Here is a 57362-nt window from a genome sequence, read left to right as displayed (position 1 = left end):
GACGTTCCACCGCCAAATTTACTCATCATACCTACCTCCGACTGGGTAAACATAATGCTCCCCATACTGTCGCCCACATACGAACCAAAACAACTGATCGGAAGCCCTTTGTCGATCCCGAAATTCGACCACACAGGAGACGCGAGAGAGATGTACCCTTTTGCCATATAGTCATAGAACTTGTCGGCAAACCCTTCTTTGCCGAGATACCGTTCAGCGGTGTCGGCTATCTCTCGGATGCGCTCTTGTGCACTCTGACCTTCCTGCAAATACCCCCGCTCCAAGAATGCAATACTGTTTTCATTGAGCCAATAAAAGTCTTGTTTTTTCTCCATACAGATCTGTTTTAAAATGCTAAAAAAGGTCAGCGCTCGTTATGCTGCTTTTTCGTTTGTTGTAATTAATTGACCGCTTTGCAAAGAAATCGACGTGCTTTGTGCCGATCACTTCTTCATCGAACCAGCTGAGAGACGAAACGATCTCTTCATCCACTTCAAAGAGCGGCTTCATTTTAATACTCACCAGTGAATTATTGAGCCTTTGCTTTATAAACTCTTTCACGTCCTTTTTCGGTAGAAAATCAAGCTCTCCTGCCTCGAAGATCCAATCGACTATTCCCTCCTCTGCCTTGAATGCTTCCTGTGTCATATTCTCAATGAGAGCTTTTGTTCTATCATCAAACCACTCCGGGTGTTCGCGATGAATCGTATTGATAAGGTCGATACCAAAGAGTCCGTGGATCTGTTCTTCTTTCGATGTGGCCTCAACAGTATTCGAGATGCCCTTAAAAAGGTTCTTGTATTTATTGAATGACATCATTACCAGAAACTGTGAGAACAACGACACATGTTCAACGAAGAGAGAGAATAGGAGAATTGCCTGTGTGTATTCTTTGTTGTCATCGGTCCGAGATAGCGCAACCACTTTTTCAAGATACGCAACCCGGCCTTGTATAACCGGCACATCAACGAGGTCTTCAAATTCATTATTGAGACCGAGGATCTCAAGGAGGTGAGAATACGCATTCATATGCCGCACCTCGCTTTCAGCGAAGGTGTACCCGACCGCGCCAAGCTCCGGCTTTGGCATTTTTTTATAGAGATCTCCCCAGAACGTTTTGACCGCCACTTCGATCTGAGCAATGGCCAGCATTGCATTTTTAAGAGCGCTTCTTTCTATGTCCGTGATATTTACCTTGTAGTCGTGCACATCACTTGTGTAATTGAATTCGGTATGGATCCAGTACGAATGCCGTATAGCATCAACGTATTCCACGAGTTCCGGATATTCATACGGCTTAAGGTTGATCCGTTTGCGAAAAAGGTCTCGCTCACGCATCTCCTTTCGTTTATTCCTGTACAAGATATACGCCTTAGCGACATCATAAAACTCCATTTCCATAAGCGCTTCTTCGACCAGATCCTGGATCTCCTCTACTGAAGGTTTTCCGTCTTTACATTTTTTCTTCGGTGAACTATCAGGGAGCTTTGCATCCTGTTCACACATCTCTACCACCTTTTTTTCAACATTTTTTGCCACCTTTGTCGCGTCAGCGTTGCTGCCACCCTCAATCGCATCAAACGCTTTTGTAACTGCCTTGGTGATCTTACTGCTATCAAATACCTGAACAGAGCCATTGCGTTTCCGAACTTCAGTGATTTTCATATAAGTGAAGTTACTGATAAACCAACAGCGCCCATTTCTGTTTAACAGAAAACGTGTGCACTTCGTGCACACGTTAATTCGACTTATATATAGAAAGTCGACGAAACGCGCGTCACGGTGAGCTTTGGAAAAGTTCGATAAAGAAGGTCTGACTTTACAGTAGCGCGACTGTGGGGAATTACACCCTCTTCCTCTTTATCTACTCACTTGTGTTGTTGGGATAGAAGTATATCACAAATTAAAAAGCTGCAATGACCGGATTCTCCACACAAAAAGCAACCGCAAGGGTTGCTTATATTTCTTCGCCTTTCTCCTTACTTTTTGCCGGAGAGCTTTTGAAGTGTCTGAACATCTTTCGAGACCCCTTCCACGGTCTCAGAGGGCTTTACGAAGAACCGCTGAGGTGTTTTGAGCACAACACCCTTAATGCGGCAACCGGCTTCCAGAAAAGCTTTGATAGCTATCTTGTTCAGTCGCGGAGTCTGTATCAACAACTTTCGACTTAGACTGCGCTGCTTGATACGAGCTATCACCGAATCTTCAGCTTCTATTACTTCCACGGTGGTATTCCCTAATCTCCAACCAAGTTGCCCGTTGCTTACCTTCACACTTTGCTGAAGTCCGCCCTGAGTAACCGCCTCGGCGTTCTCCTCACAGAACTGATAGAGCTCATCTAGCTTTTCCTGAACCACAGTAGCACTCTGCTGTGTTCGTGATCGGAACGACTCGCGAACCTCTTCGATCTGCTGATCCATTTGCGCCTGCAACTCATCGAGCGAACGCTTTGCCGATCCAATACTGGCTATTCTCTCTTCGATATACTGTATTTGTTCACCCGTTAGCTGAGGAGATCTGTTCTCGCCGACTTTCGCTTTTACCTTCTTCTTCACCATCTTGGCATCCTTTATATTTGAAGGAACATGAAACGCCTGCTAGTGAAGACTGGTTTTGCCGACAGTTTGTTACGGTGGGATATTTTAAGAGGTGCTCTGGTTGTGCGACTTTTAGCCCTTATGAGCGGAAGCGAGTTAGAAATAAAGAAGTACTCTGGTAGTGCTCCCGGCAGGAAAGAACATCTGGAAAACCCACGGTTTTTCCACCTTTCCTTCACGGGGAACTACCGTTCCCCGACCCCTTCCCGGTTCGATTCCTACTCCAAAATACGAAACACACGGATGTTTTTTTCAAAAACATCCGTGTGTTTCATTGTGCTCCCGGTAGGAATCGAACCCACATTGAGGGGATAGAAGCCCCTTGTTCTATCCGTTGAACTACGGGAGCAAGTGAGAAGCAAAATTGAAGTTTACTTCTATTTTCTTCGAACGCAGATCCCGAAAGCTTCGCTTACGGGAGCAAGTGAACGGCATCACGCAAAAGCATACTCTCTGACAAGTGAGTGATACGAGAAAACTCGTTTTCATCGTATCACGAACGAAGTCAGAGAAAGCTATGCGACTTTGTTTTCTTATGAACAGCTTCGCTGTGAATTAGAAAACAAGAAGTGCCCTGGTGGTGCTTGCTTTTGCATGATCCGCGAATGTAGCTTTCGAAAGCTTCGCTTACTCTGACAAGCGAGGAGCGGTCGGAAACGCGTTTACGTACCGTCCGAGCGTTGTCAGAGCAAGTTTACTTACGGGAGCAAATTCTGCTCACTCAATAAGCAAGCCCCAAAACCATACTACCATTACTCTGAAGGGTCAATTATGACCTCGGCTTCGCGTTGAAATTCACCGGAACGTCTCTTTTTTTGCTCGTAATGTTCAATGATATTTGTCAGTTCATTTTTTTGAAGTTGAGCACTGCTATTCTCTTCCTGCACAACAGTGCTCGCAAAAAAGGTTCCTGACTCTACCTGAATGTACATATACCACGCAATAACGGCGACCACTACATTTACTACAATAAACGCAGCGCTCATGATCTGCCAGTCATGCTCCGGTTGAAACATTGGGTGCGCACCGGTACCCCGCCCCTTGCCTTGCGGGATCACTGCGCGTAGTTGTTTTTTAATACGAGCGAACATAATTATAGAGTTGAAGTTAATTTAACGACATCTAATTTTACCTTTGCCTCCCACTGAATAGCAGGGCCCTCTTCTTCTCCGGTGCTTTTCTGAGAAAAATTAAAAGCAGTCACCGTGATCTTGAATGGCAATGTTTCTATTAGAGCGACCGAACGGTATACCTCCTGCCAACTTCCGGAGATCACTACGTTCATCTGTAAAAGCTCCCCTTGATCTGATTCGTCCTCATCCAATGTCTCTACTGATTCTGTACTGATAGTGGCCCCGCTTTGTGTGCCAACTTCTTCCACCATGCTCAAGAAATCAGGTGTTTCATCTGCACCCACAATATATGAGCCAAGACTGTTGATCTCTTGAACGTTGTTCTCAAGTGTTTCCTGTACTGACTCTGAACGTTGCTGACGCTCACGCTCAACCCTCACCTGTTCTGCAATAGCATTCGCTTCACTGTTCACTGATCGTATCTCGTAGAAAAAACCGATCACAATACCGCTCACAACGAGAACGACAAGACATGATATTGATAATGTTTTTATACTCGAGGACATATGTGTTAGAGGGTTCCGGTTAAGGTCATGGAGAACTCAATATTCTCTCGCTCCGCAAAATTCGAGATCGGTAGATCAACTTCATCGAAATACGAAACTTCTTCGAGTGCTTGTTTTAACGCGGTGAGAGCGTCCCGATCCGCAGCAACACCGGTCACTGACAAAAGGATACTGCGCTCACCATCTTCTGTGATTTTGCGCTCGTAACTCATACCGCGTAATCTTACCTCTTCCGTCAGGTTATCAACTAAATTCTCTATGAGGACATAGGCCGGAATGTAATTTTTGTGTGGAGTCAGAATAGATATCATTTGATTCGCGCGTTCAAGACGTTCTGCATACTCTTGCGATCTTTTACTGTCTGTTGATCTTTCCAGATGATCAAGTTCTTGGCTAAGTGCTTGTTTACGCGCCTGCACATGCATATAGGATGGCAGCAACGCAATACCGACAATAACACCGGTCACACACGCAAAAATAACCACGACAACCATGCGGCGCACATTATATTCGCGGCGAACTCGTTTTTTCTCACTCTCTGGTAGCAGGTTGATCATATATTTTGAGGAAGTGCCAAACCGATCGCGGCAGCATACCGCAGTGCTTCATCAACAGGTATCTCTGGTACAGACTCGTCAAATGTCATCGCGTTTATCCAGACATTCGCGGTCTCAACATCAACCGAAAATGTTTCAGCAAGCTTTTTCTGAAACTGTTTATCGAGGGCGTGATCTCCACATATAAGAAATTTTTTCACTTGGTTGTCCTTTTGTGACCCGATGCCACGCGAATGCCAATAATCATACACTCGCTTTACTTCAGCAAGTATCTCAGACGCATTCGAGAAAAAAGTATCTTCTTCACTTATTGAATCTTCCTTATTATCAACAAGCTCCCCTTCTTGGGTGATCGAAGTGCTAGAAGTTAAAACACTTGAACCTGCATTTTTTGTAGGAAACGCTGACGTGAAGTGTACTGTATTATTATTTACGATATATACCACCGATGTTTCCGTATCGATATTTATAACCAAGAATGAATTTGGATTTTCCTTTGGGACCACCGATCGCGCGATAGCTTGCGACTCAACCATAAGTGACATCGGGCGTAACCCGCTTGATCGAATTACATCAATATACATTTCTACAACATTGATCGGGAGTGCCGAGACAGCAACATCCACATCTTCCGATACCTTTACGGACTTTCTACCTATCACGTTGTAATCGAACACTACATTTTCCGCTGACAGAGGAACGTTTTCTTCGATCGTGAAGCTAATAGCGTCTCGCATTTCATCAGGGTTTGCAGCGTACGGAACTGTTGTATGAAATACGTATGATTTTTCTTCGGGGAGAGAGACTCGCACAAACTTAAGACCGTTCTCTTCGCGGATTTTTGTAAGAGCTGCTACAAGTTCCTCTTTTTTCTCAATAGAGCCTTCTTCGATCACGTCATTAGCTATCTTTTGCATCCCGTAATTTTGAAGCCCAAGAACTCCGCGGTCTTCGCGAAGCTCAATGAAACGTATTTCTCCATCAGCAATATCAAGCCCGGCAGTCGGCATCTGAAGAAATGTTGGTGCTGGAAAAAAGTGCAGGAACTCGTTGCTTGTCATAGAGGTATTATAACGCAGGTGCGTGCGTTTCAAAACCTGCTTATGCGCACAAGAAAAACCTATTCCTTGTGGCGATCAAGAAAACTCTGGAGTATCAACGCTGCTGCAGAAGCGTCGAGCGTGGCTTTGTTTTCTTCGGTGCGCGCGGCGTGTGCAGTAGTAAGAAATTCCGGTTCAAGTTCTACCTTGACTGCTTCATCTCGTTCAAGCACCTCCTTCACCTGACGCGCTTCTTTCATTACCGGGTTATCCTCTCCTTTAAAATTTGTTGATAAACCAAGCACGATCACCGAAACCTCGTGCTCTGCGCATAATCGTTTGATCTCATTAACGAGATCATCATTATTCGGGATCACTTTCAATGGATTCGCAAATGTTCCTGACTCGTCTGAGAGAGCAAGACCAACTTTCTTTGTGCCGAAGTCGATACCGAGATATTTCATACAGTATTCAGTATCTCGTATTCGGTATGCAGTAGCAAGTGAGCAAACTCATAAATAATCTCGGTGCGGAGGGCGTGGGACTCGAACCCACAAGGGCGTGAACCCGCCGGTTTTCAAGACCGGTGCCTTAGCCATTCGGCGCAGCCCTCCGTATGTTATTTTTCAATGTCTGACGACGAGTGTCTCGAATCAGCATTCGTTTCTTCCACTTCAACAGTGTACTGCTTCGCAATAAAGAATATATAGATGATTTCGAGAATAGCAAGGCTGTTAACGATCAACAGCACGATAAACCACCTCATGTGTGATCGACGTGCCGCCATCCATAATGCTGTTCCTTTAAACGGCAAGGTAACCACAACAATAGCAAGCAGTGTTACAAGCGTCGAATCATTAATATTCTCCATCTACGCCATCTTACCAAAGAGAAGCACTCGCCACAATAATTAGGTTTTGTAATATCTATATTCATCTAAGAAACGGTATCGAAAACGTTGATTGCTGCATGCGTGTGTGTGATATAATAATATCTATCTATGGCACGATCACCTCAGTCAACTCATACCTTGGTGCACTCGCACCCTGACCTTCCTGAAAAACTTGAGTGGTCAACGCTAGAGCATGAGCATCTAAACAAAACAGCTGATTGGTACTGGGCAGTTGGACTTATTGCTCTTTCTATTGCGATGGCATCTATTATTTTCGGAAACTTTTTGTTTGCAATCCTGATCGTTATAGCCGCAATTGCGTTGATGATCCAGTCGCTCAACGGTCCTGCGGAAATGAATATTGCTATCACGAGTCGAGGCGTAGTAATCAACAAAAAACTATATCCATTTAACACTCTTGAATCATTTTGGGTAGAAAACGATGAAGAGAGCCAGGAAGGACCAAAACTACTGGCTAAATCTCATAAGATACTCATGCCACTCATTGTTATTCCGATCAATGAAGAAGAGGTGGATCCGGAAGATGTTACCGACTACATGCTTGATTTTGTGGATGAGGAAGAGTTGTTTGAACCACTTTCGCAAAAAATCATGGAGTGGATGGGCTTTTAGTTGTTCTAACAGCAAAGCCCTGCTTTACAGCGCATTCGTTTCAGGATACAGTTTATCGCGTTGACGCAAGCCTTGCTCCCGTAAGCAAAGCTGTTCAAAAGAAAACAAAGTCGCATAGCTTTCTCTGACTTCGTTCGTGATACGATGAAAACGAGTTTTCTCGTATCCCTCACTTGCCAGAGAGTATGCTTTTGCGCGATACCCCTCATTTGCTCCCGTAGTTCAACGGATAGAACGCGGGCTTGCGGAGCTCGTAATGTAGGTTCGATTCCTGCCGGGAGCACAAATTAAAAAATCAGGTTTTACCTGGTTTTTTTAATTTGTGTTTCCGGAGAAAGTGCATTTCTGCACTTTCGTCAGGAATCGAAGCGCCGGAACATATCGCGTAGCGATGTGAGGCGCCGGCCAGGCGAATGTGTGTTTTTTGCAAGTGTAACGTTCCGTATCCAAAAAAGCACACATTCGCTTCGCGGATGTTTTCGAAGAAAACACAAGAAGCCTTATTTGTTTGAGCGAAGCAAAATACTTAGAACTCGCGGGGCCGATTCCTGCCGGGAGCACTTCTTTTTCTAGTTCTCCGCCAGCCAGCGGGGCATCAGAAAATTAAGTACACCAAATTTAATAAAAAATAAGACACCGAACGGTGTCTTATTTTTATTGATCTTTGTATAAAGGTTAACTTACTCCTGCACCCGCTTGATCGCACCTACCAGTCTTGATTTCTTGCGTGCGGCAGTGTTTTTCTTAATAACCTTTCGCTTCAAGGCCTTGTCGATCGCCTCGTAGGCAGCCGGCAGATTCTCCTGCGCCTCCTTCACATCACCGGCAATAGTAAGGTCGCGAACTTTTTTGATCGCTTTTTTCATTAAAACTTTCTTTCGCTGATTAAATACGGTTTTTTTCCGATCAGCTCGAAGTGATTTTTTACTTGCCTGTAGATTTGGCATACGCGAGTATCCTACATCACCTGATCAAAAAAGGCAACATGTCCGAGAGAGATCGCTACTGATTACTCATAGCATAAAGGACCTCTCTGCACCCTCCGAAACAGACGTGTGAGAATCCGAACGGCGTTTTCCAGGAAGGAAAAGCTTGTACACTTCTAGAAGTGTACAAGCAGGTTTTGTATATAAATAAAAAGACGTCGAGGATACCTCGACGTCTTGCTGGTGTGGAAACGGGCTTCAGACCTGATTGACGGGTCTCGGCAAGCATTGGCGAGCAAAGAATCTACTCCGTTTACGGGAAAGTGTTCCGTCTGTTTCTTCCTTGATCCAGCCGCGGACCCAGTCCAGCGCCTTCTCCTCCTTGGCAGTCTGCCACCTGTATTGACCGGAGCGCCTCATCCACGGACGCCGTCGTCGTCGAACAATGAACACGCCGGCTTTACGGAACACCCATATGTCCCATATGTCTTTCTTCTCACGCACCCAGTACCGACGGCCGCACTGTTCGTCAGCCCTGAAACCGAGTCTCCGAAGCTGAGCTTCTACCGACTTCGAAAACTTATCGCCATTCAAAGATGTAGTCACGCGACTCTCCTTATCTAGAAGGAAATGAATATCATGCATGTACTATCCATAATTGTTATACGTAAAACACTAATAACTGTCAACGAACTGTTTTTGCGCGCGCTTCCAGTTTCGCTCTTCACAAGTTATGATAAAGCCATGATCCGCGTACTCACCGGCACTGTCATATCTCAAAACGCTAATTCACTCGTTATTGACACGGGCGGTGTTGGCTATGTTGTATACTGCCCGAGTGACATTGCGCTCAACACCGCTCATAGTGAGCACATCACGCTCTGGACGCATCTAGCAGTACGAGAGAACTCACTCGATCTTTATGGATTTACCAGCGAAGAGAACGTGCAGCTCTTTGAACTCCTCCTCACTGTCTCCGGTATCGGTCCTAAAAGCGCTCTGGGTATTCTTAACGTTGCCGATGCTAATGCCCTAAAGAACGCCGTCGCAGCCGGCGACACCTCCCACCTCGTAAAGGTATCCGGCATTGGCAAAAAAAATGCTGAAAAGATCGTGCTGGAATTGCGTGGCAAGCTCGAAGCAGTCGACGAAGAAGCGGGTACGTACCGCGATACCGATAGTGAAACCTTTGAAGCACTTACCTCATTAGGCTACTCTGCCTCTGAGGCGCGCGACGCTGTACGCAACCTTCCAACTGACATTACCGACACCGGTGAGCGTATTAAGGAAGCGCTTAAAAACATGGGCGCCTAACATTTCTCGTATGCAACTCGATGACATTTTATTCTCCATAAAAAAACTGATCCCGAAGAGTGTGTTTCATTTTTTCCAGCCGGCGTATCATTTCTCACTAGCTTTTTTGGGATACCTTGTTTACCGTAACCCATCAAAACACCTCACTGTCATTGCTGTAACCGGAACCAAAGGGAAGACAACTACTACAGAATTACTTAACGCTATCCTAGAAGAAAACGGCCATCCGACCGTCCTCACAAATACAGTTCGCATAAAGGTTGCCGAACGATCAGAGCGGAACCTCTTTAAAACATCAGTTCGGGGACGATTCTTTCTTCAGCGGACCATGCGTCAAGCGGTAAACACCGGTTGTACCTATGCAGTTATTGAATTAACCTCCGAAGGAGCCAAGCAGTTCCGCCACCGTTTTATTGAACTCGATGCACTCATCTTCACCAACCTTCACCCTGAGCACATCGAATCGCACGGCTCTTTTGAGCAGTACCGAGAAGCAAAACTTGATATAGCCCGCGGGCTCGCGCGCTCACCAAAAACCCCTAAGTATATAGTTGCTAACGCAGATGACCCTGAACACAGCAAGTTCGTAACCGCAGCGGGCTCCAGTTGCTCACCGGTTCTTTTCTCGCTTGCAGACGCACAGCCATACTCAACCAGTGAAAACGGTCTCGAATTTATCTTTGAAGAAACATCTATGGTTTCACCTTTGCTCGGCGCCTTCAATCTCTCCAATATTCTCGCGGCTCTCACCTGTCTGCGTACCTTTGGCATACCGGTAGAAACAGCTAAACGAGCTATCGAGACCTATACCGGGACACCGGGCAGAGTAGAGGAGATCACCGAGGGACAAGATTTTCGTGTTTTTATAGACTACGCCCACACCCCTGACTCACTCAAACAACTCTACGAAACATTTCCTAAAACAAAAAAAGTATGCGTGCTTGGCAACGCCGGCGGCGGACGCGACACCTGGAAACGAAAAAGTATGGGTACGATCGCTGATACTCATTGCGATGAGATCATCCTCACGAACGAAGACCCGTACGATGAAGACCCTCGATCGATCGTTGAGGAAATGAAAACAAGCATCACCAAAAAACCGTGTGCGATCATTATGGATCGACGAGAGGCTATTCATACAGCCCTGCAAAAAGCTTCCTCCCTCACAAAAGCTACAGAGGGTGAGCAAAACAAAAACATTGTTGTTCTCATCACCGGCAAAGGTACCGACCCGTACATCATGGAAGCAAATAACACAAAAACTCCGTGGAGTGATGCTGAAGTAGCGCGAGAAGAACTTGCAAAGTTGAGAGGTAGGTAATATATGTTGCTGTATAACACCTGCTGGATGTTACGCTTTTAATCAACACTAAACTAGAGTACTAATTACCACATACTCAATCTAGATACTGCTCATATGCCTGAACTCCCCGAGGTGCATACAACTACTACGCAGATTCGAAAGGAATTAGTTGGAACAACGATCACTGACGTCTGGTCGGATATTCATGTCGACGCAACCCATCGAACCGACACCCTCAAAAGCGAGCGTTTTTACCGCACATTCAAACGTGCCGTCATCGGCGCAGCTATCACCAATGCCACGCGCCGCGGAAAGAATATATTGATCGAGCTCACGAACGACCGCACGATACTGATCCATATGAAGATGACAGGGCATGTAATGTACGGCAGGTATACAAAAACCAAAGATCTACAGAGTGCAAAACGAGTTCCTGAAAACTGGCGTGGCGAGAAGTGGGTTCCGGTCGCAGAAAAAGACTCCCCGCTCTGGGATCCATATAATCGGTTTATCCATCTTGTCTTTTCTCTTTCCAACGACAAGCACCTTGTTCTCTCTGATGTGCGTAAATTTGCAAAAATAACACTTCTTCCTACTTCTACTATAGACACCGTCAGTGACATTTCAGCTCTTGGCCCTGACCCGTTCGACCTATCCCCGAAAACATTCCGTGATCGGATCCGCCGGAAACAAAGCGGGCGGATCAAAACAGTTCTAATGGATCAGTCGGTCCTTGCCGGGGTGGGAAACATCTACTCCGACGAAGCACTCTGGATGAGTAGCATACATCCGGAAACCGATGTTCAGAAACTCAGTGACCTACAGTTAACAAAGCTCCACCAGTCACTCAAAAAAGTAATGGCCCGCGCCATTGAGACAGGTGGGGATTCCGATTCAGATTACCGTAATATTTACGGAGAAAAAGGCCAATATCAGAATTTTCACCAAGTTTATCGAAAAAAAGACGCCCCCTGCTCACGTCGCGGATGTTCTGGTATAATAAAGAGAATTGTTGTTGGTGGCAGAAGCGCGCATTTTTGTCCTGTTTGCCAAAAAACCGCCAACACCTAATAAAATGCTAAGAATATCCTTATGCTCCCCACCTGGATAACTAAATATTTTTTTGTCGCTCTCTTTGTTGGCATGATCTCTGCCGGTGAGATCACGCTTATCCCTGCTGTTTATCTCGGCTATATGAGCGGCATTGCTCTTCTAAGCGTTCTTGGTGTAGCTCTGCTTGGATCACTTTTCTCAGATACATTTTGGTACTGTATAGGTCGCCGCTTTCCAAAGCAGCGTCTGATGCGCTACCGACTCATCCAACGAGAAACAGCACGAGCAGAAAAGCTTAAACCTTTTTACGACAAACATAAGCTGCGAATGATCTTTCTTTCTAAGTTTTTATTTGGTACCGGCATCTTCTTTCAGGTGCTCGCCGGAATGAACCATGTACCATATCGCCATTACATCCTCGCGAGCACCTCTGCCACACTCGTGTGGTTTGGTGTGGCCACCGTGTTCGGTGTCATCCTAGGCGCCAGCATTGACGTACTTAAAGATGTTATGACCGGTGCCGGCATCGCCGCCACAGCAACACTTATTGTCACCCTCCTTTCCTATGCCGGTGTGTACTGGTTCACCAAACGCAAACTATCTTTCTCCCGAGCAAGCAGATAATGCAGATGGCGGTCTTTAGGTCTTGATCATTTTTATAATGTTCTCATTTCCAGCAATCGTCTACTTTTATTTCGCCTACACTATAGGAGTTATTTTTTTAGGCGAGGCTTTCGTGCTTCCGGGTATTTATCTTGGCTATACCGGGCGCCTGGATCTAGAGCTTGTGCTTATATTTACACTATGCGGAGCCCTGCTCGCCGACACTTTTTGGTATACGCTCGGTCTCCTTATTCCGAAAGAGCGATTAGCGCACTATCGATACGTACGGTCTAGACTCGACCGAGCAAAACCGTTTGATGAGTTCTTTAGACAACATAAACTCCGCGTGTTATTTTATTCAAAATTCTTATTCGGCACCCGAATGGTCTTTCAGCTCCTGGCCGGAATATACCGAGTTCCGCTTTGGCAATACGCCCTTGTTGTACTACTAAGCAACATTGTCTGGATTCTACTGCTTACGGTGATCGGTCTTGTTTTGGGTGCCGGTCTTGCAACGCTAGAAGATACAGCATTTGGCCTCCAGATCGCGCTTACTGCATTACTGGCCGTCACCCTTGGCATCTATTTTGTTGGCCGACCTGCAGTAAAGTGGCTTTTTAAACATCGCGAACAAGACGAGTAACTATCAACAAAAAAGTACAATACCGGCAGCAACTGAAACATTGAGTGATTCTTTCTTTCCGCACATCGGTATCTCGACGAGCTCATCGCACTGACGGCGCAACTGAGAAGATATGCCCCGCACTTCGTTTCCTAAGATCCAGCAAATATCTTGCAATTCTTTTTTCTGAGATGAATATTTCGTAAGCGGAATTGACCGCTCATCCTGCTCAACACCCACCACCCGAACGCTTTGATCTTTTAGTTCCTTTACGAGTGGCCCGGGCTGAGCATGATACTCCCACGCAACAGAACCTTCGGCGCCTAATGCGGTCTTGGAAATGTCGCTTCGCGTCCGTCCGTGTCGATCGGTCGGTGTTGGCGTGTAGCCGGTCAGAAATATTTTCTCAACACCGGCAGCATCAGCTGTCCGAAAAATAGAACCGACATTGTAGGTGGAGCGAATGTTGTGGAGTAATAAATAAGTGGCCATAATTGAAACGCTCTCTATTCTATGCTATAAATTGAAATCAACGCAAGAGCAATAATACTCTTGCCGCAAATTACCCGCCCGTAAGCAAAGCTTGCGAACGGTCAATCGCGGATCATGCGAGAGCTAGCTCTCGCGCGATACCGCTCATTCCCGCCCGTAAGAAAATCTTTCGGGCGGTGCATTCGGACGAAACATAAATATATATGATATATTTCTGATCGTCCTCACTTCCGCCCGTAGCTCAGTCGGTAGAGCAGCTCCCTTTTAAGGAGACGGTCGTAGGTTCGATTCCTACCGGGCGGACAACAAAACAAAGGCACGGGTTTTCTCCCGTGCCTTTGTTTTGTATGCTTGGGAAGGAATCGAACCGAAGGTGCCTAAAAACAAGGAGCCTGCCTGTTGGCAGACAGGCTTGCGACTATGTTTTTAGCGCATTTCGACCGAAGGGAGAGGCGATTCCCTGCCTTCCGGCAGGCAGGCTACCGGGCGGACATGAAATGTTTCTGTAAACCCCTTACACGGTAAGCACAAACTGCTCCAACTGTGTCGACATATCACCTTCTCCTCGGCGAGCCAGATGGTAGCGCTCAACAAGATCACCGAGGAGATCGTACAACTCTTTGTCAGTATAGTTCTTCCCAAACCCCTTTGCTTTGGAATACGGAAACGCTTTCATTCCTGCCTCTTCAGCTGAATTTGTTTGCTGTGCGATAGCGATTGACTTAAGCTGCCAGAACAAAACACCGTGTATTTCCTCTGGTGCCTTGAGCTCCCGACAATTCTTCTGATACTCCACCCAGAGCGCTTTGCGATCTCGCTTGCCGAGTGCATCAGCGAGCGCAAAGGTATTAAACTCTTTTTTCCCTTCCTTCTTTTTAGAAAACTCTTCGACCCGTTCAGCGTGTTTCTCAAGCCTTTTAAGAACCGCTTTTGAAAGTTCGTTCTCCACAATAATAAAAACATTTTCTGACTCACCGAGGGACTTCGCGCTCTCGAGAACCGTCTCACGCGCATCAGCTATATCCATCACCTGATCGATCTGAACAATGTATTTGCTATCAAATAACCCCTGTGAACCGGCCAACTCCTCGAGTCGTACCGGGCTAATATCCATCTCGTCGAGTTTAAAAAGCTCCGCGTTCGGGCGTTTTTTCTCCAAACCTAACAAGAGCTGGTTAAGCTTGGTATTTCGCTTTTGAAAATCTGAACCGTAGAGAATGTAAAGCATATGTTCTTATCCTTCGTTTTCGATCGACTTCATCTCACCCCAATTCTTACCAACTTCTGCCTCGGCTGCTAAAGGAACACCTTTTGTCTCTTCTTCACTCAGGACCGATTCCATTGCTTCCTCGATCAGTGGTACTATCTGGTCGACCAAACCTTCCGGCACCTCGTAGACGAGCTCATCGTGTACCTGAAGCAAAAGATACGTCTGCTTGTCGTCAGCGCGTTCACACAATTTTTCGTCAACACGTTTCATAGCGATCTTGAGAATATCAGCAGCGGTTCCCTGGATCGGCGCATTGATCGCCATGCGCTCCGCACCGGCCCGCACTTGCGGAAGACGTGAATCAAGACCTTCAAAATAACGACGACGGCCAAAGAGCGTTTCGCTGTAGCCCTGCTGGTGCGCCTCATCTTTTAAGTGCTCCAGATATTTTGCCAATCCACTGAACTTCTCAAAGTAGCGATTGTAAAACTGCTGGGCTTCTTTGCGGTCAGTACCGAGATTGGTCTTCAGGGCATTTACGCCCATGCCGTAAATGATCCCGAAGTTGATCACCTTGGCCTTCCGACGCATTTCCTTATCAACCTCCTCAACAGGAACCTCGAACACTTCCGCCGCAACAGCCGTGTGAATATCCTCACGATCCTTGAACGCTTTAATTAATTTAGCATCGCCCGAAAGAAACGCAGATACTCGAAGTTCGATCTGCGAGTAATCAAGTGCGGCGAGAACATATCCCTCGCTTGCCACGAACGCATTGCGAATATTCCGACCAAGCTCGGTCCGGATCGGTATATTCTGCAAGTTCGGATTCTGCGAGGACATCCGACCGGTGGTTGTGCCGGCCTGAAGAAATTCAGCATGAAGCCTATCATGTGTATCAAGACCGTCGGGAATTGCATCAATATACGTCCCTAAAAGTTTAGAAAGTTCGCGGTGCTGGAGAATACAATCGATGATCTCGTGCTCGCCTTCGAGTTTTCTAAGCTCTGACTCAGCTGTCGAGCGAGCACCGGTGGAAGTTTTACGATGATTTTTAGGCGCGAGACTCAGCTCGTCGAACAACACCTCGCCGAGCTGCTTTGGTGAATTGATATTAAACTCCCGGCCGGCCAGAGTGTGAATCTTTTTCTCGATCCGATCGAGTTCTATGTGATACTTCTCTGATAAGCCAGCGAGATATGTGCGATCGATCACTATGCCGCGCTCTCTCATTTTTGCCACAATGGGAATGATCGGCTTCTCGATCTGATAAAACACGTTTTCGAGTTCGTTCTCCTTAAGCTTTTGGAATATCACCTCCCGCGCCTCTGCAAACGCTGTCGCATTCGCGTACGCAAGTACATCCTCGAGTGTAGGCGAGGTGGTACTTGAGTTTACAAGCCACAGCGCAATAGCGGTCTCGGCAAGCTCGTCCTGGTTGATGTCGCTCTTCTGCACCTGAGCACGCTGCTCTTTTTCTTCCTCCATCTTTGTCCGCTCGTCTTCGGTTGCGATCACCTCCCGCAGACGTTGCTCGAGATTACGAAACTCAAAACGCTGGAAAACCTCCCGGGTCTTTTCAAAATCAATACCGTCACGCCATTCGCGGTCGGAAAGCGTGAATTCGACCGGTGCGTCAAGCCGGATCGTGGCCAACATTTTCGAAAACTCTGCCTCGTCTTTGTTTTCCTCTAGTAACGTAACCACTCGCTTCTTTATCCCCGCCTCTTCGAATTTCTCGGGGCTTTTCTTAAGCGTTTTATAGATCTTTTCAATGCTTCCGAACGCCTGTATCAACAGTGTTGCCGTTTTCTCTCCTATGCCGGCAACGCCGGGGATATTGTCGGAAGGGTCACCGGCCAAACCTTTGTAGTCAGGCAGAAGCTTTGGGCCAAACCCGAACCGCGCCTTCACCGCATCTTCGTCGTACATTACGGTGTCCTGAATCCCTTTTTTCATCGTATACACCTGCACCCGCTTATCATCGACAAGCTGCATGGTATCCATATCTCCGGACGCGATCACAATATCAATGTCATCTCTCTCCTTGAATTGCTCAACGGCTGTACCAAGCAGATCATCTGCCTCAAAACCCGGCGCCTCGTACATCGGAATACCGAACGCCGCAAATATCTCGCGCGAATTGATGATCTGCGAGATGAGCTCTTCGTCAGTCGCTTTTCGTCCCTGCTTGTAAGCATCGTATGCTTCGTGGCGATGAGTTGGCTCGGGAAGATCGTAACAGGCGACAATATAATCCGGCTTAAGATCGCCAATGAGCTTCACGAGAATGGTCGAGAGGCCGTAGAGCGCACCGGTGGGCTCACCTTTCGTGGTCGAGAAGGCCGGCAGGGCATGATACCCGCGATGCAAGATCGCATGAGCGTCGAGCAAGACCAGACGCTTTTTGTCTTGTTCGTTCTTTGCAGATTTTTTAGTTTTTGGTGACATAACTAGTTCGGTAGTCTGTATTCAGTATCCGGTATCCGGTATTCAGTGTTTGATTTGAGGTCCTGTAGTTATTTCCCTCTCCTTCTCTCCCACCACCTCAAACATCAACCACACCGCATCCTCAGGTAGTATATCTGCAACCTTCTGTGCCCACTCAACCACAATACAATTAGCCGGATCTGCAACAATGTCATCCCAGCCAAGTCTTCGGAGGTCTTCAGAGCTCTCAAGTCGGTACGCATCAATGTGAACCAGGTGACCAAAGTTCTTGTCAGCCGGTAGGTCATACACCTGCTCGATCACAAAGGTCGGACTGGTGACCGGTCCGGTTACACCCAGAACACGGGCAAGCGTACGGGTGAAGGTGGTTTTTCCGGCCCCCAGATCCCCGGACAAAGCCACAACGACCGATTTTGTACGGTCAGTCGCTGTGTTTTCTGATATCTCCTGCAAAAAACGCTCAACAAAGCCCTGTAATTCACCTTCCGAAACGGTCGTCATTGAGCGTATTGTAGCACAGAAAACAGTGCATGAGAGAGTTTACAGGGTCTTGACAAATATTTGTATAGATGTATAATAGACCCAGAAATGTGAGGGCTCGTTTCAGATCAAACAAACCACTTTTTAGGAGGTGCGCTATGCGTACGACGATCTTGACCACACTGGCAATTCTCTCGTTCAGTTTCGTTTCGTTCGTTTCCCCGGCACCTGCCGAGGCGAATGATATCAAGGACTGGTTCGGCGATGACATCGGCGAAAAGGTTGCCGACGTTATTCTCGACGATATCGAAGAGGAGCGCGACCACAAACGCGACAAGGACCGCGAAGAGCAGGACCACGAGCACGATCTCGAGCGAGATACGGTTCGAACCAGAAACAGAGGTAATCTCGATACGGTCCGTACGTCCAACGACATCCGCGCCGACAATGCTGGCGCCGACAACAACATTCGCGAGGATAACAATACTTCCGACATCATCTCCAGGCAAAGCCGCCAGGAACACAACCAAAACCTTGAGTTCATGTACGCTGAGGAGCACGTGGCTCAACCCGGCGAGTCGGAAGCCGGCGGAGCAATCGGCGAACGCGATGCGGCAAAGTTTCGTGCTCAAGGACAAGCATATACTGTCACTCGTCAGCGACTCGAATCTGCTCGAGTGCCGGTTCGTGACGACACTCGGCGAGTTGAGAGTCAACGGATCCCGTCTGGTAGCTCCTCATCCGATCGCTACACCAGCGAAGCTGATGCGCTCAAAGAACGCGATCAGCCCGGAGAGCGGATCGAGGTTGTGGGAGGTCCCAACCAGACGATCCACGACCGCGGTTTCGAATGGACGACCTCCGAATAATCGAGACTCCCAAGTACGTTCACCAGCCGCATTGCGCAAGCAATGCGGCTTTTTTATAATTTGTTGCGCCAGCAACAGATGCTGATCGTAAGAACACTACACTGCATTCTCTAAAATATTAGAGTTATATTAGAGTTAACTCTAATATTTTTCACCGTCATCGCCCCCTATCATCGCCCATGGTTCAACCCCTCACCTTAATTTCCCTTGTTCCATCACTCACACCGCGATATTATAGGGTAAATGATCATCCAATTTGACGACGAAAACCAAGAAGGAACGCTGAGCAAACTCCGTACGGACGAAGAGGACGATTTCGTCCAGCAGTTGGCCGCTAAGACCGGAATGGAGTTTGTTGATCTGACCATGAAAAACATCGAGGGTGACGCGATGCAGCTGGTTCCCAAAGAAGTATCTCAAAAAGCCAAACTCGTACCGTTCGCTATCGTAAACAACAAGGTCAGCATTGCGATGCGTCAGCCAAATAGCGAGGAGACGCAAAAAGTGCTAAGTGACCTCAAAGAAAAAGGGTACGTCGTAAACCCCTTTCTCACAACCACGATCGGTCTTGAGAAAGGCTGGCGAACCTATGATGATCTATCCGCCTCCTTTAAAACCCGACGCGGAACGGTTGATATTTCAAATGAAAATATTGATGCGATCCGCGAAAAAGTAAAAACGATCCAAGACGTAGGAGAGCTCGTCTCCACAACACTCGAAAAGGATTCCATGACCAAGACCTCAGAGCTGACCGAGCATGTTCTTGGCGGTGCGCTGGCTGTCGGTGCGTCTGATATCCATATCGAGCCGGAAGAAGAAGCTGTGCGTCTGAGATACCGTCTTGACGGTGTGCTCCAAAAGATCGCCGATATCGACTACCCGACCTACAAAAGCCTCATGGCTAGATTTAAGCTGGTCTCAGGCATGAAGCTTAACGTTACCAGCGAAGCTCAAGACGGCCGGTTCTCGATCGATGCCGGCAATGCAAAGATCCAGATCCGCTCTTCGGTCATTCCCTCCCCGGGTGGCGACTCGATCGTAATGCGTATTCTTGACCCGTCCTCGATCCAGGTGGAACTTAAAGACCTTGGTATTCCGCCCGATCTGCTTACGATATTCAAACGAGAGATCCAGAAGCCAAACGGCATGCTCCTGAACACCGGTCCAACCGGTTCCGGAAAAACAACAACGCTCTATTCTTTCCTCCGCGAGGTAAACTCGCTGGATGTAAAGATCCTCACGATCGAGAACCCGGTTGAGTACCACCTAGAAGGAGTCGTGCAAACCCAGGTAAACCATGAGGCCGGGTATGACTTCCTCGCCGGACTACGTTCCGCGATGCGCCAGGACCCGGACATCATCATGGTCGGTGAGATCCGTGACGAGGAGACCGCCAACACCGCGATCAACGCGGCCCTGACCGGTCACCTTGTGTTCTCTACCCTGCACACAAATGATGCCGCCGGTACGTTCCCGCGTCTAATAGACCTTGGTGTAGATGCAAAAGTCATCACCTCAGCGGTCACCCTCTCAATGGCCCAGCGCCTGGTACGAAAGCTTTGTGAAGACTGCAAAAAAGAAGCTGTGATCGAGGGCAAAGACAAAGAAACCGTTGACCGACTCCTGGCAAGTTTGCGCGAAAAGAACGAAAAGTATCTTGTTGACCTGCAGACAGAAAAAATGTGGGTAGCTGGCGGATGTGATAAATGCAACGACCTCGGGTACAAGGGGCGTCTGGGTATTTACGAGGCGATCCTTGGGGATAAGGCGATCGAGATGGCGCTCCGGGACAATCCAAGTATCCGTGAGATCTGGGAGGCAGCAAAACCACAAGGCATTCCGAGACTTGCCGAAGATGGCGTTATAAAGGCACTTAAAGGCATAACCTCGCTGGAGGAACTGCGTCGAGTGGTTGATATAGACAGCGAAGAATAGGTTGTTTATTTACTCTGAAACCCAAGAAGATCAATAAAAACAAAACACCCCTCTGACAAACGGGGTGTTTTGTGTATAATGCAACTAGGATTCACTGAAGAAAGCCTCGCGGAACAAAATGTTCTTCTAAAGCCGTCCAGACCATAAACCTCTCAGCAACACCTTTCACGGAGAAAGTCGGGGATATTACTCAGCAATTACTGCAGTCACCTCTCGTACAAGCGAGAGAACCGCGGAAATCCTGGCGATACACCTCAAAGCAGTACTTTGTTGCTGAGAGGTTTATGAGCTGGCTTTGACGAGCTTCACTAATATAGTGAGTCCGTAAAGATCAACGATTAAGCTAGTATAATATAAAGAAAATATATTGTCAATGATTTATGACACTCAACGGACAACCCCCCACCCAACCGAGTGACGCTCATTTCCTTGATAGGACACTCCGACCAAGTACATGGGACGAATATATCGGACAGATCAGCATCAAAAACAACCTTTCTATTCTCCTAAAGGCGGCTACAGAGCGTGACCAGCCTCCGGAACACATTCTCTTTTACGGCCCACCGGGGCTTGGGAAAACAACGTTGGCTCACCTCATAGCCAAGGAAACCAATTCTCAACTCAAGGTAACCTCCGGACCGGCCATAACGAAAGTTGGCGACCTTGCCTCGGTGCTTACCAACCTCTCAAGCGGCGACATTCTCTTTATTGATGAGATCCACCGGCTTAACAAGTCGATCGAGGAGGTTCTCTACCCTGCCATGGAGTCAGGTTCGCTTGACATTATTCTCGGCAAAGGACCCAGCGCCCGCACGATCCAACTGGAGTTACCACCGTTCACCCTCATTGCCGCTACTACCCGCGTGGCCGGTATTTCCTCCCCACTTCGCTCTCGGTTTTCCGGCGGAACGTTCAAACTGGAGTTCTATACCGATCTGGAGATAGAAGAGATCGTTCGCCGGTCGGCCGGCATACTAGGTATAGTGATAACCGACCAAGCGGTCAGCGAGATCGCCCGACGAAGTCGCTACACCCCGCGCACAGCTAACTACTTTTTAAAGCGTGCGCGCGATTTCGCCCAAGTTCACAAACAAGATCTGACTGACACTATCGTGAAAGAGGCCCTAGAACTGCTTGATATCGACGAGTATGGCCTCTCCCGGACCGACCGAGACCTTCTTTCGACTATCATAAAGAAATTCAACGGCGGACCGGTCGGTCTCAACACACTTGCAGCCGCTCTTGCCGAGGAAGAAAGCACGCTTGAGGAGTTCAACGAACCATACCTGATCCAGATCGGCCTTATTGAGCGTACCCCACGGGGACGTGTTGCCACCAAAGAAGCACGTGAGCGATTCAATACGTAACACATGACCACTGGATCGATCAGAGTCTTAGGTCACGGATCCGTTTTGGGCGGATCTTTTCTTTATTCATAGACCCTAAATCTTTTGCGATCTTTAAAGATTTGATAATTAGACCTAACTATGTAAAACTACAAACACTATGTCCGGACACAATAAATGGAGTAAGATAAAGCACAAAAAAGCCGCCTCAGATTCGAAAAAGAGTCAGGTATTCGGCAAACTAGCCAAACTGATCGCGACCGAATCAAAGAATGCCGACGGTAATGTTGAATCCCCTTCCCTGAAAGCAGCGATCGAGAAGGCGAAAAAAGAGAATATGCCCAATGACAATATTGAGCGGGCGGTCAAAAAAGGCCAGAGCGGGGACGCAGCAACACTCGAGCCGGTCGTGTTTGAAACCTATGGACCCGCCGGCATTGCCATTGTTATTACCGGTCTAACCGACAACAACAACCGAACATCAAGCGAGATCAAACATCTCCTCTCCAAAAACGGCCTTGAACTTGCCACACCCGGCGCTGCAGCCTGGGCGTTTGAAAAACAAAACGGCGAGTGGGTCGCGCAGACAACGATGGAGATCAGTGAGGACGATCGCGCAAAACTCGATCAGCTTATAGAAACGCTTGAAGAACATGAAGATGTTCAAGATGTGTATACAAATGCCGCATAAACTGCCTCTTTTTTAGTTACTACGCTATGCGCATTCTTGCAATCGACCCGGGGTATGAACGACTCGGTGTGGCGGTGCTTGACGGACCGTCGGGAAGTGAAGCGCTTGTGTACTCCGCGTGTTTTAAAACCAAGTCTACCACTCCCCACCCTGAACGCCTCTCTCAAGTCTACCGCGAGATAGAGCGGATTATTCAGGAATATGCACCTGACGCGTTCGCCACCGAAACCCTCTTCTTCAGCGTAAACCAAAAAACCGCCATGAAAGTCGCCGAGGCTCGCGGCGCACTCTTGTCCGCCGCAGCCTGCGCCAATCTTCCGATAACAGAATTTTCTCCCCAGGCAATTAAGATCGCTGTTACCGGGGAAGGCAACAGCGATAAAAAACAAGTTATTACTATGACCAAGCGCCTTGTGCATATCGGAGAACCTCTTCAGCACGACGACGAATACGACGCGATTGCTATCGGTATCACTGCACTGGCGACGATCAATACTATTCCTGCGGAGTGATCTTTATAAACTGCTTCTTTCCTACCCGCAGCGTTAACGGTCGTTCTATCGCGGTGTTCTGATCGCTGATCTTTTCCTCGCTTTCCATATCGCGAACCGCACCGGCCTCGACAAGTCGTCGAAAGGCACTTTTTGATTCCACAACCCCGTGCTCGACGAGCACATCGACGAGCAGCGCACCACTTACCACCGATACTTCGTTTATCTCACTCGGCACACTTCGCTCAGAAAAGGCTTGAGTGAATTGCAGGCCCGCTTTTTCTGCGGCTTCCTCGCCGTGATACATTTTTGTGATCTCTTGAGCCAGCTTCATCTTGAGATCTCGCGGATTCACCTCACCACCCTCCAACTGAGCGCGAACCTCATCTACTTCCTTCATTGGCACAAACGTGCAGCCTTCAAACATCTGGACGATCACTCCGTCCGGGAGCGCCATCACGCCACCGTACATATCCTCCGACGTTGCGGTAAGGCTGACGTAATCGCCTTCGCTTTTGCTCATGATCTTTTTACCCGTCACCGGATCGGCGATCAGACTCATCGTAATGATGAATTTCTCTTTTGTATTATAGGTTTGCTGCAGACTGCGTCCGGCAAGCATATTAAAGGTTTGATCGGTACCGCCAACCTCGCCGTCTACATCCATAGCCACGCTGTCATACCCTTGCATCAGTGGGTACATAAATTCATGTACATATACCGGCTTTCCTTCATTCATGCGCTTCTCAAACATGTCCCGCTCAAGCATATGTTGAACCGTAAAGTTGGAGGCAATGTCTACAACGTCATTAAAACCAAGTTTAGAGAGCCACTCGCTGTTCTGCCTTATCTGAGCCGGGTTCTCCGGGTCATCGAGTGAGAGGATCGGTGTGATCTGCTCTTTCCAGCTAGCAATGTTCTCCTCGACCTCTTCTTTAGTGAGACGCTGACGAGCCGCACCTTTGTCTGTCGGGTCACCGATCATGGCAGTAAAATCACCGAACAAGAGAATTATTACATGGCCCAGCCGACGCAAACGTTCAAGCAGGAGGATGTTCTTGGTGTGGCCCAGGTGAAGCTCGGCGCCGGTCGCGTCGATACCAAGGTAGATCCGAAGACGCTCGCCGGAGGAAAGTCGCTCTTCAACCTTTTCTCGAGACGGCAAAAGCTCTGCGACGCCGCGGGTTAAAACCTCATCTATACGCTCTTTACCGGTGGTTATATTCATGGTACACTTTGAAACTTCTAGCTAGTAGGATCAGGCAATGTCAGGTAACGAGCACAAGGCACTCGAGCATGGCCAGTGAAAGATACAAGACCCCGATACGTCTTAAGGAGGACAAGTGATCTCTATTACAGAGGATACCACACCGGGAGTTATTATAAAGCAGGTAATTAAATGAGTAATTACACGGCATCTTAAAAAACCGAAGGCGCGTCCCCACCGTAGCCTTCACCTACGCTCTAACGTATAATACTATCAGACATGGCACATCAAGGATCAGAGAAGAACTCACGACGCTTTTTGAACTGGATAGCGGTAAAAAATACCCTCATCCTGCTTTTTGCCATCGGTGTATTCCTCGCCGGCGCTACCGCCATCTGGGTTTCCACTCTTGAGATCCCTACCGTCGACTCCTTTCAAGAACGCCAAGTTGCCCAATCAACAAAAATATACGATAAAAGCGGTGAGGCACTGCTCTATGATGTATATCGGGACTACCAACGAACAATTGTGCCGTTCGACGAGATCAACGACTCTGTTAAAGAGGCATCGCTCGCGATCGAAGACCCTGAATTTTATCAACACGTCGGTATTAAACCGTCTGCTATTCTACGAGCTTCATTCGTCAACCTGATCAATTTTGGATTTGAACAAGGTGGTTCAACTATCACACAGCAAGTAGTAAAAAACTCGCTTCTCACACCCGAGAAGACGATCACCCGAAAACTTAAAGAATGGCTTCTCGCCTTAAAAATAGAACGCGTTAATACAAAAGACGAGATCTTAAATATCTATCTCAACGAGATCCCGTACGGAGGCAGTCTGTACGGTGTGGAAGAAGCCGGTCAGGCCTACTTCGGCACGCCGGCCAGCGATCTGTCGATCGCCCAAAGCGCCTACTTGGCCGCGCTTCCAAAAGCACCGACCTACTATCTCAACAATCCTAAGGCACTCGAAACACGCAAAAATCAAGTGCTTATTGAAATGCGCCGACATGGCTACATTACATCGGAAGAATACCGAGACGCACGTGAAGAAGTCTATGAACTGTCGCCGACAGATACAGCCATCATCAAAGCTCCACATTTTGTGATGTACGTTATCGAACAGCTTATTGACGAGTACGGTGAACAAACGGTACGTCAAGGGGGTCTTAAGGTAACCACGTCGCTTAATCTCGAACTGCAGGAAAAAGCTGAGGAGATCATTCTTGAGAACGCCCGCTCAAACGCAACCCGATTCAATGCCGAGAACGCGGCGCTTGTAGCAATCGACCCGAAAACGGGGGGTATCGAGGTAATGGTTGGATCCCGCAACTACTTTTCGGATACGATCCAAGGTCAATTCAACGTAGCAGTCTCACCGAACCGACAACCAGGCTCAACGTTCAAGCCCTTCGCGTACGCTGCAGCACTTACTAAAGGTTACACCCCGGAGACCGTGGTGTTTGACCTCAAAACCCAATTTTCCACGGCCTGCGCTCCTTCAAACCTCTCCAACGGAGGTGACTGTTATTCTCCACAGAACTATGACAGTAAGTTCCGTGGACCCGTCTCGTTCCGAAACGCCCTAGCTCAATCAATTAACATCCCGGCTATCAAAGTTTTGTATCTTGCCGGAATGGACGCGACACTTGAACTCGCCCGAGATATGGGTGTTGAGAATCTTGGAGATATCCGCCAATACGGCCTCACCCTTGTGCTTGGTGGCGGCGAAGTATCACTTCTTGATATGACCAGCGCCTACGGCGTCTTTGGCAACGAGGGAGAGAGAAACGAACATGTTGCCATACTGAAAGTAGAAGACAGCGATGACAAAGTACTATTTGAGCACGAAGTAAATCCTGATCGCGTACTTTCAGAAGATGTAGCGCTTCAAATATCAGATATGCTCTCCGACAACGCCGCCCGAGCACCGGCATTTGGACACAACTCTCTTCTTCACTTTCCGGGACGCGACGTAGCCGTAAAAACAGGTACTACTAACGACTACAAAGACGCCTGGATCATTGGCTACACGCCGGATATAGCTGTAGGTACCTGGGCAGGAAACAACGACGGATCAGCCATGGTCAAAGAGATCGCCGGATTTATTGTTGCTCCAATGTGGAACGAGTTCATGGTCGAGGCCTTAGAAGAGAAACCGAACTCACGATTTGATGATTTTATCAGCACATCTGATGATAACCTTAAACCTATTTTAGCCGGCAAATGGCAGAACAATGGAGGGGTTCATTCGATACTGCACTGGGTGAATCGCAACGACCCACGCGGACCCGCCCCGCGCAATCCGCGTCAAGACGGTCAGTATGCTCAATGGGAATTTCCGGTTAGTCTCTGGGCGGATACACAAGGTTTTGGCGAGGATACCGCCACCTCAACAGACGATGGCTCAGATGATAACGACAATGAGGATGAAGACGATGACAGTGATAGAGATCGCTCAAATGATGATGAGGATGATGACGAGAACTCATCGCGGTAATAAACAAAAAGCAAAACACCCCACCGAGAATCGGAGGGGTGTTTTTGTTTGCGTCACATTTCTTACTAACGTATATCTTTGATCCTGAGAGATGTCTGTGCTTGAATAGCGGCCGTGACCTCTCTTCGACGAAGAGCGAGCTCGTTTTTAACCGCAGGATGAGCAGTAATGAATATTTGTTTGTTTCGATATACTACTGCATTACGATCAAGAACTACTCCAAGCTTTTTCTCTATAACCGAGACCGTGGCATCTTTTACCTCACCCTCGGTAGATGTAAGAACCTTGAACTTTTTGAGATAGTCCTGAATGTTGAACATAGTCTAGGCGTTAGACGTTAAACCCTAGCAACCCAAACTATCTATTCATCGGCATCACCAAGTAAAGAAAAGATGGATCAGAAACCCCGCTCATGACCATCGGCTTGCCAGGGCCGCCCAGTTTCAGCACCACGCTGTCGGTAGTGATAGACTGAAAACTATCCATTATGTATTTATGATTAAAAGCTATCGTTAATGCTTCGCCGCTCAACGCTCCGTCGAGTGAATACGTATTCTCACCAACCTCACTGTTCTTTGTCTGCAAGGTGAATTGTTTTTGGCCCGGATCAATTGATACGGTTACCTGATTAAATTTATCAGTAAAGATGGTGGCAACTTTAAGCGCTGTTACCAGATCATTTTTTAACACGGTCGCTTCAGCTGAAAACTCAGTCGGAATGATCTGCTGGTAGTCGGGGAATACCCCATCGACCGTACGTGATGTCACATACAGCCCGTCGCCGACAAACGCCACCTGGCTTTCACCGAACTTGATCTCGATAGTGCCGTTATACTCATCGAGCATGCGTGTGATCTCGTTCGTATTCTTAACCGGCACAAGTACGTAATCAAACACCGGCACCTCTTTCATTTGTACCTTCTTTTCCGCGAGGCGAAATGAATCAGTTGCAGCAAAGACGAGTGACCGCTGGTCGCTTGCCGGTGCGATATACACACTTGAGAGTTCCGGCTTCATACTTGAGACAGCAGCGCTGTACGCAACCGAGTGAAATCCTTCAGCAAACGTACTCGAGTCAACTGAAAAAGAAACACCGTCCGTTACTCGTGGGATCGTTGGAAAATCTTCGTGGTCATACGTATTGATCTTTGTTGAAGCACTTGCCGTCTTCACGACAAGCTGCTCGCCTTCACGCTCGAGCGTAACCGACTCATCTGAAACATGGGAAAGGAATGAAGCTAAGATCGAACCGGGCACCGCAACAATACCTTCTTCTTTTACTTTCACCGACAAACCGATCTCCACGCCGAGATCAAGGTTTGTTGCCCGAATAAGAAGCTGGTTGTCAGCTGCTTCGAGGAGTACGCACTGAAGCACCGGCAGTGTCACGTTCTTGCTAGTAACTCGCGTTGCCTTTGTGAGCGCTTGTTCGAGTTTATCTTTTACGCATTCAACATTCATAGATAGTGTTTATTAATTCTTCTCTTTTACGAAATAAGTGCACGGATCTGATTCAGTTCCTGGTGAAGGGCGGTGTCTGTTTTTAGCTCTCCTCGTATTTTCTCGCAGGAATGAATAACAGTCGTATGATCCCGCCCGCCAAGCTTCTGGCCGATGGAAGGATAGGAGGAACCAAAGTCCTCACGCATCACAAACATGATCAGCTGACGAGGCTTTATTACCTCTTTCCGACGTGTTTTCTGGTAAATTGCTTGCTCGTCAATGTTGTAATAATTAGCGATCGTCTTAATGATCTCTTCAGCTGACATTGTCTTCTTAGGCTTCTCGCTGCTCTTAATGACCTGTTTCACCTCCCCTACGTTCAACGGTCTCCCTTTGAGCTCCTGCTGGCACATAACCGTATTAATGACCCCTTCAAGGTCGCGTACATTCCCTTCCACCGAGAAGGCGATGTGCTCGACCACCTCCGGGTCAAGCTCAATATTATTCATCTTTGCTTTCTCGCGCAGAATTGCAGCCCGTGACTCTGCGTCCGGAGCCGGAATATCCACGATCATGCCGGCACTAAACCGTGATTTTAGTCGATCTTCCAAGCCAGGTATATAGTTCGGGTGTTTATCGGACGAGAAAATGATCTGCTTGTTGTTGTCGTAGAGTGTATTGAAAAGGTGAAAAAGCTCTTCTTGCGTCTTCTCTTTGTTCGAAAGGAACTGAATGTCATCCATGATCAAAATATCGTACTTGCGATATTTTTCCTTGAACGGTGTTACTTTGTTTGCCTGAATTGCGTTAATGTAGTCGATCACAAAACGTTCAGAGGTAACGTAAAAGATCTTGCGGTCAGTTCCCTCTTCATTCTTGAGCGCGTTACCGATCGCCTGAATCAAATGAGTCTTGCCGTGACCGGTATCGCCGTACACAAAAAGCGGATTATACATTCTTCCCGGCTGTTTTAAGATCGCTTGAGAAGCAGCGTACGCAAGCTCATTGAAAGGACCCACAATAAAGGTGTCGAAGCCATATCGCGGGTTCAGATTGTCATCTTTATTGATGTAATGCTCTTCAAGAGGCAACTCTCCTGCTGTAGATTGTCCTTGGCCAAGTTTCTCTGTTTGTGGAGAGGTGTGTGACTGCTGGGGCGGATTCTTCGGCTGATTCTTTGTGATGACATACTCCAGAGAGCGTACGTCAGGAGAGATGTTGCGGAGAATACGGAGGACAAAATTGTGATACTTGTGAGATAGCCATTCTTTTACGAACGTGTTCGGTGTGGCCAGATAAATAACCCCTTCTTCTTGCTTGAGAATATACGTGTCTCTGAACCACGTGTTAAAATTTGCTTTCGAAACATTTAACTCTATCTCAACCAAGACGCTGTTCCATAGTTTTTTATTGTCCACAGTTTCCATACGGCAGTAAGTGTATCACATCCAGCTCTTGATAATAAAATGTTCGTTGATGCCATTATAGAAGCTCCTCATTTTTTTGCTTGCCCGGTTTTGTGAACAGCGTGTGCACAAGGTGTGTATTGCATACAGGACACACTTCTGCTACCCACTGCAATACTGTTTGTGATAAATGTCGCACCTTTTTCCCGGTACCTTTTCTCGCAACAAAGACAAATAAAAAGACTTGAGCTCTCTTCGCTTCTATGATATAACAATGCACATGCCACAAGGACTAACCTACAACCCGAAACGAAAGAAGCGTGCACGAGTGCACGGTTTTCGGAAACGATCCCGTACAGCAGACGGCCGAAACATTCTGCGACGTCGACGTCGCAAAGGACGCACCAAGCTCTCTACGGTGTAACCGCAGCTTAAAGACCCGGTTTAAAAGCTGTATATATTCTTCCCATGCTTCCCCGTAGCCGACGACTCACTACCGAGATGCTTAAGGAGATGCAGACAAACGATGCAGTGAGAGTAACTCACTCATCGTTTTTTGTTGCACGCACTCTTTCTACTGAATCATCTCCTGCCCGGTTTGCCGTGATCATCTCTCAAAAAGTAACCAAAGGAGCAGTTGAACGTCATCGGATTAAACGACGTGTACACCACGCCATCAACGACCTTTTGGGGCACACCCAGGACGGCTGGAAAATTGCTTTATACGCCAAATCATCTATTCGCGACGCCTCCTCGGAGGAGGTCGCGTCCGACCTTGAGAAAATACTAAGAAAAGCAAAAGTATATAACGGGTAATCACTCCACCCGTTTTAGATTAGTCCTGCTGTACACGCGTGCGTGCATGTGGCTGGACACACCTTTGACGTAAACCTAAAGAGTGTACCGGATAAATTGAAAAAAGCCTGCGGATGCGCTAGAGTAGAGAGCATGTTTATCGTTGACGCTTTTAATTTCGTTGTCTACGAGCCGCTTTATAACGGCCTCGTTTTTGTAATGTGGTTCTTGCCATGGAGCGATGCCGGACTTGCGGTTATCGTCTTCACGGTACTCGTTCGTCTCCTGCTTTTCCCGCTATCGCGAAAAGCAGTCAAAACGCAGATGAAGATGCGCTCACACGAAGACGAGCTCAAAGAGATCAAGGAAAAGCACAAAGAAGACAAGCAGGCACAAGCGCAGGAAATGATGGCCTTTTATAAGGAAAAAGGGATCAATCCGTTCTCCAGTTTTCTGCTTATCCTGATCCAGCTCCCGATCATTATTGCACTGTATCATATATTTTTAAGCACCGGCCTGCCAGAGATCGACCAAGAGCTTCTTTACTCCTTTGTTCAAGAACCGGAGTTGGTAACCGTGCAATTATTCGGGCTTTCGTTCCTCTCATTGGCCGGTAAAAGCTGGGTACTGGCAGTATTTGCTTCAATCACGAGCTTTTTCCAGATCCGCTACTCGATGCCTCCGCTCAAGCCGAAAACCTCAAGTGAGCCGAACTTTAAAGAAGACCTCATGCGCAGCATGAACATACAAATGCGCTACGTTTTCCCGGTTATTGTCTTTTTCATTGCCTGGAGCATCTCCGGCGCCATCGCGCTTTACTGGATCACCTCGAACCTCTTCACACTTGGACAGGAGCTCGTAGTACGCCGAGAGATGCAAAACCAGAAAGACACCGAAAAAACCCCGGAGTCAGCACCCGACACTACCGACCCACTACCAGAACACGCGGTTAACGCACAAAATCACGCGCAAAGTACTGAGCAGCAAAAAACCCCGGGAGCCCGACCGCAAAAGAAAAACAAACGAAAGAAAAAGCACGCAAAGAGAAATAGATAACACCACCCCTTATGCCGACCGATGACACCAATCAGCAAATACAGAGGATCATCGAGGGGTTCCTGAGCGCTCTTAGCGTCTCATACAGCGATATCACCATGCACGATCATGAAACCCGCCCGGTATTCATGATCAGCGCAGAAAACGACAAGGAACTGATCGGCTCAGACGGCACGCATTTGCAAGCAATAAACACCCTTGTCCACCAAATAGCACGCAAACAGCTCGGCCCTGATGTGGCCGTTTTTTCTATTGACGTAAACTATCACCGTGAACACGCACGCGAAGCACTTACGCAAAAAGCATCGGCTTGCGCTGAGCGTGCTCGCTCACTAAAAAACTCCATCGCCATGGAGCCTATGAGTTCGTTCGAGCGTTTCGTGGTCCACGACGTACTGAGCAATGTCTCAGACATCGAAACATGCTCTGAAGGAGTCGGCGAGAAGCGTCACGTCGTTATTACCTATACTGATGAACCTGAGCCCTCAGTCAACTAGATCAATACGTCTAGAAATCAGCTCCCTCTTCAGAGCCAGAGTTGGTCGAAGCCGCCTCTTCTGAATCAGAGAGACGGTAGCTCCACAAGTGACCGTCTTTTTTGTTGGTGAAGAAAAGATACTCTTCGTTGGGCCCGAGGAAGGGCTCGATAACGTCCCCACCTCCTTCTATTTTTGCTGAGAGATCCTCAAGAATTTCAACCTTTCCTGTCTCGACATTAAACCGGGCTAGGTGGTCGTCAAATGACACACGACCTTTATACCAATCATCTGGATACTGAGCAGACGGAACCTCTCTTGGAACACCGCAGTAAGCAATTATTGAACTCTCGGAACTCCATGTGCATTTCTCAGGCAGAGTTTGGTGTGTGACAAGTTCAGAGCTCTCACCTGTTTCAATAGTGTAGCTGTACAACTGGAATCCGCTCCTCGTACTCTCATTGTAAAGCAACCTTGAACCACCCGAATTCATACGTACTGTCAGACCGGCAATACCACCGAGCAATCGAGTACGTGCGCCGTTTTGCGTATTGATCGAATACAGGAATCCGTCATCACCAGCACCCGGATTGGTTGTCAATAAAACCTGTGCCGAAGCCGGCCATGCGATCTGCCAGTCACTCAGCGGTGTCGTATACAACACCGTCATCTGTTCTCCCGGCTGACCTACTTCAACAGAAACCCCACCACTCTCTTGCGATCGAATCAGGACTATCTGACCACCGGTTGGTGCCGAGACAATGTTCTTAATAGTGTTGCTAAGAAAATTTCCACTCACCTCTCGCAGAGAGGATGACGTGGCCTGCTCATCGTGGATCGTAACCAGCAGCGATGTAATACTATCCCTGTTAGTATCAACTGTCTGCAAAATTGTGGTAACGGGTGATGTCCAGACAGAATTAACGGTTTTTCGATTTGTTTCATTGGTAACCCTGTCGGTACCCGACCGATCAGACCGAGCACTGTGCACGTGTCCTTGTGCAACCGTCGTGTAGCGTATCTCAGTAAATACATGGGTTGATGTTCCTACTTGCTCTGTCTGCTCAAACGCGATCGCACCAGCAACCGGTTCTCCGGAAAGGTCGCGCAGCGCCGGTAAGGTCTCTTCGTCTGAAGACGTTGTATCAGCCGGAGAACCTCCTTCCTCATCCTGAGTCTGATCACCTCCCGCATCTGAAGAATCCGGATCACCTGATCTATCATTTGCTATTGGCAAATAATCCTGGATCTTTACTATCTCGCCGGTCTCCGGATTCACATCACCGATTGGTAGGTATGCGTACAGACCGACAGCAGCCGCACAAACGACAACAAGAAGCACCACAGCGATGTATAAGATCTTTTTCATATTTAATGAGTGTACGGCTGACAATTAGAAGCATCTAGAGCGCTCGCCGGTACGCCCAGGTTCGCTGCTGACTGTATTATTGTATCCCGCCGATTTCGGCATTCTTCAATGGTATCCGAGAAATACCGCTCAGGCCCGAAACGGGTATCGGGGAATACGCGCGCATAATCAAAACGAGCGATGTACCCAACAGCTCCATCATATCGAGTGACCTGTTCTGGATTGGTGCACATACCGGACTGAATATTATATATATTATACTCGTCCCTTACATTATTTATTTGTGCGGCTTTTTGGAGGCACTGTTGAATTGCGGCATCCTCCGGGTCGCTCGCGCCGGCGATATATTCAAAAAAATTGTTTCCCATCCAATCAGACGACACCGTGGCTGTTGTCACTCGATTGCGCATAAACCCATAGGATGATTGATGCTCAATCTCGTCACCCCCGATTGTTAAGCTGAGGATGGTCGGATTAATGGTGTAAAGAATGAGCCAGGCACCGATAGCAAGAAAAAGGCCGTATAAAGCATTTTGAATGGTTTCTTTTGCTCCAGATACTTTGCTCGCATTGTCCCCGGCCGTCATGTATTGCAATCCGCCAATCACAATCATCAACACCGCGAAGACCGTGGTTAAACTAAGCAGTAGAATGAACATCTGCTGAAAGTAATTTGCCAGCCCGATCCCTCCGGACCCATCGATCCCTGGTAGTGGCACCAACGGCACGTAATCATTTTGAGCGTACGTAACCACCGGAAGTATAAAAGCAAGAACCACTCCCCCGAGTATCTGATACTGTTTTTTTATTATAATAAATAAAGTATTCATGTCTCTCGATGAGCTATAGCCCGTATCTGACATTCAACTGATCTCGGACAAGATGATACAGTGAGTTTTGCTTCTCCACCTCTAACCCGAGATGCGCCGATCCATTGCCTTCGGGGGCACGCATGGTTAACGCGGAAGCATCGTCTCCTGTGAGATCCTGATCTATATCCTCTCCGTTAACACTCCAGCGATAGAGGAGCCCTAGATCGACCGCGGACGCAACCGTGAAGTAATACGGTACGGCGCGAATAGTTGCTTCTTGATCACGCATGTGAAATGTTCCCATAAGTGCAAATGCAGACTGAGTACCGTAAAGAGGGCTTTCGGGATACAAAACAACTTCCGGAGCTGATGGTTTTAGTGTTACTGACTGACTTATCTTATTACTGTTTCTTAGCGTAACCGAGATCGTGTGCTCTTTTTGCGTAGACCCATTGAAAACAAACGCATCTTCTCCCACTCCCTGGCGCATCTGTCGCCCATTAACTTTCCAAGTAAATTCTGTAACAGCTGGATCAATAGTTTCACCTGTCCCGACACGATACGGCACTGCCTGCAGTGTTACCGACGCACCCGGTGTATAGCGTGATTTTCCGTCATACAAAACCGGCGTATACGACTCTGCCTCCCAGATCAGATCCACGTCGACTTCTTGCGCTTGAACTAGAGCGCTTGGGGCAAGTATTAGCAAAAGCGCTATCGCAAGACCTGTAAATACTTTATGTTTTATGCTCATCGCTTGCATTATAGTGTTATTCTATCACGTCTATTTAGAAGTGGGGTGAGCATATTATCCACTACATTGCTGACTGTGCTTTTCGACGCGCGGTTCGGCGGATGTTTCCTTTTACGCTTACCTTGCTTGCCACTGCCTGGAAAAGCTCATTGTTCGTCATGATCCGTGTCAAAACAACATTAATTGTTGCCGTAGGGAGAACCGCGAGAAACGGAACATACGCAATAACAGCTGTAATAACCCACATCACAACCTTCTTTGTTTTCGGCAAAACACCGCTGTAAAGATAGTATGGAACGATAACAATGGTAAGCAACGCAGCAGCAGCTGTACTCGCAATTGAAGAGATTACAAATATCGTCACGATAATGTCAACAATATCTTTAATGATCGCGAGAAACAGAACAACGTAGAACGGCCACCCTGTCAGCTTTTTCTTTGGAGTTTGGGAGACGCTCTGCTCTAACTGCTCCTGCCTTCGGCTCGCTCGAAGCGCCTGACGAGTTTTTGCGCGAGCCCGCGTTAAACCACGTTGTGCAACCCGACCTTTACGCGACCCTCTTCCAGTTTTTTGCTGTTGTAATCTTTTTTGCTGCCCACCCTCACCCTCTTTTACCGCAGACTTCTTTTCTTGAGAGAAATCTTTTTCAAAATCCTCTTCATTTCCCATCTTAGGACCAACCCCTCCCGGCGCTACCGGTGCCGGACCTGTCTCTCTTCTCGTATCGTTGCTATAAGGGCGCGGTTCTGGCATGGAAGGTTAATTGATCGGTTCTTGCTTCTCGTCACTATCCTGTTCATTAAATTCTTTTTTGGACTTCTTGATCGCCATGATCTCAGAAGGGTCAGACGTAATGATCTGATCTTCGGTATAGCTGGCTATTACTTTTACCGCGACATGCTTCATACCGGCAAAGAAGATACCTTCTCCAACATCTGACTCCATAAGGAGATATTTTTCCTCTTCAGTAAGATGGAAGATCTCTTGAAGTCTTTCCGCACCGGAAGGCGACTGCTTCATCAAAAACTGCATCGATGAGTTCGTGATGATCGGTAAGCCGTAAGGAGACTTGAGGAAGTCACCGACATCTTGAGTGATCGTCGACAGACCAAGGTAGTACTTTCGACCTCGCTTCGCCAGTCCAAGCAGGAACGAAGCGGTATCTTCAGATTTCATCATCCACCACGCCTCGTCGATCACTAACAATCGCTTCTGAAGGCGACGACGGATCGCATTCCAGATATGGTGGGTAACGATGTACATCGCCACCGGCTTCAACTCGTCCTCCATGTCTCGCAGGGAAAAGACGATGAACTTCTGCTCGATATCCACATTGGTTGCCTGGTTCAGAAAACCAGCCCATGTTCCTTCAGTATACTTTGAAAGGCGTTGCGAAAGCGACTCGGCTCCTTCCATACCCGAAAGTACCATCTCAAAGTCCGACAACAAAGGTGCTTCGACCTTGGTCAGATCAGCATCCGGGGTAATATCCTTAAGAGCATAGGTTTCCGTGATCGCCTTATCGATAATCGCGTCTTCCTCCGGCGTCAAACCACCCATCATGATACGGAACAAACCCACCAGATGGATAATGTTCGAGCGAATGATGTTTGCGGTAGACTCGTCTTCGGTCGGCACCGGCAGGTCAAACGGATTAATATGGTGCTGGGAAGTAAGTGAGATATTAAAGTACCGACCACCAACAGCTTCCGAGAGATTTTCGTATTCGCGCTCCGGGTCGAGCACGATCACCTCAGTGTCAAACATAAGTGACCGAAGGATCTCGAGTTTCGTTCCGTATGATTTACCTGAACCGGACTTGGCGAGCGTAACTGAGTTGTAGTTCTCAAGACTGTAGCGATCAAACAGAACAAGACTTGAGTTGTGACGGTTAACACCGTACAAGATCCCTGAATCAGCCGTGAGATCAAACGAAACAAACGGAAAGATGCTCGACAGCGGGGTCGAATTCAACTTTGAGTGAACTTCGAGCTCGTCAGTTGATATCGGGATCGCACTACGAAAACCTTCCGCCTGCTGGAACAGGGCCGGTTTTACGTAAATAAGTTTTGCCTCAAGGATCGAATGGATCTCTGATTCTATTTTATCCAGTTCGTCCTTATCGTCTCCATAGATACTGAGATACAACCCAACATCGAACAAACGTTCCTGCGCCTGCTGAAGTTTGTCACGCAGATTCTCGAGATCCTGATAGGCAGTGTCAAGTTGCGGATCACGTACCAGCCCTTTATCTTCCCGCTCATGGATCTGACTTTGCACCTCTGCCACTTTTTTCTGAAACTTCTTCAGGATCTGACTCGTCTCGATCGGGTGAATAAAGATCGATACGTCAAAAACTTTATCTAGATTGATAACCGGCGAGAACCAACTTTCGGTAAGATAACGCGGGTACGAGATCACAAACAGTGTCCGCACGATCTTATTACCGAGATGAAGCGCTTTCGGAGTGATCTTAAGCGCACTCGGGGCAATTATATCCTCGAGCTCCAAAGACTCCGCGTTCATTAATTGATGTGGCAGGATCGGACTGTCGTCAGATGCTTCTTTTTTTGATTTTCCAAATCCAAGGATACCCATATATATAGTGCAATTACCGCGATTTATTCATCATCCGATTTATTGACCGGAATATCGGTCTCGCCCGGGTTAAAGGTCTGGTAAAAAAGTTCAGTCAACTCATCGGTACCGAGCCGAGCACTGCGAACACCGGAGCGGATCAATCCCTGCTCCACAACAGACAGCCGTGCCTCAAGCTGGCTTCGCTGCTGATCAAATGTTTGCTCAGCTGCCTCCTCTTTCTCGTCGTCAGATCCGCCCATGCCAACTAACCCTTTTAATTTATCCGCAATACCACCGCCGGAAGTCGATATTGTAGTTGGCGTATACGGCACAATAACGTAAAAATGCTTCGCCATTATATTTGTTTTGGCGGTAAAGGTCTTAACGAATTCTATATATTCTTTTGTTTGAACCTTTAGAAGCTCGTTCACTTGTTCTTTTTGACGTTCCGCAAGAAGCTGAAGGTACGGACGAATATCAAGTCGACGGGACTGAACACAGATCTGCGTAGAAAAATCGAGAGAATTTAAAAAGTTCTGGAATTGATAGAGCGTAGACTCCTGCTCTTCTTTTGATTTCAAACCAAAGTTAACCGTTGAGGTCATAAGTATGGCCCGCAGGGATCCGTTCTTGAGTATCACAACGTCGTCGCGAATCTCTTTGATCGGAATAAAATCTTGTGATGGAGTGCTTCGTTTTGCCATAATAATGAGCTTTCTCTAGTGTATCATATCGATACGATGAACAATTCAGTCTTGTTCGTATGCGTTACATGTTAGTTATGCAACTGATCAAATAGTTTCATCTGACAGATCTTCGTCTTTCTCTCCGGTCTTGGTATCCAGGTCCCAGGTGAGATCTTTAAGCTTACTGCTCGACAGTTTTGGCACATTCGCCTCCTGCTCTTTCTTATCCGCCTCCGCGATTTCTTTCTTCGTAGGGGTTTTACGGTGCCGATCCCAAATATAGAGCTTTGAGCCTACGGCATAGTAAAACGCAGCCTCCATCACCTCAATGAACGGCTTTTCATTAACCTTGTAGAAAGCAAGCGCAAATGAAAACAAAGCAACTGCAGCTATGAGCGGCAAAGACAGGACCGCATACGGCACCACGAACCACAACCCCACACTCGCGCCAATACCACCCGCGAGGTAGATAAACTGCTTGAGCGTAAACGGTCCAAACAGCTTGCTTTCTATTTCAATATATTGAGGGACGTGAAAACGCATACAATTAATTTACAGGCATAGTGACTCTGTCATCATACCACCCCCCCATATTCTGCGCTGAAGGGTGCGATATGTGCACAGCATTATTATAACAATCAATACGCTAGGCCACAGGCTCTCTGTATGGATCTTCTTCTTCACCGTACCTTTGGTCGGGGTCGTTCGTGCCCGGCGACTCCTGGCGCAACTCTTCTTCTGACACCGTATCATTGGGCCTTGTTTCTCCATCTGGATCTTCAATACCGGCCAGCACCTGGTCACGATTTAAATTACGGTGATCGTGGTCAGTCTCCCGAAATGAATCAAATCCGCCGATGGAATAATTGGCTGTCGACGCTCTCTGCCCTTTCTCGCTTTCTGACGGCTGTTTTACTTCTCTCTTAACGTCAATCCCATCAAGCTGCTGGCTATCCTGCGGACCCTCGTTTTGTTCCTGGCTTTCCGGCATGTTTGCATAAGGTGAACGCGGAACATCCTTCTTGAGTGACCGGTCAACACCGTCCTGTTGCTCTGCCGACTTACGAAAAGAGATCTTATCCCAAATACTTTGTGAAGGTTTTTTTGCCGGAGATGAAGAGTGGCCTTGTGATCGCAGCCGTGTTTGAGGAGCGCTTATCGGTTCTCCAGATGTTCCTGGAAGGTTATCGGGTGCCGGCACGTTGCTATGTTTCTTTACTTTTGATGATAGCGCTTCGTGCGCCGCCTTGCGAGGAGAATCAGGGACAGATGACATCTGGTCGTCGGCAACAGTCACTACCCGCTCATCACTCTCTTCAGTTAGAGTTGAATCTAATTGTTGATCGTCAAACGATTCTTTGTCGTCCTCATGTAAAGGTATAAGGTCGCTAACGGGTTCAATTATCTGTTCGTCCACCGATTCAATGATCTCAGCAAGCTCACCATCATTTACTTTGACACCGGACGCAAGCTCATCAGCAAACGCAGAAACAGGCTTTAGCCCCATCAATACGTAATACGATTCATCAATAAGACGGACAACTTCTTCGTCGGAGAGGTTGTATGTTGTTGCAATATCGCGAAGCCGATCCTGAATATTGTCGGAAACTAAATACGACCTAAGCTCGGGATCGAGTTCGTTTATGTAGTTACCTATTGTCTCGTGAGATAGTGTCATATGTAAATCGCTACCAATTATTTAAGTTGAGAAGTTCCACCTTTATCATCCTGCCCCTGCCCACTTGCCGGCATATCAATAACACCTGCCTCTATAGCGCCTTTAACCGCATCAGCGAGGTTGCCTGCCGGATCCTTTTTCTGCTTGTCTTTCGCTTTCTTTCTCATCTCCCCAACGTCGTCACCCATTCCTTTTTCCATCTCCTTAAGGATATTTGCTTGTTGCTGCGTGCCGGCTGTAGTTAACCCACCCTTGGACGCTTTCTGGCGCTGTCGTGCCACCATTTTCTTTGCAACTTGATTTGCTTCTTCATGTTTTTTCTCGCTGTTCTTTTTTGCATACTCAGCCTCTCTTTTCACAGCATCACGCTCCCGCTTCAGATCTCCCGGAATAGCTTGCTCGCGTTCCTGCTCAGCTCTTCGAAGTTCTTTTTCCTTATCCTCTAGATTCTTTCGTGCCTGAATAGCATCAGGAGTACTTGCTTTACCATCAAATTGCTTCTTTTGTTCTCGCAGCTGATTCGCTTCACTATTAAGCCCCCGCAATCGCTCATCATGACCTCGCACCCGCGGATCCTGTGAGATCCTGCCTTCAACATCCCGTAGATTTACCTGATGTCGTTCAGCCTCTGCGTCTACTGATCTGGTCATCCGCTCTCGGGTTTTGGCCGTCGATTCGCTAGCTACTTTTTCATACGTCCCTCGGCGTTTTTGTTCTGCTTTTGCCGCGTCTGCCGCTGATTTCTTCCCGCCGTACTTCGCGCTCGCGAGCTTGCGCGTGGTCATATCTCTGAGCGATGAACCCACAAACGTGTTGGCGAGACGCGAATCACCAAACCTCTCTTCAGCTCTTTGCGCAGCCCAACCTATTGTATTACGCCCAGCAAAGCCACGAGCTCCGTTTGCCGTCCTTTTGCCTACAGAAACAGCCGCCGCCGCACCGTGTGCGCCAATGCTATTTGAGATAATAAGCGCTCCGCAGGTAAGAGCGATTATTAAAAAGTAATTCATTAGTGTCCCAAAATGGTTTATGTCACCTTGGATAGCCGAGGCGAGTGCCGGATTAGCAGCTCCTTGAGGAAGAGACGTGACAGCAACCAAGCTTTGACTGCTAACCATACTGGAGACCAGAAAAAGCATGAAAAGCGCAACTGGAGCAAAGAACGCTTGCTTCAACAATCCGTTCCACCACTTACCTCCCACCGAAGACAGCTGGGGCAAAATAATTCCAAGAAAACCGATCGGCGAGAAGACCATATAAAATATCAACGCCACGAAACGTATCAGGAACATAATTGCCAGTGCCCCCAGAACAAACATAAGGACCCATAAAAGAACGGTTCCTCCTATGTAAACGACAGCTACTGACCTAAGTGTCGGATCGGCATCTGACTGATGTAATAATGTTTGAATATTAAGACCTCCTATGATCGCGGATGCCGGCCCTTTTACGATTATTGGATCATCCTCATTTACAAAAACGGTTCCATCAGGCATCTCAACCTGCATATCTTGCGGCGCGGGCTGCACTGTCTCAACGGCGTTATAGAACTCAATAGCGAGAACATTTGAAGCGTCAATAACCACCTTGGTAGCAAACAAACTGAAGTTAATAAGCAGTGCGGCGACAATAACTCGTACAAGCATCTGTTTAGCGCTTGCTTCGTTCATTTGTAAAATGATCCTTATCGCTATATAAAGAATGATGAATATAAAAGCAACATTGACCATGTCACGAATGATCGTCCAACCTGTATCGATCATTGTGATATTTTCAATATTCTCAGTAAACTTAACAACAGACCATTCAAGACTGATCTCAAATAAATATACGGTCATCTGAAACAACATCACAGTGAACTGGAACAAGAAAGATGCAATGTCGACGAGTATATCTATAAATTTAGCGCTGGCCATCTCCTTAACTTTCTCGCCTCCAGTAGACAACGCCCAAGAACCTGCTTGATACCCCGCATTAGCCAAACCCACAGGAGGGAATGCCATAAGAGCCGCGCCTCCGATCCATGTGTCGTGAAAACTAGCTTCAGCTGAAGATGGTCCGAAGCGCAAATATCCTGCTGTTGCCAGCATGAGGAAGAAAAGTACTGTGTAAATTGCTCGATTCATAACTAACTACTAAAGGAATCCACCGCCACCTCCGCCGCCAAGCCAGCCACCGATGAAGTCGTCGATTACGTCGCTCACGTAGTCTTCTGCTTCGCTCTCAAGATCATCAATGATATTTTCAAACTCTGCCTCGTAATCAAGATTGATCAGGCCGTTAATAAGCTGATCGAATGAATCAAGCAACGACCCATCGAGAGCAAGTCCGTCCATGATCTTGTTCTCGATCTCTTGACAATGCTCATCTAACTGCTCGGCAACTTCTTGATGTTTATCAAGACCAACAAGGGACCGCTCGCAAAAATTAACCGCTCTATCATACCTGTCACGGTTTAGCGTTCCTGGCGTAAGGATCTGGTTATCACTATTCGTAAGAGCATGGGCCCCACCGCTCCATTCAAGCTTCTGACTCTCAATCTCTTGAGCTTCCCTTTCACGCCGCTCTGATTCTCCTTTAGACTTTGTGTATGCTCCGTAGATATGATTATCAGAATTTCCCAAAGCCGAAAACAGGCCGGCGTAGCCGCCGTGGGAAAAATCTCCACTCATAAATTCATCGACGTTTCCGTCAGTTGTTTCGTGAAGATTGTAATTCAGATCAAATTCCTGCTCTTGCGCATTAGATGTCTGAAGTGAGCGAACTAACCCTTTTTGATAGTTCGGCGTGTCATTACTGTTGGGAGGAGTGTAGTTGTCGCCGTTGTCACAAAGATCATCACGGTCAAAACTAAACTCCTCTACAAGAAATCTATTAAACTGACTATTTGAAACATCCTGGTAGTATTGATCAGGGTCGGTCTCAATAAATGAATTCTCTCCCTCTTCACAATCATACTGCGGAAGGTACTGATTGTTCATGTATCCTTTGTATCCCTCGACTGAATCATCAATGTTTGTTTTTGATTTCTCAGCAAGCGCGTCTTTGGATGCTTTTTCTCCTTCCGGGTGATCCACCGTAAACACTTCAAGGAGTTTTTTGAGCGTCTCTGCGGCGTTTGCATTTTGCTCAAGATTTTCTTTATTTGTTTCTTGAATATTACTGAGAATATTATTCGCCTCCTCGCTTACCTCAATATGATCTTCATCAGTCACCGGCACGCTCTGGCCGCCACCTTGAGCGTACACAGCAGACGGCAAAAATACACCGCCCATGCTTACAGTAAGCATGGCAAGCCCGCCCACTACCCAGATCTGTTTTGTAAATGATGTCATCACAGTGCCCTCGTGCTAAAAGTTTCGTTTATCATACTCAGTATACCGCACCTACAACGTGGAACCAGGCTCCCCCTGTGCAAAACTCACTTCGTGTTCTTCCAGATACGCAACCAGTTGTTCATAGCTCTCTACAAAATACTTGCTTTGCGGTTTGTACGCTCCGGCATTCACTACTCCTCGTATCGGATCAAGTGAGAACAGCGTCATCCCGGCCACACGCTTTTCCAGCAAACTCGAACTATTCAAAAGCGCAAGATGCACCTCAACCGCGTCCTCTGGAACATTCAACTGCACAAGTTCGTTTTGCATTCTCTCGTAACGCAGCCGTGTATTTCGCAATTCATTAATAAGTTCTTCACGCAACCCTCCATCGTCAATCTCTCGAGCTTTTCTATAGATCGACAGTGACGTCACATTGTAAGGGGAACTATTGTCGATAAATATTTGTGCAACCTTGTTACCGTAGTCTCGGCGATCTTCATCTGCAACCTTATCATTTATAGTGAGGTCTTTTTGAGTATACGCACGAAATCGACGAAGTTCATTTTTTACGTCCGCCCGCTCAAGAAAGCCGCGAAGCGCCTTTGATCGGTCAAACTCGCTTATGTCACTGTAATTAATAAGCGGCTCATCAACTGTTTGGTTGTAGTATTCAAGAAACTCTCTTGTCCAGGAATCTTCCGGATAATGATCCGTCATATTTTGACTCTGCTGAGAAATTTCTGTGGATTCTGCTGTTTTATCGCTATCTGTTGAAGCTGTTGAGTGACCACGCACTTCTTGATCTTCCTCCGAAGACTCTTTTGAACTGCTTTCCGGCCTGTCGCCGGAGATATTCGGGCCACCTAACTCATCCGCACCTCCTCTCGCAACCGCAGAAAATCCATCACGTGAATACGGCACGGAGTCAGCGTCAAGTCCCATGAAAAGAAACACAGCTCCCCCTACACTGACCGCTACGCCGATAATAACGAAAGTAAATTTCTTGCTCGGTAACATTCCTAAATTGTATCAGACTTTTCCCCACCTTAACCTGTTGATTGCAATCGCTGGTGGTATACTTTGGACATGAAACAGATCTCACAAAGAAGCGTGCCGAAAAAGGCGTCAGGCATCCTTACTTATTCGATAATTTTTTCAACTTTTATCGCTTTCGGTGTCTTGTTTGGCACATCTCAAGTAAATGCACAAGATGCCGACTTGATCCGATCGCTCCAGAACCAGATCAAACTACTTCAACAACAAATAGACGCATTTCAAAACATTTCTCAACCAACAAATAACGTTGGTGAGATTACTTCAAATCTCTCTCCTGGCGACCGCGAACCTCAAGTACGCACACTCCAGCAAGCACTAAACAATGTGCCCGGGATCCAGATCGCCGCAAGCGGTGCAGGCTCGCCAGGCAACGAGACCGATTTTTTCGGCTCTCTTACAACCCAAGCGGTGATCGCCTTTCAAGAAAAGTATCGCAGTGAGGTCCTGGACCCATGGAACCTCGCACATGGAACCGGTTTTGTGGGACAGACAACACGTCAAAAGCTCAACGAATTTGTAGGTGGTGGATCTACCCCGAAGCAAACAAGCGAAGCAAATATTGAACTAAACACTTCTGAGGAAGATCCGAAAGAAAGTAATGCGCCCGCAGTGACCGGCTTATGGAACGAGCCAAAGATCACTCGCATTGAACCGGCTAAGGGCACGAATGGTGACAAAATAACGCTCTACGGACACAATTTTAACACCAGACGCAACACGGTCATGACCAACCATACTCAGCCTGACCAATACCAAGAGGTGGCCTCAAAAGACGGCGAAACACTCACCTTCACCCTTCAAACAACGGTCGGGGAAGAGCTTGAAAAACAACTGAACGCTGTCCCTTCAGACAAACTTGATCAGGTGCGTTCACAATTCCCAGAAGAGCTCTTGGTACAGATCAAGGTCGTGAACGAAAGCGGCGAGAGCAATGTAATACCGTTCTTTTATAAATCCTATGGTAATTAGTTATTAAAAACATGAGATCATCAGTTTATTTTTCTATCGTTGCAGTGGTGTTCTCTACAACACTGATCACGACAGCTGTATTTGTAACAGCACCTGAACAGCGCATTGAGGCACAAGGCGGAGGAGGATCAGAGCATTTCGGAGGAAGATTCACGACTATCACAAATATTTGCTGCGATGGAACGATCATGCTGGAACACGAAGCAGTTGAAAGCAGCCTCCCTGACGGCACATTCAAGACGAGCTGGGCAATGTCCGCGTATCGCCAAACCTACTACTACCCGCTTCCTCAGAGCTGCGCGCTCGGCTTCGTCACGACCGGAACCAGCTGCGTAACCCTTACCTCGTTCTGTGAAAGCTCAGAAACACCTGACTACGATATATCCATGGTCGGCTCAAGTTTCCCCGGCTGCCAATTCAGCAGCGGCTATTCAGGTGGGGGTGGCGGAGGTGGAGATGGAGGAGGTGGGGGCGGAGACTCCGGTGACAGTGATGACTCTGACTCCGGTGGTGGAGACGATGATTCTGATAGTGATACTGATTCGGGAGACGACGGCTCAGACACCGGCGGTGACGATACTGACGAGGATGAGGAACCAGTAGAGTGTGGCGAGGAGACCCAAGAAGGAAGCTACGCCTGCGGCGGCGAGTTGCGCCTTGTGCCTGACTACTGGGAAGTTAGAGAAGACAGAGATATTACTCTCTCGATCGTTGCGACCGGTGGCGCCGGGGGGCCGTATGAATACGAGGTACTCACTGACCTTCCTGACCACCTAACACAGTTCGAGGTTGAAGAAGGAGGATTGTATCTAACCGGCGAAGTTGATGACGATGGAAATCATTATGTCGATATTCGCATCACAGACCGTGAAGGAGGTCAGGTCACTGATACATTACGTATTCGGGCAAGAGACGACGACTAAACAAAATTAAATAAACAGAAAAGCGGCTACGTATAGCCGCTTTTTCTATGCCTTTTCTTGCCTGCGCTTCATTTTTTTACATACGCCCGGAAGAGCTACTTCAGGAGTTCTGCATTGAAAAAAGCTCTTTTGCGAGACAGTGCCACTGCGCAGGCCCAAGATCTTCTGCGCGCACCTGAGTATCTATAGCACACGCTACAAAAGCCTGCTCTACTACCTCAGAGCTGAATCGTGCTTTTAAGTTACCGGCGAGCTGTTTGCGTTTCTGGCCGAAGCCAAGGTGGAGCATCTCAAAAAACTGCTTTTCATCGATCTCTTTAAAGAAAGCCCGGGAGATATTCTCAATAACTAAAATAGCCGAATCCACCTTCGGTGGAGGGTTAAAGCTTCCCGCCTTCACAACACCAGCCATTTTTGGCTCACCGTATGCTTTAACTGAGATCGAGAGCAGGCTTTCCTTCCCCTGCTTGTTTCCCTCTCGGGCAATAATGCGCTCAGCAACTTCCTTCTGGACTAGAAGCACCATTTTCGTCGGTTGGTGCGAAGCGGTGAGAAACTGCCGGATGATAGCGCCGGTGATGTAGTAAGGAATGTTAGCAACAAGGGAATATTTTGTATTCAGTATTCCGTATTCAGTATCAACGAGATCACTATTCAGAATATCATCCGCGATCACACTGAGAGTACCTGCGGACACAGCGTCAGCGAAACGATCTCTAAGTTCAGTGGCAAGTGCTTCATCTTTCTCCACCGCGACAACGCGCGCACCCGCATCCAGAAGTGCTTTGGTCAGCACGCCTCGGCCCGGCCCGATCTCAAGCACTTGTTCCCCATCAGTAATGTCAGCTGCATCAACAATGCGCTTCACTGCACCTTCTGAAGTTAGGAAGTGCTGTCCGAGTGATTTCTTTGGTTTCATAATTGCGGTTTCATATTCGGTTTCATGCATAAGGCTACTCAACCACCTTCGACCCAAAAACGCAATAGTTTTATTCTTTCCAGTCCCGGACAATGATCCTCTCACCGTCAAGCTCAAGGGTAAGTTTTTGGCGCTCTCGAATACCAAGTGCGCTAACGATCTCAGACGGAATAACTATAGAGAGGCTTCTGCCGCCAACACGAGTTACCTTACGTATAAATTGAATATTCTGTTGAGCCATAGAGTAAAAGGATTATTACATGCTACGTAAGCAGAGCTTGCTTCAACTACGCTCGGGTGAAACGAGAGCGAGCTCACGATCGATCCTCGCTTGTTGAAGTAACCATTACGTAATAGTTACGTAACTATTACGTAGCATTAGTGTACCATAACAACGTCAGTGAAACCGGCGCCGAGGAGGCGCACGACCCAGAAAGAGGTGGACTTCTTTTTTTGTATAAGCTGTAAGCTAATACCTATAACCTGGATACCTACCACTCGATCCGCACGATCGGGTCGTCATCCAGCATACCAACACTTCCTCCGCCAGTAACCTCTTCAGGCTCGTCGCGGAGAGCCAACGTATCGTCGATGTCTTCGAGAAACTCGGACGGCATCTGAAAGTTGGTTTTCCCGAAAATGGTGCGCATGCCGGCATAGGTTAAATACAGTTTAGCGCGCGCTCTGGTGAGAGCCACATAGAACAAACGCCGCTCTTCCTCCTGCTCCTCTGTTTCCTCACGCGACTGTGGAAAAAGATCCTGCTCAAGTCCGACCACAAATACCCGATCAAATTCGAGGCCTTTCGCCGCGTGAACGGTCATAAGCTTTACTCCGGCCTTATTTTCCTTTAGCTCGTCCTGGTCAGATGCCAACGCCGCGTCAGAGAGAAGCATCTCGATTCCCTCGTCAGGTCCAAGTTCATCGTATTTACGGGCAAGGTTGGCGAGCTCATACATGTTTGCCCGTCGCTCTTCTGCGTCTTCAGTTCCTTCTGCTTTAAGCGCCCGGTCAAGGCCGGATTCACGGATCACATAGCTTACCAACTCAGACGGTACTGCCTCCTGCGCCATTTTGCGAATATTCTCAAGAATAGCGCGAAATTGCTCGGCAGCCGCAAGCTGCTTCGGGCCAAGTTCGCTATCTTTATACTCGATCATCCTCATCATTGTTGCCTTGCCGATCCCTCGCGCCGGTGTATTCACCACACGCTTAAAATCAGTGATCGAGGCCGGGTTTAACGCTGTTTTTATATAACCGATAACATCTTTAACCTCTTTTCGCTCAAAGAACCGTGTTCCAAGCACTTGATACGGCACGTCCCGGTTAAGCATAGCCTCTTCCATCGCCCGAGACTGAACATTGGTCCGGTAGAGAACCGCAATCTCTTCGGCCGGCACCCCGCTGGCGATCATGTCTTTTGCTTCACCGGCAATATACGCGGCCTCCTCGCCCTCATTTCGAAACCCACTTATTGTAATGAGTTCCCCGCCGGTATTTTGAGTAAAAAGACGCTTCTCCCGTCGAAATTGATTCTTTTCTATCACGTTATTGGCAGCTTGGAGAATGATCTGAGTTGAACGGTAGTTTTCTTCCAGAACCACGGTCTCGGCTTCCGGATAGTCCTGCTCAAACGTCAGGATATTCTTGATCTGCGCCCCGCGCCACGAGTAGATCGTCTGATCCACATCTCCCACAACACAAATATTACGATGCTTCTTGGCGAGGATCTGCGCGATACGATACTGAACATGGTTCGTATCTTGATACTCATCAATATGAATATACCGCCAAAGGTCTTGATAAAACTCTCGAACTTCAGTATCCCGCTCCAGAAGCTGGAGCGTTTTTAAGAGCAGGTCGTCAAAATCCAGTGCTTTTTCATCGGCAAGCAACGTAGCATATTTCCCCCATATCTCACCGGCTACTCGCCGTATCGGCGAGACCACTTGTTGCTGCTGTGCCAGAAACTCATCTATATCTTGTGCTTCTCCTTTCGCTCGAGAAATAATACCGAGCACCTTTCCCGGCTCAAACTGCTTTGGGTCGTATCCCGCTGCCTTAAGCGCATCGCGCACCGCCCGCTTAGAATCAGACCGATCGTAAATAGAAAAATGTTTAGGAATATTCAATCGCACTGCGTTGGCACGTAGAATATGAACTCCTAGCGCATGAAATGTAGAGAGAAACGGTGTACCAACGTGAGAGATGGGCTCGTTTAACTGCCTATCTTGAGCCAGTTGCGCTCCAACCCTCTCCCGCATCTCTGCAGCAGCTTTGTTGGTGAAGGTAATAGCAAGAATATTCTCCGGTGCTGTCCCTTGCGCGATAATATGAGCGATGCGCGAAACAAGTGTTTTTGTTTTCCCGGCCCCGGCCCCGGCGATTATCAAAAGAGGTCCGTCAGTATGCTCAACCGCCTGCTGTTGCTGTTTGTTGAGTTTGATTGACATGTTTTCCGATGGTGAATTTTGACTGAGAGCATCATTCATGTCGGCTTATCCTACCACATTTTTTATACACATCCGGAGCTTGACTTAGTAGGTCAGTACGCTAGAATAGCCAGCGTACTGAAGTAGATGGCATGCGACGGCCGAACCACAGCTATTCTGAGGCGCACGCATCATTGTTTGCTAAATCAAGCCTATTTTACCTACCCAGCAGGACCCTGATCCTCTGAATACGAAACGTTCAGATCGGGTGACACACAGAGGGATTGGTTCAATGAGTATTCTCGTCGTGGCGGCGGCACTCGTTGGAAGTTTTACTATTGGTGTAACCCCATACACAGCCGAAGCGGGATTCTTTTCATTTATTAAAAACGCTCAGGCTCAGCGCAACTCCTCCACCCCTCCAACCGGCCTCCCTGATCAACCAAACAGCCAAACAATGGCTCTTTTAAGCGCTCCACATAATAATAATCCGGGTGCTGTTGCTCAAGGAGGAGGTGATATATTCATCATCGGCAACGAAGCACTTCTGCCGGGAAGCCGCTCTGATGGTATAGATCGCGACGATCTTAGCGATAATGAAGGTCAGATCCGTGAATACGTGGTCCGCGAAGGTGATTCTCTTTCCCATATCGCTGAAATGTTCGATGTTTCTGTAAATACAGTGCGTTGGAGTAATGACATTGGTGCTAATGAACCTATTATTCCCGGCCAAAAACTGATCATCCTACCAATCACCGGTATTCGCTATATTGTGGAAAGTGGTGACTCTATAAGCTGGATAGCGAAGACATATGGTGGAGACGCTGATGAGATTCGGGAATACAACAATATTAAAGACAGCGATCTATCAATTGGTGATGAGATCATCATCCCGAACGGTGAGATAGTTAAAGCAAGCACTGAAACATCATCTAGCAATACTCACACTACACCTTCGAAACAAACTCCCTCCTCAGCCCCGAGTCATAGTGGTTATTATAGCCACCCTGCCCCTGGGGCGATCATAACCCAGCGAACCCACGGCTATAACGGTATAGACTTTGGTGCTTCCTACGGCACACCAATTGTTGCTTCAGCACCCGGCTCAGTGATCATATCTCGTAGTGGTTGGAATGGTGGATATGGTAATTACATTGTGATTGATCACAACAACGGCACCCAGACACTTTACGCTCACAACTCACAAAACACTGTCTCGGTCGGCCAGAGCGTCCAGCGTGGCCAAGTTATTGGATACATGGGCTCTACCGGTCGTTCGACCGGTAACCACGTTCACTTTGAGGTACGTGGTGCCCAAAACCCATTCGCGGCTTGCGGACTAAGAACACAGTGTCGCTAACAAATGGCCGCTAACAACTGAGACACCTTAAACAACTACTGCTTACAAAAACCGCCAAAGGCGGTTTTTTGTATATCTACTGATTCTAGTTCTAGGATTATTCTAATACTATTTTGGGACTGTTTTGTTGCCTGATACCACCAAATCATTAGAGATCTTGATTTATTCTAAATAAACTATTCTGTAATTGAATCAACCATCCTTGAACAATTCGTTCACACGATCTGACAGTTCTACACATCTTCTATCTGTATATACTATTAAATTAAAACTTCTTTATTATATATGTAGATAAGTGGATACTACTGTAATAAAGCTAATTAGAAGGGATATAAAGGTGTTGTTGGTGGGGATTAGAAAGGAGTAGATGTTGGGTAGTGGGTATAACTTTTCATTATATATCATCTTATCCCCATATCCCCCTTTCTACTCCCCTTGTAATCCTATAGTAATCCCACAATACTACACATGTTATACCAACCTTTTCCCCATATTTATCCCCATTTTGCCCTGAAGCAGGGTTGTTTATACACTAATACATATCAATTACTGCGTCTGTGGTCTGTATGTGACAGCTTCAAATACATGTTTCGCTTGTACTTCATTACTTTCCTCTAGATCTGCAATGGTACGAGCGACACGGGCGACTTTATAAAAACTTCGAGCAGAGAGGTTATGGTATACAGCGGTTTTGGTAAGAGTGGTGTGAGCTTCAGATGAGAAGTTGCCGGTCTCGATGATCTCTTTTGAGGAGAGTTCATCGTTTGTATGTATATTGCTGTTGTTTTGATTAATGCGTTTTCGGGCCATACTCCGTGCTTTTTTAATGCGTTTTTGTATAGAGAGGGTGCTTTCCGATGGTGCGGAGTAATCAGTGAGTTTGCTGTGGTCTACGTCAGCAACCGTAAGCCATACATCAATACGGTCAACAATTGGACCTGAAAGACGTTGTTCGTAGCGGCTTAGTTGATACGGGCTACACCGACAAACCTTCCCTTCTGTTCCATAGTTGCCACATGGACATGGATTCATTGCTGCGATCAGTATGAAATTAGCGGGAAAGGTAGCGTGCCCGGAAGTTCGGGCGACTGTAATAGAGCGGTTTTCTAAAGGTTGTCGCAAAGATTCCATAACCCGCCGGTCAAATTCAGGGAATTCATCAAGAAAAAGAACACCTTTGTGGGCCAGAGTTATCTCGCCTGGTTTTGGTATCGTTCCACCACCGATAAGCGCGGTGTATGACGAAGTGTGGTGAGGAGATCGGAACGGCCGCTCCTGTATAAGTGGTCCGTCAGTCAACTCACCGGCAACTGAGTGGATTGCAGTGATCTCGAGGGATTCATTAAAGTCAGGTGGCGGTAAAAGTGATCGAAAGGCTTGAGCGAGCATGGTTTTACCGGTACCCGGCGGACCACTCATGGCAGCGTTGTGACCTCCGGCTGCAGCGATCTCAAGCCCTCGTTTCGCTGACTCTTGCCCATGCACCTCAGCCATATCAATTGTCGGTCGAGGGGGTTTGTGGCGTGACAGCTCAGGTGAGGGTTCAGGATCACGTTTAATTTCTCCGGTAAGAAGTCCGATCAGCTCTGTAAGATTACCCACACCATATACGTCAATACCACTGATCAAAGCGGCTTCAGCCGCGTTTTCTCGGGGTACATAGAGCTGTTTAAAGCCTTTGTCCTTGGCGTGCCTGGCAAGCGAAAGTGTTCCGGTAATTTGACGCGTACTGCCGTCGAGTGAGAGTTCTCCGGCGATAAGGGTGCTGTCAAGCGGAGCGCTAATGTCTTCATTCGCAGTAAGGTAAGCGATCGCGATAGCACAATCAAACACCGACCCTTCTTTTTTGCTGTGGGCCGGTGCAAGAGAGACAACGACCTTATGGTTTTCTTGTTTAGGAGAGGTGTAGCCACTGTTTTTCAGAGCAGCGGATACACGATCCCTCGCTTCCTCAACCGCCTTATCAGGTAAGCCGACGATCGAAAAGGCATATAGACCGCCGGAAATATCAACCTCAACTAAAACACTTGTTGCTTCAAGGAGATGGACTTGGGCGCTGTGGGCAAGAGAAACACTCATAATAAATAAAATACAACAACACCCTGTTCTTTTTTAGAATAGGGTGTTACACAGTTTCCTCTATGTCGGATTTACACGTTTTTGCGGCCGGATTTGCTTCTAAGCGATCTTCCTCAATTTTTTTTCCACACACACTACAGATTCCGTACGCATCTTCCTCAATTCGTTCAATAGCGTCTTTAACTTCATTAAATCGTATCTCTAGTTGTTCAAGGATGGCGACGTGCTCCCCGTATTCCTCTATATCGTCGGCTTCCTCGTTGAGATCCGCGGAATGTGGTTGATCGAGGTTGGCTGCCACAGCCTCCCAGTCCCCCGGGGTGTCGGGATTTATTCGCCCGATGGTTTGAAGTTCGGCGATCAGGTTCTCCATTTCCTCCTCAAGTTTTCCTTTATAGTAGCCGAGGTCAATTGTGTCGTCTGTACTCATACTTTTATTATAACACAAGGGAAGGCCTAGAAATTACACTTAAAGACGTTGTGCGTTGCGATACGCTCCGATAACTTGGCGAAGTGCGGCTGTGTTCGGGGCGATCACGATCGTTTCAGTATCAACGAACATATAAACTAACACCTGGTTCTCTCCTGAGTCGTAGATCACCCGCGCATCCCTGTTTTCAACGGTCTGGTCTTGTGAGTTGGTTGATCCTGTAAATGAAATGGGGGTAATTATGCCGGCTAGATCATGAGCTATGTTTGCTTCCCATTCAAGCATGGCCGGATAGGTCTGCTCGTACGAGGAGGTGGTGAGAATAATAAAGGGTACTTTCTCAGCGCCCAATACACCAAGTACAAATTCGTTGTTAAGGTTTCGGGTAAGAGCATTCGGAGCATTTTCCCCTACTATCTCCATTAGTTGTGTTGCAGAGACCTGCTCACTATCTCCGGTTTCTTGCAGGACCGGGAAAACAGCAACCTCATCGGATGTTTGTTCTGACGCTGATACTATTTCGCTTGCAATCTCGGCGATAACATCCTCTCGATCACGTTCGTTTATATAGATCGGTGCGCTGGTTTGGGCCACGAGTAAGTTCTGGTAGGTAGTTATCTCAGCTTTTTCCTCTGGAGCTAGAAAAACCAAGTATCCGACCACTATAAGCGCAACAAGTCCTGCGGTGAGTAGGATAAGGCTGGTGTAGAGAATGAACATCTGGCTGAAGGAGTGTTCGGTTTGCGAAGGGACTTCCTTCTTTTTCTTTTGTAACTCAGCGTTTCTTATATCAGAAAGCGACGGGTCTCTTTTTTGTATATCTTCTCTCGCATCACTTCCGTAGGTTTGGATCGACGGCATCTTTCGACGAACCTCAGTCTGTGTTTTTAGTGCAGCCGGTTCCCGCACCGCTTCTTTTGGCGTTTCCGGCTTTGTTTCGGGTAGCACTTCTTCAGTTTTTGGTTGAGTCTGAGGTTGTTGCGTTGGCTGCTCCTCGATCTGAGGTTGTTCTGGTGGTGTAGGTGTCGTTGCTGAAGGAGTTGGTTTGATAGGTTTTGCTCCAGGCGTTTCTTTATCGGAAGCAGCTACATTTTTAGGTTCTGCGATAGGTGTCGTAGAAGGATTGTTTCCCGCGGTCTCTACTTTTTGGGCCTCTATTTGATTTCTTTTTTGATGTCCTTGATTTTCTGCGTTTCTTGATGGATTCCTTTCCGGGTTTCCTGGTAGTAGAGACGCCTTTCTTCCTCTATTCATTTCCTCAGTCGGCCACTGCCAGTCGTGCGGGGCTTTTGCTTTTCTTTGCTCTTCATTGTGTCTTTTTTCTATCTCGCTTAAGCTTGGCTCTGAGTATTGTGTAACAGGTTCTGTTTTCTTCATCATTTCTCCTTGATGGGCGAGAGCCTCGTCGGAATCCGGGTTTGTTAGACTACTGTGCCCCACCCTCTTATCCGCCGGCTTCTTCGCCCCGTCGTCTGTTTTTTGGGCTTGTTTCAACCGGTGTCCGGTTAACGCTTCATGTGCGCGTTGCCGCGCTAATTTTTGTTGCTCGTTTAGATCATTATTCATAAGATTCATCGTTTTCAGGCCGAAGGGTGTCTAACTCAGTATTGATCTCTTCTTCACGACTCTCCAGTTGTCGGTACTCCGGTTTAAGTCGCTCGGTGTTAAGCTCGATGTTCTCAAGTTGCTGTTGAAGCTCCCAGCGTTGCTGTTCTGTTTCATGACGCTGTCTTTCCAACTTCCAACGTTTTCGCTCTGCCTCAGAGCGGGCAGTAGTATCGTCTGCTTCCTGCTCGGCTACGAGCGCTTGTTTCTTGTCTTCCTCAAGCTGCTGCTCTTTATGGTGAAGCGGGGCAAGTTTGCCGCGTACCTTGTCAGCTTTTTGGTTAAGCTCGATCCAGGTATCTTCAAGTTTGTGTTTTTTAGCTGTTATAACCTCTAGTTCCGCCATGAGTTGTCGGCCTTGCTTTTCTTTTTCAAGTAATTGTATCTCCAGGTCCAATTCTTGTTTTTGTTCCTCGATCTGACCGATCTTTTGTTTGGTCTCGCTCACTTCTTCCTCAATACTCTCATTTTGCTCAAGGGCGTCCCAGTACTGTTGCTTTAGATCATGGAGGTGTTGTTCGATCTCCCAGCGTTGATTTTCAAGGGTGTGGCGCTTTTCGCCGCTCGCACCTGTTTCCTCCTGTTCGATCGCACTTATTTGTTTTTCCAGCGATGTCTGTTTTTCGATGATCGGGCGCACCTGTTCGTTGGCTTGCTGGAGTTTTTGGTGAAGGTGGTTCACTTTCTCGGCAAGTGGGTCGATCTTTTCATCCAACTCCTCAATCACTTGTTGTTTACGGCGGATCTTTCTATCAGCTGCTTCGATCGGGTTTTCTTCCGGCATTGGTTGCGGGGTAACCCGGGGCTGTTCTAGCTCGCCCCTTGTTTCTTTTTTGGCACCCTCCTCTGGTGCTAATTTATTCTCAACCTCTTCCTGACCCTCCTCTTCATTGTTTTTTATTTCTTCTTCTTTCTCCTCACCCTCTTCTTCCTTCTCTTCTTTTTGAGTGTCGCTTGCTTTCTCAGGTTCTTGATCTTGCTGTTGATCGATCTCCTCTTCCGCTTGGGCTTCAGTCGCTTCCTTGTCTCCAAGGGCTCTTTCGTGTTCTATTTTCTGTTCAATGGAGGCGAACGACTGTTCATTTTCGTCTTCTTGCTCCTCCTGCCCATCATTGTAGGCATTTTCTATCTCAGCAAGAGTCTGTCCGCGCTCTTCAGCTGTATAGTGCCCCCCATTTTCTTTCCAGTGAGGCTCTTTTGCAGGGGTCTCCTTTGTTTGTTTTTCATTCGTCTCCGCAGGAGCGGTTTTCGCCTCTTTTTTTGTAGAGTCTTCTCTTTTAGGGACAGGAGTTTTACCGGAGAGTTCTTTTTGCGCTCGAGCTTGCATTGGCGCAGGCTCTTCATTTGTCCCCTCTCGCGCTTTTGCGAGGTCTTTATAAAACGTTCGGAGCTGCTGAAGCTTTGCGCTGTTTCCCGATTTTCTCTGCCCCTTGTTTTTTTGAAGCGTGCTTTGCTCGTCAGCCATAGAAAGAGCTTTAGCGTTGGATCAATACCAACACATGCGGATAATGTTTGTATTGTATCATGTATTTTTACGAGACTAACTATTTCTTATGTGTGTATATGAATTATATCCGGGTAGTCGCTTGGTGTGTGCGAGTTAGTACGTAATCACGCAGGCGTGACGACGACGGTTCGTTCTCAGTCTGTCCTGCAAACAAAAATCGCTCCTTGGAGCGATTTTATCGGTATGTATGTAGTAAGAGTTATCTCACCCAGCCTTTCCCCATTAGATAGCGCTTGGGGTTCTCGTCGAGGTCAATGAAGTCGTCTGCTTCTTCGATCAAGCGGCTTGAGGAAGAGCGTCCGAATGAGATAACCTCAGTTTGACATCCTTCTTTGACCCGAAGGTACTCGAGGAGAGCTGAAAAGTCTCCGTCTCCGGAAACTAGAATAATTGTGTCGAGTTTCGGGGCCATGCTGATTGTATCGAGGGCGATACCCACATCCCAGTCGCCTTTCTTGGCTCCGCCAGAGAATACTTGTAGGTCTTTGGTTTTTGTCTCTATACCAAGTTTCTCAAGAGCATCAAAAAAGGTTTGCTCCTCCCCTGTCTCGGTCGCGACCACATATGCCATGGCTCGGACAAGGTGCCGACCGGCGAGACCGTCTTTAACTATCTGACCGAAGTTGACCCGTGATTTATAAAGGTGTTTAGCGCTGTGGTAGAGATTTTGTGTATCGATAAAGATTCCAACGCGTTGCTCTTTATGCTTAATTACTGCCATAAAAATAACAAATTATAAAAATAATGACCTTCTCCTGGCTTGGTGTCCTGGAGAGGTTGCTAACAAATCATAACAAAATTAATGAAAAAAGACCGCCCCGGGGGGGGGGGGGGGGGGGGGGGGGGGGGGGGG

Annotated in this window: 57 protein-coding genes and 4 tRNA genes (1 of these 61 cut by a window edge); 21 read left to right on the top strand and 40 right to left on the bottom strand. The window is 47.5% G+C overall.

Annotated elements, in window-relative coordinates; all coding sequences use genetic code 11:
- From WD312_00865 to WD312_00815, 11 genes are all read right to left on the bottom strand, one after another.
- On the bottom strand, positions 1-335 hold the 5' end (the start) of the coding sequence (locus tag WD312_00865; protein MEX2563655.1) for a ribonucleoside-diphosphate reductase subunit alpha. Its footprint begins 1354 nt before the window's first position; only the first 335 of its 1689 coding nucleotides appear in the window; its start codon is at positions 333-335; the stop codon falls past the left edge of the window.
- Positions 336-354: 19 nt separating this feature from the next.
- Entirely contained in the window at positions 355-1665 is a 1311-nt protein-coding gene (locus tag WD312_00860) for a ribonucleotide-diphosphate reductase subunit beta (GenBank protein MEX2563654.1), read from the bottom strand.
- 314 nt (positions 1666-1979) lie between these two features.
- Positions 1980-2558, bottom strand: coding sequence for a host-nuclease inhibitor Gam family protein (locus tag WD312_00855; GenBank protein ID MEX2563653.1), 579 nt, complete (start codon positions 2556-2558; stop codon positions 1980-1982).
- 316 nt (positions 2559-2874) lie between these two features.
- Positions 2875-2946: transfer RNA gene (locus WD312_00850), tRNA-Arg, on the bottom strand.
- A 403-nt stretch (positions 2947-3349) separates the two neighbouring features.
- Positions 3350-3688 (bottom strand): hypothetical protein, encoded by a 339-nt coding sequence (locus WD312_00845; protein MEX2563652.1) that lies wholly within the window; start codon positions 3686-3688, stop codon positions 3350-3352.
- A 2-nt stretch (positions 3689-3690) separates the two neighbouring features.
- Positions 3691-4236: a type 4a pilus biogenesis protein PilO gene (gene pilO, locus WD312_00840; protein MEX2563651.1), complete on the bottom strand. Its 546-nt coding sequence runs from the start codon at positions 4234-4236 to the stop codon at positions 3691-3693.
- A gap of 5 nt (positions 4237-4241) precedes the next feature.
- Positions 4242-4793, bottom strand: coding sequence for a hypothetical protein (locus WD312_00835; protein ID MEX2563650.1), 552 nt, complete (start codon positions 4791-4793; stop codon positions 4242-4244).
- On the bottom strand, positions 4790-5854 hold the full coding sequence (gene pilM, locus WD312_00830) for a pilus assembly protein PilM (protein ID MEX2563649.1): 1065 nt from the start codon (positions 5852-5854) through the stop codon (positions 4790-4792). Before pilM ends, WD312_00835 begins: the two co-directional genes overlap by 4 nt.
- Positions 5855-5913: 59 nt before the next feature.
- Entirely contained in the window at positions 5914-6297 is a 384-nt protein-coding gene (ruvX, locus tag WD312_00825; GenBank protein ID MEX2563648.1) for a Holliday junction resolvase RuvX, read from the bottom strand.
- A gap of 66 nt (positions 6298-6363) precedes the next feature.
- A tRNA-Ser gene (locus WD312_00820) sits at positions 6364-6447 on the bottom strand.
- A gap of 5 nt (positions 6448-6452) precedes the next feature.
- Positions 6453-6704 (bottom strand): DUF5652 family protein, encoded by a 252-nt coding sequence (locus tag WD312_00815; GenBank protein ID MEX2563647.1) that lies wholly within the window; start codon positions 6702-6704, stop codon positions 6453-6455.
- Between the two features lie 129 nt (positions 6705-6833).
- On the opposite strand from WD312_00815, the gene WD312_00810 reads away from it, so the two are divergent.
- Both WD312_00810 and WD312_00805 read left to right on the top strand, forming a co-directional pair.
- On the top strand, positions 6834-7358 hold the full coding sequence (locus WD312_00810) for a hypothetical protein (GenBank protein ID MEX2563646.1): 525 nt from the start codon (positions 6834-6836) through the stop codon (positions 7356-7358).
- A gap of 211 nt (positions 7359-7569) precedes the next feature.
- Positions 7570-7641, top strand: a tRNA-Arg gene (locus WD312_00805).
- Between the two features lie 397 nt (positions 7642-8038).
- Here WD312_00805 and rpsT read toward each other — a convergent pair.
- Together rpsT and WD312_00795 are read right to left on the bottom strand one after the other, a co-directional pair.
- Positions 8039-8305 (bottom strand): 30S ribosomal protein S20, encoded by a 267-nt coding sequence (gene rpsT / locus WD312_00800; protein MEX2563645.1) that lies wholly within the window; start codon positions 8303-8305, stop codon positions 8039-8041.
- A gap of 237 nt (positions 8306-8542) precedes the next feature.
- Positions 8543-8929 carry a hypothetical protein gene (locus WD312_00795; protein MEX2563644.1) on the bottom strand — a complete coding sequence of 129 codons (387 nt, stop codon included), beginning with the start codon at positions 8927-8929 and terminating at the stop codon, positions 8543-8545.
- Here WD312_00795 and ruvA point away from each other — a divergent pair.
- From ruvA to WD312_00770, 5 genes are all read left to right on the top strand, one after another.
- A complete protein-coding gene (gene ruvA, locus WD312_00790; GenBank protein ID MEX2563643.1) occupies positions 8915-9598 on the top strand; it encodes a Holliday junction branch migration protein RuvA in 684 nt (227 codons plus the stop codon). The two genes, WD312_00795 and ruvA, sit on opposite strands and share 15 nt — an antisense overlap.
- A gap of 10 nt (positions 9599-9608) precedes the next feature.
- On the top strand, positions 9609-10919 hold the full coding sequence (gene murE, locus WD312_00785; protein MEX2563642.1) for a UDP-N-acetylmuramyl-tripeptide synthetase: 1311 nt from the start codon (positions 9609-9611) through the stop codon (positions 10917-10919).
- Between the two features lie 96 nt (positions 10920-11015).
- Positions 11016-11972 carry a bifunctional DNA-formamidopyrimidine glycosylase/DNA-(apurinic or apyrimidinic site) lyase gene (gene mutM / locus WD312_00780; GenBank protein ID MEX2563641.1) on the top strand — a complete coding sequence of 319 codons (957 nt, stop codon included), beginning with the start codon at positions 11016-11018 and terminating at the stop codon, positions 11970-11972.
- Positions 11973-11993: 21 nt separating this feature from the next.
- Entirely contained in the window at positions 11994-12578 is a 585-nt protein-coding gene (locus WD312_00775) for a VTT domain-containing protein (protein ID MEX2563640.1), read from the top strand.
- 37 nt (positions 12579-12615) lie between these two features.
- Entirely contained in the window at positions 12616-13200 is a 585-nt protein-coding gene (locus WD312_00770; protein ID MEX2563639.1) for a VTT domain-containing protein, read from the top strand.
- A 3-nt stretch (positions 13201-13203) separates the two neighbouring features.
- Here the strand turns inward: WD312_00770 and WD312_00765 are convergent, their stop codons facing one another.
- The gene (locus WD312_00765) at positions 13204-13671 is read right to left on the bottom strand and encodes an RNA methyltransferase (GenBank protein MEX2563638.1); all 468 of its coding nucleotides are present in this window, start codon (positions 13669-13671) and stop codon (positions 13204-13206) included.
- A gap of 230 nt (positions 13672-13901) precedes the next feature.
- Between WD312_00765 and WD312_00760 the strand changes: the two genes are divergently transcribed.
- Positions 13902-13974: transfer RNA gene (locus tag WD312_00760), tRNA-Lys, on the top strand.
- Positions 13975-14185: 211 nt separating this feature from the next.
- Here WD312_00760 and WD312_00755 read toward each other — a convergent pair.
- The 3 genes from WD312_00755 to tsaE are packed head-to-tail and all read right to left on the bottom strand — an operon-like array spanning position 14186 to position 17833.
- Positions 14186-14899, bottom strand: coding sequence for a hypothetical protein (locus WD312_00755; GenBank protein MEX2563637.1), 714 nt, complete (start codon positions 14897-14899; stop codon positions 14186-14188).
- Positions 14900-14905: 6 nt separating this feature from the next.
- Positions 14906-17332, bottom strand: coding sequence for a DNA polymerase (locus WD312_00750; GenBank protein ID MEX2563636.1), 2427 nt, complete (start codon positions 17330-17332; stop codon positions 14906-14908).
- A 42-nt stretch (positions 17333-17374) separates the two neighbouring features.
- On the bottom strand, positions 17375-17833 hold the full coding sequence (gene tsaE / locus WD312_00745; GenBank protein MEX2563635.1) for a tRNA (adenosine(37)-N6)-threonylcarbamoyltransferase complex ATPase subunit type 1 TsaE: 459 nt from the start codon (positions 17831-17833) through the stop codon (positions 17375-17377).
- A gap of 137 nt (positions 17834-17970) precedes the next feature.
- Between tsaE and WD312_00740 the strand changes: the two genes are divergently transcribed.
- From WD312_00740 to ruvC, 5 genes are all read left to right on the top strand, one after another.
- Entirely contained in the window at positions 17971-18681 is a 711-nt protein-coding gene (locus WD312_00740) for a hypothetical protein (GenBank protein ID MEX2563634.1), read from the top strand.
- Between the two features lie 243 nt (positions 18682-18924).
- Positions 18925-20616 carry a GspE/PulE family protein gene (locus WD312_00735; GenBank protein MEX2563633.1) on the top strand — a complete coding sequence of 564 codons (1692 nt, stop codon included), beginning with the start codon at positions 18925-18927 and terminating at the stop codon, positions 20614-20616.
- A gap of 380 nt (positions 20617-20996) precedes the next feature.
- The gene (gene ruvB / locus WD312_00730; protein ID MEX2563632.1) at positions 20997-21983 is read left to right on the top strand and encodes a Holliday junction branch migration DNA helicase RuvB; all 987 of its coding nucleotides are present in this window, start codon (positions 20997-20999) and stop codon (positions 21981-21983) included.
- Between the two features lie 139 nt (positions 21984-22122).
- Positions 22123-22653 carry a YebC/PmpR family DNA-binding transcriptional regulator gene (locus tag WD312_00725; GenBank protein MEX2563631.1) on the top strand — a complete coding sequence of 177 codons (531 nt, stop codon included), beginning with the start codon at positions 22123-22125 and terminating at the stop codon, positions 22651-22653.
- A 26-nt stretch (positions 22654-22679) separates the two neighbouring features.
- Complete coding sequence (ruvC, locus tag WD312_00720) at positions 22680-23165, top strand: crossover junction endodeoxyribonuclease RuvC (protein ID MEX2563630.1); 486 nt, start codon at positions 22680-22682, stop codon at positions 23163-23165.
- On the opposite strand, the gene tyrS is transcribed toward ruvC, so the two are convergent.
- Positions 23149-24372, bottom strand: a complete 1224-nt coding sequence (gene tyrS / locus WD312_00715) for a tyrosine--tRNA ligase (protein MEX2563629.1) — start codon at positions 24370-24372, stop codon at positions 23149-23151. The genes ruvC and tyrS overlap by 17 nt on opposite strands.
- A 258-nt stretch (positions 24373-24630) precedes the next feature.
- Here tyrS and WD312_00710 point away from each other — a divergent pair, with 258 nt between their 5' ends.
- Positions 24631-26853 (top strand): PBP1A family penicillin-binding protein, encoded by a 2223-nt coding sequence (locus tag WD312_00710; protein ID MEX2563628.1) that lies wholly within the window; start codon positions 24631-24633, stop codon positions 26851-26853.
- 65 nt (positions 26854-26918) lie between these two features.
- On the opposite strand, the gene WD312_00705 is transcribed toward WD312_00710, so the two are convergent.
- From WD312_00705 to dnaA, 3 genes are read right to left on the bottom strand one after another with little or no spacing between them, the layout of a single operon-like run.
- Entirely contained in the window at positions 26919-27173 is a 255-nt protein-coding gene (locus WD312_00705; protein ID MEX2563627.1) for a hypothetical protein, read from the bottom strand.
- A 37-nt stretch (positions 27174-27210) separates the two neighbouring features.
- Positions 27211-28314, bottom strand: a complete 1104-nt coding sequence (dnaN, locus tag WD312_00700) for a DNA polymerase III subunit beta (GenBank protein MEX2563626.1) — start codon at positions 28312-28314, stop codon at positions 27211-27213.
- A gap of 26 nt (positions 28315-28340) precedes the next feature.
- Complete coding sequence (gene dnaA / locus WD312_00695; protein MEX2563625.1) at positions 28341-29723, bottom strand: chromosomal replication initiator protein DnaA; 1383 nt, start codon at positions 29721-29723, stop codon at positions 28341-28343.
- A 259-nt stretch (positions 29724-29982) separates the two neighbouring features.
- Between dnaA and rpmH the strand changes: the two genes are divergently transcribed.
- The 4 genes from rpmH (at position 29983) to WD312_00675 (ending at position 32050) form a co-directional block, all read left to right on the top strand.
- The gene (gene rpmH, locus WD312_00690) at positions 29983-30126 is read left to right on the top strand and encodes a 50S ribosomal protein L34 (protein ID MEX2563624.1); all 144 of its coding nucleotides are present in this window, start codon (positions 29983-29985) and stop codon (positions 30124-30126) included.
- A gap of 44 nt (positions 30127-30170) precedes the next feature.
- Positions 30171-30518, top strand: a complete 348-nt coding sequence (gene rnpA, locus WD312_00685; GenBank protein ID MEX2563623.1) for a ribonuclease P protein component — start codon at positions 30171-30173, stop codon at positions 30516-30518.
- Between the two features lie 132 nt (positions 30519-30650).
- A complete protein-coding gene (locus tag WD312_00680; GenBank protein MEX2563622.1) occupies positions 30651-31553 on the top strand; it encodes a YidC/Oxa1 family membrane protein insertase in 903 nt (300 codons plus the stop codon).
- Between the two features lie 11 nt (positions 31554-31564).
- A complete protein-coding gene (locus tag WD312_00675; GenBank protein ID MEX2563621.1) occupies positions 31565-32050 on the top strand; it encodes a R3H domain-containing nucleic acid-binding protein in 486 nt (161 codons plus the stop codon).
- Positions 32051-32060: 10 nt separating this feature from the next.
- Here the strand turns inward: WD312_00675 and WD312_00670 are convergent, their stop codons facing one another.
- The 11 genes from WD312_00670 to WD312_00620 all read right to left on the bottom strand — a co-directional run bounded on the left by WD312_00670 (position 32061) and on the right by WD312_00620 (position 44246).
- Complete coding sequence (locus WD312_00670) at positions 32061-33398, bottom strand: hypothetical protein (GenBank protein ID MEX2563620.1); 1338 nt, start codon at positions 33396-33398, stop codon at positions 32061-32063.
- Positions 33399-33400: 2 nt separating this feature from the next.
- Positions 33401-34228 (bottom strand): pilin, encoded by an 828-nt coding sequence (locus WD312_00665; protein MEX2563619.1) that lies wholly within the window; start codon positions 34226-34228, stop codon positions 33401-33403.
- A gap of 13 nt (positions 34229-34241) precedes the next feature.
- The gene (locus WD312_00660) at positions 34242-34964 is read right to left on the bottom strand and encodes a hypothetical protein (GenBank protein MEX2563618.1); all 723 of its coding nucleotides are present in this window, start codon (positions 34962-34964) and stop codon (positions 34242-34244) included.
- Between the two features lie 61 nt (positions 34965-35025).
- Positions 35026-35718, bottom strand: coding sequence for a hypothetical protein (locus WD312_00655; GenBank protein MEX2563617.1), 693 nt, complete (start codon positions 35716-35718; stop codon positions 35026-35028).
- Between the two features lie 6 nt (positions 35719-35724).
- Positions 35725-37563 (bottom strand): DUF87 domain-containing protein, encoded by a 1839-nt coding sequence (locus WD312_00650; GenBank protein ID MEX2563616.1) that lies wholly within the window; start codon positions 37561-37563, stop codon positions 35725-35727.
- Between the two features lie 23 nt (positions 37564-37586).
- On the bottom strand, positions 37587-38249 hold the full coding sequence (locus WD312_00645; protein MEX2563615.1) for a hypothetical protein: 663 nt from the start codon (positions 38247-38249) through the stop codon (positions 37587-37589).
- 87 nt (positions 38250-38336) lie between these two features.
- Positions 38337-38774: a PrgI family protein gene (locus WD312_00640; GenBank protein MEX2563614.1), complete on the bottom strand. Its 438-nt coding sequence runs from the start codon at positions 38772-38774 to the stop codon at positions 38337-38339.
- Between the two features lie 103 nt (positions 38775-38877).
- The gene (locus WD312_00635; GenBank protein MEX2563613.1) at positions 38878-39909 is read right to left on the bottom strand and encodes a hypothetical protein; all 1032 of its coding nucleotides are present in this window, start codon (positions 39907-39909) and stop codon (positions 38878-38880) included.
- A 17-nt stretch (positions 39910-39926) separates the two neighbouring features.
- Positions 39927-42035, bottom strand: a complete 2109-nt coding sequence (locus WD312_00630; GenBank protein MEX2563612.1) for a hypothetical protein — start codon at positions 42033-42035, stop codon at positions 39927-39929.
- A gap of 9 nt (positions 42036-42044) precedes the next feature.
- On the bottom strand, positions 42045-43244 hold the full coding sequence (locus WD312_00625; GenBank protein MEX2563611.1) for a hypothetical protein: 1200 nt from the start codon (positions 43242-43244) through the stop codon (positions 42045-42047).
- Positions 43245-43295: 51 nt separating this feature from the next.
- Entirely contained in the window at positions 43296-44246 is a 951-nt protein-coding gene (locus tag WD312_00620) for a hypothetical protein (GenBank protein ID MEX2563610.1), read from the bottom strand.
- 69 nt (positions 44247-44315) lie between these two features.
- On the opposite strand from WD312_00620, the gene WD312_00615 reads away from it, so the two are divergent.
- Both WD312_00615 and WD312_00610 read left to right on the top strand, forming a co-directional pair.
- A complete protein-coding gene (locus WD312_00615) occupies positions 44316-45254 on the top strand; it encodes a peptidoglycan-binding protein (protein ID MEX2563609.1) in 939 nt (312 codons plus the stop codon).
- Positions 45255-45265: 11 nt separating this feature from the next.
- A complete protein-coding gene (locus WD312_00610) occupies positions 45266-46177 on the top strand; it encodes a hypothetical protein (protein ID MEX2563608.1) in 912 nt (303 codons plus the stop codon).
- 100 nt (positions 46178-46277) lie between these two features.
- On the opposite strand, the gene rsmA is transcribed toward WD312_00610, so the two are convergent.
- The 3 genes from rsmA to WD312_00595 all read right to left on the bottom strand — a co-directional run bounded on the left by rsmA (position 46278) and on the right by WD312_00595 (position 49588).
- On the bottom strand, positions 46278-47096 hold the full coding sequence (gene rsmA / locus WD312_00605) for a 16S rRNA (adenine(1518)-N(6)/adenine(1519)-N(6))-dimethyltransferase RsmA (protein MEX2563607.1): 819 nt from the start codon (positions 47094-47096) through the stop codon (positions 46278-46280).
- Between the two features lie 70 nt (positions 47097-47166).
- A complete protein-coding gene (locus WD312_00600; GenBank protein ID MEX2563606.1) occupies positions 47167-47337 on the bottom strand; it encodes an AbrB/MazE/SpoVT family DNA-binding domain-containing protein in 171 nt (56 codons plus the stop codon).
- A gap of 250 nt (positions 47338-47587) precedes the next feature.
- Positions 47588-49588, bottom strand: coding sequence for a UvrD-helicase domain-containing protein (locus WD312_00595; protein ID MEX2563605.1), 2001 nt, complete (start codon positions 49586-49588; stop codon positions 47588-47590).
- Between the two features lie 232 nt (positions 49589-49820).
- On the opposite strand from WD312_00595, the gene WD312_00590 reads away from it, so the two are divergent.
- Positions 49821-50888, top strand: coding sequence for a peptidoglycan DD-metalloendopeptidase family protein (locus WD312_00590; GenBank protein MEX2563604.1), 1068 nt, complete (start codon positions 49821-49823; stop codon positions 50886-50888).
- A 546-nt stretch (positions 50889-51434) separates the two neighbouring features.
- Here the strand turns inward: WD312_00590 and WD312_00585 are convergent.
- From WD312_00585 to WD312_00565, 5 genes are all read right to left on the bottom strand, one after another.
- Positions 51435-52967, bottom strand: coding sequence for a YifB family Mg chelatase-like AAA ATPase (locus WD312_00585; protein MEX2563603.1), 1533 nt, complete (start codon positions 52965-52967; stop codon positions 51435-51437).
- 46 nt (positions 52968-53013) lie between these two features.
- Positions 53014-53397 (bottom strand): TraR/DksA C4-type zinc finger protein, encoded by a 384-nt coding sequence (locus WD312_00580; protein ID MEX2563602.1) that lies wholly within the window; start codon positions 53395-53397, stop codon positions 53014-53016.
- A gap of 39 nt (positions 53398-53436) precedes the next feature.
- The gene (locus WD312_00575) at positions 53437-54963 is read right to left on the bottom strand and encodes a hypothetical protein (GenBank protein MEX2563601.1); all 1527 of its coding nucleotides are present in this window, start codon (positions 54961-54963) and stop codon (positions 53437-53439) included.
- Positions 54956-56467, bottom strand: coding sequence for a hypothetical protein (locus tag WD312_00570; GenBank protein ID MEX2563600.1), 1512 nt, complete (start codon positions 56465-56467; stop codon positions 54956-54958). The genes WD312_00575 and WD312_00570 overlap by 8 nt, the downstream gene beginning before the upstream one ends.
- 241 nt (positions 56468-56708) lie before the next feature.
- Complete coding sequence (locus WD312_00565) at positions 56709-57230, bottom strand: NYN domain-containing protein (protein MEX2563599.1); 522 nt, start codon at positions 57228-57230, stop codon at positions 56709-56711.
- Positions 57231-57362 lie beyond the last annotated feature (132 nt).

This window comes from Candidatus Paceibacterota bacterium, from assembly GCA_040905715.1.
Lineage (GTDB): Bacteria > Patescibacteriota > Minisyncoccia > Phycocordibacterales > CSBR16-193 > JBBDHZ01.
The sequence above is the reverse complement of the archived record's forward strand: the minus strand, read 5'-3'. Positions and strand labels throughout refer to the sequence as shown.

What these genes read in the sequence shown, in the direction of transcription:
- WD312_00670 (MEX2563620.1), bottom strand. Translation starts at nt 33,398, where the DNA reads ATGAAAAAGATCTTATACATCGCTGTGGTGCTTCTTGTTGTCGTTTGT.
- WD312_00770 (MEX2563639.1), top strand. Translation starts at nt 12,616, where the DNA reads ATGTTCTCATTTCCAGCAATCGTCTACTTTTATTTCGCCTACACTATA.
- WD312_00565 (MEX2563599.1), bottom strand. Translation starts at nt 57,230, where the DNA reads ATGGCAGTAATTAAGCATAAAGAGCAACGCGTTGGAATCTTTATCGAT.
- WD312_00625 (MEX2563611.1), bottom strand. Translation starts at nt 43,244, where the DNA reads ATGACATCATTTACAAAACAGATCTGGGTAGTGGGCGGGCTTGCCATG.
- tyrS (MEX2563629.1), bottom strand. Translation starts at nt 24,372, where the DNA reads ATGAATATAACCACCGGTAAAGAGCGTATAGATGAGGTTTTAACCCGC.
- WD312_00570 (MEX2563600.1), bottom strand. Translation starts at nt 56,467, where the DNA reads ATGGCTGACGAGCAAAGCACGCTTCAAAAAAACAAGGGGCAGAGAAAA.
- WD312_00645 (MEX2563615.1), bottom strand. Translation starts at nt 38,249, where the DNA reads ATGGCAAAACGAAGCACTCCATCACAAGATTTTATTCCGATCAAAGAG.
- WD312_00630 (MEX2563612.1), bottom strand. Translation starts at nt 42,035, where the DNA reads ATGAATCGAGCAATTTACACAGTACTTTTCTTCCTCATGCTGGCAACA.
- tsaE (MEX2563635.1), bottom strand. Translation starts at nt 17,833, where the DNA reads ATGACGACCGTTTCGGAAGGTGAATTACAGGGCTTTGTTGAGCGTTTT.
- WD312_00620 (MEX2563610.1), bottom strand. Translation starts at nt 44,246, where the DNA reads ATGTTACCGAGCAAGAAATTTACTTTCGTTATTATCGGCGTAGCGGTC.
- WD312_00615 (MEX2563609.1), top strand. Translation starts at nt 44,316, where the DNA reads ATGAAACAGATCTCACAAAGAAGCGTGCCGAAAAAGGCGTCAGGCATC.
- WD312_00680 (MEX2563622.1), top strand. Translation starts at nt 30,651, where the DNA reads ATGTTTATCGTTGACGCTTTTAATTTCGTTGTCTACGAGCCGCTTTAT.
- WD312_00725 (MEX2563631.1), top strand. Translation starts at nt 22,123, where the DNA reads ATGTCCGGACACAATAAATGGAGTAAGATAAAGCACAAAAAAGCCGCC.
- WD312_00765 (MEX2563638.1), bottom strand. Translation starts at nt 13,671, where the DNA reads ATGGCCACTTATTTATTACTCCACAACATTCGCTCCACCTACAATGTC.
- WD312_00600 (MEX2563606.1), bottom strand. Translation starts at nt 47,337, where the DNA reads ATGGCTCAACAGAATATTCAATTTATACGTAAGGTAACTCGTGTTGGC.
- rpmH (MEX2563624.1), top strand. Translation starts at nt 29,983, where the DNA reads ATGCCACAAGGACTAACCTACAACCCGAAACGAAAGAAGCGTGCACGA.
- rpsT (MEX2563645.1), bottom strand. Translation starts at nt 8,305, where the DNA reads ATGCCAAATCTACAGGCAAGTAAAAAATCACTTCGAGCTGATCGGAAA.
- rsmA (MEX2563607.1), bottom strand. Translation starts at nt 47,096, where the DNA reads ATGAAACCAAAGAAATCACTCGGACAGCACTTCCTAACTTCAGAAGGT.
- WD312_00710 (MEX2563628.1), top strand. Translation starts at nt 24,631, where the DNA reads ATGGCACATCAAGGATCAGAGAAGAACTCACGACGCTTTTTGAACTGG.
- WD312_00815 (MEX2563647.1), bottom strand. Translation starts at nt 6,704, where the DNA reads ATGGAGAATATTAATGATTCGACGCTTGTAACACTGCTTGCTATTGTT.
- ruvA (MEX2563643.1), top strand. Translation starts at nt 8,915, where the DNA reads ATGAATATCATGCATGTACTATCCATAATTGTTATACGTAAAACACTA.
- WD312_00660 (MEX2563618.1), bottom strand. Translation starts at nt 34,964, where the DNA reads ATGAGCATAAAACATAAAGTATTTACAGGTCTTGCGATAGCGCTTTTG.
- WD312_00665 (MEX2563619.1), bottom strand. Translation starts at nt 34,228, where the DNA reads ATGAATACTTTATTTATTATAATAAAAAAACAGTATCAGATACTCGGG.
- ruvB (MEX2563632.1), top strand. Translation starts at nt 20,997, where the DNA reads ATGACACTCAACGGACAACCCCCCACCCAACCGAGTGACGCTCATTTC.
- mutM (MEX2563641.1), top strand. Translation starts at nt 11,016, where the DNA reads ATGCCTGAACTCCCCGAGGTGCATACAACTACTACGCAGATTCGAAAG.
- dnaA (MEX2563625.1), bottom strand. Translation starts at nt 29,723, where the DNA reads ATGGAAACTGTGGACAATAAAAAACTATGGAACAGCGTCTTGGTTGAG.
- dnaN (MEX2563626.1), bottom strand. Translation starts at nt 28,314, where the DNA reads ATGAATGTTGAATGCGTAAAAGATAAACTCGAACAAGCGCTCACAAAG.
- pilO (MEX2563651.1), bottom strand. Translation starts at nt 4,236, where the DNA reads ATGTCCTCGAGTATAAAAACATTATCAATATCATGTCTTGTCGTTCTC.
- WD312_00595 (MEX2563605.1), bottom strand. Translation starts at nt 49,588, where the DNA reads ATGAATGATGCTCTCAGTCAAAATTCACCATCGGAAAACATGTCAATC.
- rnpA (MEX2563623.1), top strand. Translation starts at nt 30,171, where the DNA reads ATGCTTCCCCGTAGCCGACGACTCACTACCGAGATGCTTAAGGAGATG.
- ruvC (MEX2563630.1), top strand. Translation starts at nt 22,680, where the DNA reads ATGCGCATTCTTGCAATCGACCCGGGGTATGAACGACTCGGTGTGGCG.
- WD312_00740 (MEX2563634.1), top strand. Translation starts at nt 17,971, where the DNA reads ATGCGTACGACGATCTTGACCACACTGGCAATTCTCTCGTTCAGTTTC.
- WD312_00735 (MEX2563633.1), top strand. Translation starts at nt 18,925, where the DNA reads ATGATCATCCAATTTGACGACGAAAACCAAGAAGGAACGCTGAGCAAA.
- WD312_00795 (MEX2563644.1), bottom strand. Translation starts at nt 8,929, where the DNA reads ATGCATGATATTCATTTCCTTCTAGATAAGGAGAGTCGCGTGACTACA.
- ruvX (MEX2563648.1), bottom strand. Translation starts at nt 6,297, where the DNA reads ATGAAATATCTCGGTATCGACTTCGGCACAAAGAAAGTTGGTCTTGCT.
- WD312_00635 (MEX2563613.1), bottom strand. Translation starts at nt 39,909, where the DNA reads ATGACACTATCTCACGAGACAATAGGTAACTACATAAACGAACTCGAT.
- WD312_00705 (MEX2563627.1), bottom strand. Translation starts at nt 27,173, where the DNA reads ATGTTCAACATTCAGGACTATCTCAAAAAGTTCAAGGTTCTTACATCT.
- WD312_00860 (MEX2563654.1), bottom strand. Translation starts at nt 1,665, where the DNA reads ATGAAAATCACTGAAGTTCGGAAACGCAATGGCTCTGTTCAGGTATTT.
- WD312_00610 (MEX2563608.1), top strand. Translation starts at nt 45,266, where the DNA reads ATGAGATCATCAGTTTATTTTTCTATCGTTGCAGTGGTGTTCTCTACA.
- WD312_00650 (MEX2563616.1), bottom strand. Translation starts at nt 37,563, where the DNA reads ATGGGTATCCTTGGATTTGGAAAATCAAAAAAAGAAGCATCTGACGAC.
- murE (MEX2563642.1), top strand. Translation starts at nt 9,609, where the DNA reads ATGCAACTCGATGACATTTTATTCTCCATAAAAAAACTGATCCCGAAG.
- pilM (MEX2563649.1), bottom strand. Translation starts at nt 5,854, where the DNA reads ATGACAAGCAACGAGTTCCTGCACTTTTTTCCAGCACCAACATTTCTT.
- WD312_00750 (MEX2563636.1), bottom strand. Translation starts at nt 17,332, where the DNA reads ATGTCACCAAAAACTAAAAAATCTGCAAAGAACGAACAAGACAAAAAG.
- WD312_00810 (MEX2563646.1), top strand. Translation starts at nt 6,834, where the DNA reads ATGGCACGATCACCTCAGTCAACTCATACCTTGGTGCACTCGCACCCT.
- WD312_00655 (MEX2563617.1), bottom strand. Translation starts at nt 35,718, where the DNA reads ATGCCAGAACCGCGCCCTTATAGCAACGATACGAGAAGAGAGACAGGT.
- WD312_00590 (MEX2563604.1), top strand. Translation starts at nt 49,821, where the DNA reads ATGAGTATTCTCGTCGTGGCGGCGGCACTCGTTGGAAGTTTTACTATT.
- WD312_00845 (MEX2563652.1), bottom strand. Translation starts at nt 3,688, where the DNA reads ATGTTCGCTCGTATTAAAAAACAACTACGCGCAGTGATCCCGCAAGGC.
- WD312_00775 (MEX2563640.1), top strand. Translation starts at nt 11,994, where the DNA reads ATGCTCCCCACCTGGATAACTAAATATTTTTTTGTCGCTCTCTTTGTT.
- WD312_00675 (MEX2563621.1), top strand. Translation starts at nt 31,565, where the DNA reads ATGCCGACCGATGACACCAATCAGCAAATACAGAGGATCATCGAGGGG.
- WD312_00855 (MEX2563653.1), bottom strand. Translation starts at nt 2,558, where the DNA reads ATGGTGAAGAAGAAGGTAAAAGCGAAAGTCGGCGAGAACAGATCTCCT.
- WD312_00640 (MEX2563614.1), bottom strand. Translation starts at nt 38,774, where the DNA reads ATGCGTTTTCACGTCCCTCAATATATTGAAATAGAAAGCAAGCTGTTT.
- WD312_00575 (MEX2563601.1), bottom strand. Translation starts at nt 54,963, where the DNA reads ATGAATAATGATCTAAACGAGCAACAAAAATTAGCGCGGCAACGCGCA.
- WD312_00580 (MEX2563602.1), bottom strand. Translation starts at nt 53,397, where the DNA reads ATGAGTACAGACGACACAATTGACCTCGGCTACTATAAAGGAAAACTT.
- WD312_00835 (MEX2563650.1), bottom strand. Translation starts at nt 4,793, where the DNA reads ATGATCAACCTGCTACCAGAGAGTGAGAAAAAACGAGTTCGCCGCGAA.
- WD312_00755 (MEX2563637.1), bottom strand. Translation starts at nt 14,899, where the DNA reads ATGCTTTACATTCTCTACGGTTCAGATTTTCAAAAGCGAAATACCAAG.
- WD312_00585 (MEX2563603.1), bottom strand. Translation starts at nt 52,967, where the DNA reads ATGAGTGTTTCTCTTGCCCACAGCGCCCAAGTCCATCTCCTTGAAGCA.